Source organism: Oerskovia sp. 140933 (genome assembly GCF_059651515.1).
The window spans coordinates 1-56,348 of the sequence record NZ_JAMXIO010000029.1 but is presented as its reverse complement, the minus strand read 5'-3'; the positions used below and the strand labels follow the sequence as shown (position 1 = coordinate 56,348).

Genomic DNA, 56,348 nt, shown 5'->3' with positions numbered 1-56,348 from the left:
TGAGCAACCTGGGGCTCATCCTCGCGATGCGCGAGGCCGGTATCCGCACGGTCCAGACGGCCGTGGGGGACCGCTACGTGCTCGAGGAGATGCGCGCCAAGGGGTACACGCTCGGTGGCGAGCAGTCCGGCCACATCATCCTGTCCCAGTTCGCGACGACGGGCGACGGGGTGCTGACCGCGCTCCAGCTCGCCTCGCGCATCCAGGAGTCCGGCGCCAAGCTGTCCGACCTCGCCGGTGCCGTGCCCAAGCTGCCGCAGACGCTCCTCAACGTGCGCGGCGTCGACAAGGCTCGGACCGCGACCGACGAGGCCCTCCAGGCCGCCGTCGCAGCGGCCGAGGAGCAGCTCGGGGAGACGGGGCGGGTCGTCCTGCGCTCGTCGGGCACCGAGCCCCTCGTCCGGGTCATGGTCGAGGCCGCGACGCAGACCACGGCCGACGCCGTCGCAGAGTCGCTCGCGCAGGTCGTGCGCGCCAGGCTCGCCCTGTGACGACCGGCCCCGTCGACCTGGGGACGGGGGCCGGTCACGCCGGACCCGTCGACCAGGGCCTGAAGGACCAGGTCGCGGCCCACCTCGCCCGGTACGAGGACGGCGTGCTCCCGATCGTCCAGGCAGGCCACCCCGTCCTGCGGGCTGTCGCGGCGCCCTACACGGGCCAGCTCGGAGACCTGTTCCCCGCGCTCGTCGAGGCGATGCGCCGCACCATGCACGCCGCGCCCGGCGTCGGGCTCGCGGCCCCGCAGATCGGCCTCGGTCTGGCGGTCGCCGTGGTCCAGGACCCCGGGGTCGCGGACCCCGAGGACGCAGACCTGCGGGAGCGGCACCCCGTGCCGTTCCGGGTCCTGGTCAACCCGACCTACGAGCCCGTGGGCGACGAGCGGCGCGCGTTCTTCGAGGGCTGCCTGAGCGTGAGCGGCTGGCAGGCCGTCGTCGCCCGGCCACGGACCGTGCGCCTCACGGCGCAGGACGAGCACGGCGCACCCGTCGACGAGGTCCTCACGGGATGGCCCGCGCGCATCGTCCAGCACGAGACGGACCACCTGCGCGGCGAGCTGTACCTCGACCACGCCGAGGTCCGCTCGCTTGCGTCGAACGACAACATGATGCGGTACTGGGGCAGCACGCCGGACCCCTCGGGGGCCGCGGAAGCGCTGGGGTTCCGGCTGCCCTGACCGCCCCGCACGACCGGCGGGTGCGCGGGCACGCGACCGCCCGTCGCGCGCAGGACGTCACAGCATCCCTGCGGGGGACCTCTCTCCAGGTGGATCTCCCTCCGGAGGATGACGTGCCGGGCCGCTGCGTCCGGCAGAATCGTCCTCGGAAGGTGGGGGTCGACATCAGGGCAGACTGGGGGGTTTCCCCGATGGTGTCGGGCCTCCGTATCCGTAGGCTGGTCACAGGCGTCCACCGACGTCTGTGACCAGCCTGGCTCGCCCCACCAGCCGACGAACAGAGGACCCGTGATCGAGGCCGTTTCGACCTTCCTGGAGAACCTGGAGACCTGGGTCCTCGCTCTCGCGGCGTCCGCCTGGATCTACCCCGCCCTGTACGCCTTCGCGACGATCGACGGGTTCTTCCCGCCGATCCCCAGCGAGTCCGTGGTCATCACGCTCGCCGTCGCCGCCAGCGCGTCGGGCAACCCGAACCTCGTGCTCGTCCTGGTGATCGCCGCGCTCGGAGCCTGGACGGGGGACCAGATCGCCTACGCGCTGGGTCGCACGGTCGGGACCGAACGCTTCCGCTTCCTGCGGACCGTGCGGGGGCGCAAGGCCGTCGCCTGGGCAGACCAGGCGCTCAAGGCGCGCGGTGCCGCGTTCATCCTCGCGGCCCGCTACGTCCCGATCGGCCGCGTCGCGGTCAACATGACCGCGGGCGCCGTCGGGTACCCCCGTCGCCGCTTCATGGCCTACTCCGGGATCGCCGCCGCCACCTGGGCGGTCTACTCGGTGATCATCGGCCTCGTCGCCGCGCAGTGGCTGGGGCACCAGCCGCTCCTCGCCATGGTGATCGGCGTGTTCATGGGCGTTCTGTCCGGCGTGGTCGTCGACCGCGTGATGAACAGCATGGCGCGCCGCCGCCGCGCACGGGAGGCAGCCCGCGACGCCGCCGTGGCGACCCCCCTCCACGGCGGGTCGGCCGACCGGTCGGTCGCGACGTCGTCGGGCCTCGACGACGACGAGGACGCGGTCCGCCGCGCCTGCTGACCCCCCGCAGCGCCGCCCGCGGCAAGGGTCAGACCTTGCGCAGGCGCGCGCGCTGGACCGAGTGGTCCGACCCCTTCGTGAGCACCAGCGTCGCGCGCCCGCGGGTCGGCAGGATGTTCTGCTCGAGGTTCGGCGCGTTGATCGAGTCCCAGATCGACTTCGCCTTCTCGACGGCCTCCTCGTCGGTCAGCGTCGCGTAGCGCTTGAAGTACGACTCGGGGCGCGCGAACGCCGTCCGCCGCAGCGACAGGAAGCGGTCCACGTACCACTGGCGGATGTTGCGCGTGCGCGCGTCGACGTAGATCGAGAAGTCGAAGAAGTCGCTCACCGCGACCGTGGACTCGTCCGACGGGCCGGGCCGCGCCGGCTGGAGGACGTTGAGCCCCTCGACGATCAGGACGTCCGGCTTGCGGACGACCGTCTCGGCACCCGGGACGATGTCATAGGTCAGGTGGTCGTAGACCGGGCTGCGGACCTCGGGCGCGCCGGCCTTGACCCGCGACAGGAAGCGGATGAGCGCACGCCGGTCGTACGACTCGGGGAAGCCCTTGCGCTCCATGAGCCCGCGGCGCGCGAGCTCGGCGTTCGGGTAGAGGAAACCGTCGGTCGTGATGAGCTCGACGCGCGGTGTCTCCGGCCAGCGGGCGAGCATCTCGCGCAGGACCCGGGACGTCGTCGACTTGCCCACGGCGACCGACCCCGCGACCCCGATCACGTACGGCGTGCGCGTCGAGTTCTCCCGCAGGAACGTCGACGTGGCCTCGTGCAGGCCGCTCGTCGCGGTGACGTACAGGTTCAGCAGCCGCGAGATCGGCCGGTAGATCGCGTCCACCTCCGCCAGGTCGATCGGGTCGCCCAACCCGCGCAGCTTGACGACGTCGGCGTCCGTCAGCGGCAGAGGCGTCGACTCGGAGAGCTTGCTCCACGCCGCACGGTCCAGGTCGACGTAGGGCGACGTCGGCGCGAGATCGGGCAGGCGTCCGGAGCCGGGCGCGGCGTCCTGGCCGCTCGCAGGGGAACCCTCGAGCGGAGGGACGGGCAGGTCGGAGGAAGGAACCACTCGGACGATTCTGCCGGACTCCGGGGCGCACCGTGAACACGAAGACGCTGGACCGCTAACAAAGAACCGCGAGATGTCGCGGCTGCGAAGGCCCCAGGACGTCCGGCTAGACTCCGAGACCATGTGTGGAATCGTGGGTTACGCAGGCCCCTCAGAAGCGTCGGGGCGACCCCTCGACGTCGTCCTCGAAGGACTCGGAAGGCTCGAGTACCGCGGCTACGACTCGGCCGGGGTCGCGCTCGTCGCGCCCGACCAGAGCACCGTCGCGACGGCCAAGAAGTCCGGCAAGCTCGTCAAGCTCGTCGACGAGCTCCAGGCCCGGCCGCTGCCCGCGGCCACCGCGGCGATCGGGCACACCCGTTGGGCGACCCACGGCGCGCCGAACGACACCAACGCCCACCCGCACCTCGCGGACGACGGCCGGCTCGCCGTGATCCACAACGGGATCGTCGAGAACTTCGCCGTCCTCAAGGAGGAGCTGCTCGCCGACGGCGCCACGTTCCTCTCCGAGACCGACACCGAGGTCGCCGCGCAGCTCCTCGCCCGCGCCTACCGGCGCACCGGGAACCTCACCGAGGCCATGGCCTACGTCGCCCGCCAGCTCGAGGGGACGTTCACCCTGCTCGCGGTCCACGCGGACGACCCGACCACCGTGGTCGGCGCACGGCACGACTCGCCGCTCGTCGTCGGGCTCGGCGAGGGCGAGAACTTCCTCGGCTCGGACGTCGCCGCGTTCATCGCGTCGACCAAGGACGCCCTCGAGCTCGGCCAGGACCAGATCGTCACCATCACCCCGGACACCGTCGAGGTCACCGACTTCCACGGCAACCCCGCCGAGGCCACGCGCTTCACGGTCGACTGGGACGCCGCCGCGGCCGAGAAGGGCGGGTTCTCGTCCTTCATGGACAAGGAGATCCACGACCAGCCGCACGCCGTGGGCGACACCCTGCTCGGGCGCACCGACGCCGACGGCCGCCTGGTCCTCGACGACCTGCGGATCGACGAGGCCGTGCTGCGGACCGTCGACAAGATCATCGTCGTCGCGTGCGGCACGGCCGCCTACTCGGGGCACGTCGCCAAGTACGCGATCGAGCACTGGTGCCGCATCCCCGTCGAGGTCGAGCTCGCGCACGAGTTCCGCTACCGCGACCCGATCGTCGACGAGAAGACCCTCGTCGTGGCCGTCACGCAGTCCGGCGAGACCATGGACACCCTCATGGCCGTGCGGCACGCTCGCGAGCAGGGCGCCAAGGTCATCTCGATCGTCAACACGCACGGGTCCACCATCCCGCGCGAGTCCGACGCCGTCCTGTACACCCACGCCGGCCCCGAGATCGCCGTCGCCTCGACCAAGGCGTTCCTCTCGCAGATCACCGCGGCCTACCTCCTGGGTCTGTACCTCGCCCAGCTGCGCGGGAACAAGTTCCCCGACGAGATCCGCGAGATCCTCGACGACCTGCGCGAGATGCCCCGCAAGATCCAGACCGTGATCGAGCGCGGCGAGTACGTGAGCGCCGTGGCCCGCTCCATGAAGGACGCCACGTCCGTCCTCTTCCTGGGACGCCACGTCGGGTTCCCGGTCGCGCTCGAGGGCGCTCTCAAGCTCAAGGAGCTCGCGTACATCCACGCCGAGGGCTTCGCCGCGGGCGAGCTCAAGCACGGCCCCATCGCGCTCATCGACGAGGGCCAGCCGGTCTTCGTCGTGGTGCCGTCGCCGCGCGGGCGCGACTCGCTGCACTCCAAGGTCGTCTCCAACATCCAGGAGATCCGTGCGCGCGGCGCGCGGACCCTCGTGATCGCCGAGGACGGCGACGACGCGGTGCTGCCCTACGCCGACGAGATCTTCTGGATCCCGCAGTCGCCCACCCTCATGTCGCCGCTGCTCGCGGTCGTCCCGCTGCAGATCTTCGCGATGGCCCTCGCCACGGCCAAGGGGCTCGACGTCGACCAGCCGCGCAACCTCGCGAAGTCGGTCACGGTCGAGTAGTCGCTCGTCCCTGCCTCCCGGAAGCCCACCGCGCCTCGGCGCGGTGGGCTTCCGTCGTCACGGCTGCGGCTGCGGCTGCGGCTCGGGCTCTGCTGCCGCTGCCGCGGCCCGCGTGCGTGGGCGTGGGCGTTGGGCGCGGTCGGGGACCGGACCGTGCGCCGAGGGCAGGGCCGGCGTCGTCGGAGGGGCCCCGAGACATAGGGTGAGCGCATGATCATCGGGGTGGGTATCGACGTGGTGGACGTCGCGCGGTTCATGGACACGCTCGAGCGGACGCCGCGCCTGCGGGAGAAGCTGTTCACTCCGGCCGAGCGGGACCTGCCGGCGTCGTCGCTCGCGGCCCGGTTCGCCGCCAAGGAGGCCATCGCGAAGGCGCTCGGTGCACCCGGCGGCATGCGCTGGCAGGACGCGACGGTCCACCGGGTCGTCGGGGGAGCGCCTCAGGTCGAGATCTCGGGGACGGTCCAGGCGCGCGCGACCGAGCTGGGCATCGCGCGGTTCCACCTGTCGATCTCGCACGACGCGGGGATCGCGTCGGCCATGGTGGTCGCGGAGGGCTGAGGGCTCGTGGCCGTGAGCGGCCGTCGAGCACGAGGTTGCGGTCGTTCTCGACGTCAGGACGACCGCAACCTCGTGCTCGGCACCGGCACGGCCCCGCAGGCACCGAGCCGGCGGAGCGGTCAGCCCTGCAGCGCAGGCACGACCTCGCGCTCGAACAGCTCGATCCCGCTGCGGTCGTACGCGGCCTCGGCGAAGTACGTGATCGCGTAGGTCATGCCCGCGCCCTCGAGCTTCTGGAGGTTCTCGACGATCTGCTCGGGCGTGCCCACGAGCGGGCCCGAGCGGAAGTCGGCGACGGTCTCCTCGGCCTTCGCCGGGACCGTCTTGGCGTAGTGCTCGCCGATCCAGCGCAGGCGGTCCTCGACGTCGGCCTCGGTCGCGCCGATGACGACGTTGTAGTTGGACGAGCGCGTGATGTCCTCGAACGGGCGCCCGACGTCCTCGCAGTGCCCCCGCAGGATCTCCGACTTGCGCGTGAAGCCCTCGAGCCGGCCGTCGAAGTTCGTGTACTGCGCGTGGCGCGCCGCGATGCGCAGGGTCTTCTTCTCGCCGCCGCCCGCGATCCACAGCGGGATGCTGGGGGCGGTGGCGCCGTCGGGGCCCACGCCGTCGAGCACCTGGAGCGGCTGCGGGTGGCACAGCGCGCCGTCGACCTGGAAGTACCGGCCGTCGAGGGTCGCCGAGCCGGTGCGCCACATCTGCTCCATGACCTGCACGCCCTCGTCGAGCGCGCCGAGCCGGTCGCCCGCGCCGGGGAAGCCGTAGCCGTAGGCACGCCACTCGTGCTCGTACCAGCCGGCGCCGATGCCCATCTCTGCGCGGCCGCCGCTGACGATGTCGACGGTCGTCGCGACCTTCGCGAGGTAGGCCGGGTTGCGGTAGGCGATGCACGTGCACATCTGGCCCAGGCGCACGCGCTCGGTCGACGCGGCGAACGCGGCCATGAGGGTCCAGGCCTCGTGCGTGGCCTCGCCCGTGGGTTCCGGGACGGTGTGGAAGTGGTCGTACACCCAGGCCGACTCCCACGCGTGGCGCGAGCCCGGGTGGCGTTCGCCGGCGAGCGCGGTGTCCGCGTGCCGCGCGAGCGAGCGCATGGTCTCCCACTGCTCGGAGGGGTCGATGCCGACGAGGTCCTGACGCCAGCCTTGCGGGATGAAGAGTCCGAATCGCATGGGCGCCAATCTAGCCCGGCGTGCCGGGGGCGCGTCGGAAGGGGCCGCCGCGGTCGGTCCCGACGGGTCGCGGCGGGGCGTGACGCGCCGGGGCGCGGCATCATGGCCCCATGATCGAAGCGTTCACCGCCGCCCAGGTCCGCGCCGCCGAGGAGCCCCTGCTCGCGCAGGGGGTCCCGCTCATGGGCCGTGCGGCGTTCGCGCTCGCGGCGATCACGGCACGGGACCTGCGGGGAGCGGGGCCCGACGGCGCAGCGACGCCCCGGCGCGTGACCGGCAGGCGCGCGGTGCTCCTCGTGGGGTCGGGCAACAACGGGGGTGACACGCTGTTCGCGGGGGCTCACCTGGCCCGGCGCGGGGTCGCGGTGCAGGCCGTGTGCACGACCGGTCGCCCCCATGCCGAGGGGGTGGCCGCGCTGCGTCGCGCGGGCGGGCGGGTCGTGAACGTCGCCGACCTGGGCCTCGCCGACCCGGAGGGGCCCGACGGTTCGGCGCGCTGGTCGCGCGTCGTGCGGGAGGTCCTCGGGGCGGACGTGGTCCTGGACGGTCTGGTCGGGATCGGTGCGGAGGGGGCGCTGCGCGGCGTGGCGGGTGAGCTGGTCGCGGCCCTCGCGGGCGGGTTGGCGGTGCGGTCCCGGGGGGAGCAGGCGGGGGCGGGGCGTCCGTGGGTCGTCGCGGTCGACACCCCGAGCGGCATCGGTGTGGACGACGGCTCGGTGCCCGGACCCGTGCTGCCCGCGGACCGGACGGTCACGTTCGGCGCGGTCAAGCCCGGCCTGCTGCTGCCCCCCGCTGCGCACCTCGCGGGCCGCGTGATGCTCGTCGACGTGGGGCTGGCCGCGCTCGAGGGCCCGGCGGTGCGCCGCCTCGAGCCTGCCGACGTGGCCCGGCGGTGGCCGGTCCCCGGTCCGGCCGACCAGAAGTACACGCGCGGCGTCCTGGGCGTCGTCGCGGGCACGCCCACGTTCCCGGGGGCCGCGGTGCTCGCCGTCACGGCCGCGGTCCGGGCGGGCGCGGGCATGGTCCGCTACGGCGGGCCCGACGACGTCGCGCGCGTCGTCGTCTCGGCGCGCCCCGAGGCCGTGCCCGCCGAGGGCAGGGTGCAGGCCTGGGCGCTCGGCTCCGGTGTCCCGGGCGTGGGGGACGGCGGCGGGCCGGGGGACGCCGGGTCCGCGGACGCCGGGCAGCACGGACGCATCCGGTCCGCGCTCGCGGCGGCGTGCGGCGAGCCGCGGGCGGAGGGCGGCTCGCACGCGGGGCGGGGGGTGCCGGCCGTGGTCGACGCGGGTGCCCTGTCGCTGCTGCCCGACCGTTGCCCGCCCTGGGTGGTCCTGACCCCGCACGCGGGCGAGCTCGCGACCCTCCTGGGGGCGCGCGGGGAGGACGTCGACCGGGCCGCCGTCGAGGCCGAGCCGCTGCGCTGGGCGCGCAGGGCGCACGAGCTCACGGGCGCGACCGTGCTCCTCAAGGGATCCGCGACCGTGATCGTCGGCCCGGACGGGGCGTGGTCGCAGGCCGACGGGCCCGCATGGCTCGCGACGGCCGGCGCGGGGGACGTCCTCACGGGGCTCCTGGGGGCACTGCTGGCGGCGTACGGGGACCGCGTGGTGCAGGAGCCCGGCCTCGCCGCCGAGGTCGCTGCAGCGGCCGCCACGGTCCACGGCCTGGCAGGCGCACGGGCGAACCCCGGCGGGCCCGTCGCGGCGCTGGACGTGGCCGGGGCGCTGCCCGGGGTGGTCGCGGAGCTGCTGCGCGGGCGGGTCGCCCACGGTGACGGACCGGCCCGCCACCCGTGAGCGCGCAGGCCGCCGAGGGGCACGCGAGGTCCGAGAGGCCGAGCACGACGCACGCACGGATCGCGCGGGACCAGGTCGTGGTCGACGGGGACGCCACCGCCGTCCTCGTGGCGCGGTGCCGGGGACTCGTCGACGCGGCCCGGCGGGCCACAGGGCCCCACGGCGCACCCCGGGTGCTCGTCGGGATCGCCGGGGCCCCCGGAGCCGGCAAGTCGACGCTCGCCGCGGCCGTCCTGGCGGCGCTCGCGGAAGACGGCGCACGACCCTCTGCCGACGCGGCCACGGGGCGGCGCCCCGCGCCGCGGCCCGCCGACGCGACGGTCGACGGTGTGCGCGCCGCCGTCGTGCCCATGGACGGGTTCCACCTCGCGGACCCAGAGCTCGGACGACTGGGCCGCCGCGACCGCAAGGGCGCGCCCGACACGTTCGACGCGCACGGCTACGTCGCGCTGCTCGAGCGCCTGCGGCGCCCGCGACCGGGCGTCACGGTCTACGCACCGACGTTCGACCGGGACCTCGAGGAACCCGTCGCGGGGGCGGTCCCCGTCGCCCCCGAGGTCGAGCTCGTGCTGACCGAGGGCAACTACCTCCTGCTCGGTGACGAGCACGACCACGGGCGGTGGAGCCCCGTCCAGGGACTCCTCGACGAGGTCTGGTTCGTCGACCTCCCGGACGAGACCCGCGTCGAGCGCCTGGTCGCCCGGCACGTCCGCCACGGCAGGGCCCCCGCTGCGGCGCGTGCCTGGGTCCTGGGCTCCGACGAGACCAACGCCCGGCTGGTCGCCTCGACGCGGGACCGGGCCGACGTCGTCGTGCGTCCCTGAGCCCCGGGACGCCGCGCCGGCGGCCGCCCGCCCAGGAGCAGCGGCTACCGTGGACGCCGTGCCGACCTCCGCCCCTCACGTCCCGCCGCGCCGTCGGCGCATCCCGTTCCAGCCCCTGCCCGTCCGGGACGGGCTCAACGCGACGCGGGTCGTCCTGCCGGAGAACGGGGACGGCAGCGAGGGGTCGCCGCGCTGGGAGACCGTCCTGGACCACCTGGTCCACCGCTTCCCGGACGACGAGGCACGCCTGCGCGAGAAGGTCGCCGCAGGCGAGGTCGTCGACCACCTGGGACGACCCGTGGACGCGGGCACGCCCTTCGTGCGGCACGCTCGCGTGTTCCTGTACCGGGACCCGCCCGTCGAGACGCGCGTACCTTTCGAGATCGAGATCCTGCACCAGGACGACGACCTGCTCGTGGTCGACAAGCCGCACTTCCTCGCGAGCATCCCGCGCGGTGCGTTCATCGCGGAGTCGGCGCTCGTGCGGCTGCGCCGGGACCTCGACCTGCCCGAGCTCTCGCCCGCCCACCGGCTCGACCGCGTCACGGCCGGGGTGCTCGTGCTGACCGTACGACCAGAGGTCCGCGGTCCGTACCAGACGCTGTTCGCCGAGCGACGCGTGACCAAGGTCTACGAGGCGGTGGCCGGGGTCGACCCCGGGCTCGGGCTGCCGCGCGTGGTGCGCAGCCGCATCCACAAGGAGCGCGGCGTCATGCGTGCCTTCGAGGTACCCGGCGAACCCAACTCCGAGAGCCTCGTCGAGCTCGTGGCCACGCGCGAGGCGGCGCCCGGTGCGCGCGACGGCGCGGGCCCCTCGGGGCAGCTGGGCCTCTACCGCCTGACGCCGCACACGGGCAAGACGCACCAGCTGCGGCTGCACATGAACTCGCTGGGCCTGCCGATCCTGCACGACAACTTCTACCCGACGTTCTACGACGTGCGGCCCGGCGACTTCAGCCGCCCGCTCCAGCTCGTCTCCCGCTCGATCGAGTTCGTCGACCCCCTCAGCGGCAGGCCACGACGCTTCGAGACGACCAGGCCGCTCCAGGAGTGGACCTAGACCCGAGCCCCTCCCCGGGGGCGCGGGTGAGAGAATCGGTGACCGTGAGCCCCTTCAGCGACCCCACGCACGGATACTCAGCCGACGCCGCGCACGGATCCGCGGCAGGTCGGCGCCCCGGCGACTACTACCCGGCCCGCGCGGTGATCGACCTGGGCGCGATCCGCTCCAACGTCGAGTCCCTCGCGGACCACGCCGGCTCGGCCCAGGTCATGGCCGTCGTCAAGGCCGACGCGTACGGCCACGGGCTGCTGCCGAGCGCCCGGGCGGCGCTCGCGGGCGGCGCGACGTGGCTGGGCACGGCCCAGGTCTCCGAGGCCCTCGCGCTGCGCGCGGCCGGCATCGGCCCGGAGCAGGCGCGCATCCTCACGTGGCTCTACGCCCCGGGGGCGCCGCTCCAGGCGCTCGTCGAGGCCGACGTGGACGTCTCGGTGGCCTCTCCGTGGGCGATCGAGGAGGCCGCCGCCGCGGCCCGTGCCGCCGGCCGACCGGCTCGCGTCCACCTCAAGGTCGACACGGGACTGGGGCGCAACGGGATCCTGCCCGACCAGCTTCCCGCCGCGCTCGACGCCGCGCTGCGTGCCGAGGCCGAGGGCGTGCTGCGCGTGGTCGGGGTCTGGTCGCACTTCGCGTTCGCCGACGAGCCGGACCACCCCACGGTCCGTCACCAGGCAGAGGTCTTCGACGAGGCGGTCCGCACGTCGGAGGCCGCCGGCGCCCGGTTCGAGGTGCGGCACCTCGCGAACTCCGCCGCGACGCTCACGAACCCACGCGTGCACTACGACCTGGTGCGTCCCGGCCTCGCGGTCTACGGACTGTCGCCCGTGCCGCAGCTCGGCTCGCCCGACCGCTACGGCCTGACCCCGGCCATGACGCTCGAGGCCGAGCTCGCGACCGTCAAGCACGTCCCGGAGGGGCAGGGCGTGTCGTACGCGCACGCCTACACGACGCCCGGGTCGACGATCCTCGGTGTGGTCCCCCTGGGCTATGCCGACGGCATCCCGCGGCACGCGTCGGGCGCGCTGCCCGAGCGGCCCGGGGGACCGGTGCTGGTCGGCGGCCCGATCGACGAGGCGGGCGGGATCGACGGCACGGGCCGGGTCCTGCACGTCGCGGGCCGCGTCTGCATGGACCAGTTCGTGCTGGACCTGGGCCCGTACGCCGCCGAGCAGGCGGGCGACGTGGTGACGCTGTTCGGCCCGGGAGCGGGGCTCGCGCGCGGCGGGGCACCGACCGCCGAGGACTGGGCGCAGGCCGCCGGGACCATCAGCTACGAGATCACGACGAGGCTGGGGGCACGCGTCCCGCGCGTCTACGTCGGCGGTCCGTCCGACGGCCCGACGGCGGAGCCCGCCCCGGGCGCTCCGGGAACCTCGGGCGGGACGGGCTCCCGCGGGCACGCCGGCCCCGCCGCACCCCACGACCACCGAGACCACGACCAGGAGTGGCTGTCATGACCGACCTGACCTTCGACCTGCCGGACGCGGACGCGACCCGCGCGTTCGGTCTCGCGCTGGCGCGCGAGCTGCGCGCGGGCGACCTCGTGATGCTCACGGGCGACCTGGGCGCGGGCAAGACGACCCTGACGCAGGGGATCGGCGCGGGACTGGGGATCCGTGGTCAGGTGGCGTCGCCGACGTTCATCATCGCCCGCGTCCACCCGCCGCTCGCGGACGGCCCGTACCTGGTCCACGTCGACGCCTACCGGCTCGGGTCGCTCGACGAGGTCGAGGCGCTGGACCTCGACGCGAGCCTCGACGAGTCGGTCACGGTCGTGGAGTGGGGGCAGGACCTCGTCGAGTCGCTCGCGGAGGACCGGCTCGAGATCACGATCGAGCGCCCGCGCGGCAACGCACCCACGGTCGGCGGCGCGGGCGACCGCGACGGCGCGGGCGAGGCCGAGCAGCCTGCCGACGCCTCCGCCCGGGACGACCTCGAGTCACCCGAGGCGGGTGTCCGGCGTGTGACGGTGCGGGCGCTGGGCGACCGGTGGGCCGACTTCGACCGTGCCGCCTCCGCGCTGCGTGCGGCGGTCACGTCGTCCGCGGCGGGCTCCGCAGCCGACCTGGGCGACGGCGGACCGGGCGCGCAGGACCTGGCCGCGAACCCGGCCGCGGAAAAGTAGGCTGGGACCGTGGCAGTTCTCGCGCTCGATACGTCAGCCGCCGTCGCGGTCGCCCTCGTCGGGGACGGCGGTGAACGGCTCGCTGTGCGCACGGCGGACGAGCGCCGTCGGCACGCCGAGACCCTGGCCCCGCTCGTCAGCGAGGTGCTCGCCGAGGCCGGCGTGGACCGTTCCGCGCTGACCGCGGTCGTCGCCGGCACGGGGCCGGCCCCGTTCACGGGGCTGCGCGTCGGGCTCGTGACCGCGCGGACGCTCGCGCTCGCGCTCGGCATCCCCGCGCTCGGCGTCTCGGGGCTCGACGCGATCGCGGCGCAGGCCGTGAGCGACCTGGGCCTCACGCCGGGTGACGAGGTCCTCGCGACGGCTGACGCACGCCGCCGAGAGGTCTACTGGGCGCGCTACCGGGTGGTCGCGCACGAGGGGCCGCACGCGACGCCGGTCGTCGAGCTCCTCGCGGGCCCGGACGTGGGCCCGGCGGCGGGGCTGAGCGACCAGGCGGAGGGGGCCGTGGTCGTGGGGGAGGGCGCGGCGCTGTACCCCGAGCACCTGCCGCTCGCCGAGGACGCGCCCCTCGTGCCGGACGCGACGGTCATGGCTCGGCTCGCGATCGCGCGCCGGGACGCGGGCGTCGAGCAGCCCACCGAGCCGCTGTACCTGCGCCGTCCCGACGTGCAGGAGCCCGCGGCCCGCAAGCGCGCGACCGACGCGCCCCCGGCCCCGAGCCGGAAGGCGGGCGGGGCGTGAGCGCGCACGCGCACTACGAGGTCAAGCTGCGGCCGCTGCGCGCGGCGGACCTGCCGCGCGTCGTGCGCCTCGAGCAGGAGCTGTTCGGCCCGAGCGCCTGGACGTACGGCATGCTCGCCGACGAGCTGGGGGCCCTGGGCCGGTGGTACGTCGCTGCCGAGCCCGTCCGGATCTACGCCGCGGGCCCGCAGGAGCTCGTCGGGTACGCGGGGCTGTGGTTCGACGGCGAGGTCACGCAGATCATGACGATCGGCGTGGACCCGCGGTACCACCACCTGGGGATCGGGTCGGTGCTGCTGACGGCGTTGATCGACCGTTCGCGCCAGGTCGGGGCGAGCGCGGTCCTGCTCGAGGTCGCGGTCGACAACGACGCGGCGCTGGCCATGTACGGCAAGTTCGGGTTCGAGCAGCTCGGCATCCGCAAGCGGTACTACCAGCCCGAGGACGTGGACGCGTACACCATGCGCCTGGAGCTGACGGACGACTCCGCAGCCGAGGACGCCGTGGCCACCGGCCCCGCGGCCGGCACCCTACCCCACGAGCCGGGCGTCGCGTGAGCGCTCGCGACGCGGTGCTCGTCCCGGCGCGCGCGCTGCACGACGAGCTCGCAGCGGGCGGGGACGTGGTCCTGCTCGACGTGCGCTGGGCCCTGGGCGTGAGCGACGGGCACGAGCGGTACCTCGCGGGTCACCTGCCCGGCGCGGTGTTCGTGGACCTCGAGACCGAGCTCGCCGGGCCGCCGTCGCCCGCGCGTGGGCGGCACCCCCTGCCGGACCTCGCCGACCTCCAGGCGGCCGCGCGCCGCTGGGGAGTGCGCTCCGGCTCTCGCGTCGTCGCGTACGACGCGGTCGGGGCCACGTCGGCCGCGCGCGCCTGGTGGCTCCTGCGGTGGGCGGGGCTCACGGACGTCCGGCTGCTCGACGGCGGGATCGACGCCTGGACCGGCGCGGGCTTCCCCCTCGAGGCGGGAGACGTCGTCCCGGTCCCGGGGGACGTCGTGCTGTCGCCGGGCGGGCTCCCCACGCTCACGCCCGACGACGCGGCGCACCTGGCGACGTCGGGCGGCGGGCTGCTGCTGGACGCCCGGGCGGGCGAGCGCTTCCGAGGGGAGGTCGAGCCCGTCGACCCGCGTGCGGGGCACGTGCCCGGCGCGGTGAGCGCGCCCACGACCGGCAACCTGGGGCCCGACGGGCACTTCCTCGACGAGACGGCGCTGCGCGAGCGGTTCGCGGCGCTCGGGGTGCGCTCCGACGGCGCGCAGCAGGTCGGGGTGTACTGCGGCTCGGGGGTCACGGCGGCGCACGAGGTCGCCGCCCTCGCGACGATCGGCGTCGATGCCGCGCTGTACGCGGGATCGTGGTCGCAGTGGTCGAACGACGAGACCCGCCCGGTGGCCACGGGGGCCTGACCGGACGGGTCTCGGGGTCGTGCTCGGCCGCGGGGAGACCGCGGCCGTAGGTGTCAGAGCGTCTGCGACGCCTGGTCGAACGTGAGGCGGGTCTGGCGCGGGTAGGTCGCGCCCTCGCCGGCCGGGGTGCCGACGTTGATGACGACGAGCGACTTCCAGCCGTTCTCGCCGAAGAACTCGGCGTCGATGCCCGCGGCGTCGAACCCGCCCATGGGACCGACGTGCAGACCGGCGGCCCGCAGGCCCACGATGAAGTAGCCGACCTGGATCAGCGCGGACGTGCGGGACATGCCCAGGCGCGTCTCCTCGCCGGCGGCCTCGAAGTTCTCCTTGGCGCCCTCCATGTGCGGGGCGAGGACCGGGAGGAACTCGTGGAAGTTGGGGTCGGCCGCGGCGACGATGGTCAGCGGCGCGGCCAAGGTCTTGGCCTTGTTGCCGTCGGCCATGTGCTCGACGAGGCGCGCACGGGCCTCGGGGTCGCGGACCACGAGGAGGCGCAGCGGCACGGTGTTCATGGCGGTCGGGCCCCAGCGGACCAGGTCGTAGGCGGCCTGGATCTTCTCGTCGGGCACGTCCTCGTCCTCGAACGCGTGCACGGTGCGGGCCTCGCGGAACAGGAGGTCGGCGGTCGAGGCGTCGATCTCGAGCAGGTCGTCGAAGGCGGCGTCGATGGGGGTGAAGGTCTCAGTGCTCATGCGGAGATCAACAGTTGAAAGATCAATCGCTCTTCCCAGCGAGGCCGTGACGTGCGACACATCCTGGTCGGACGCCCCCGTGGGCACCCGGCCGAGGCGGGGCCGGAGCACCAGGACGCGCCCCCGTGCTGCACGACGACCCCCACCGCGCGACTACGCTGGGAACCATGGTTTCTGGCGGTTCCTCTGACACCCTCGGCGCGCCCCTCGTCCTCGGGATCGAGTCGTCCTGCGACGAGACGGGCGTGGCACTCGTGCGCGGTCGCGAGCTCCTGGTCGACGCGGTCGCGAGCTCGATGGACGAGCACGCCCGCTACGGCGGCATCATCCCCGAGGTCGCCTCCCGCGCCCACCTCGAGGCCATGATCCCCACGATCCAGCGCGCGCTGGGCGAGGCCGACGTCGACCTGTCCGAGGTCGACGCGATCGCCGTCACGGCCGGCCCGGGCCTCGTGGGACCGCTCACGATCGGGGCCTCGGCCGCCAAGGCCCTGTCGATCGGTCTGAACAAGCCGCTCTACGGGGTCAACCACGTGATCGGTCACGCCGCGGTCGACGAGCTGGTCCACGGCGAGCTCCCCGAGCGCGTCATGGCTCTCGTGGTCTCGGGAGGGCACTCGTCGCTCCTGCTCGTCGACGACATCGCGACGGACGTGACGGAGCTCGGCTCGACGCTCGACGACGCCGCGGGCGAGGCCTTCGACAAGGTCGGCCGGCTCCTGGGCCTGCCCTACCCGGGCGGCCCGCACATCGACAGGCTCGCGCGCGAGGGCGACCCGACCGCGATCCGCTTCCCCCGCGGGCTCACGGCCCGCAAGGACCAGGACAAGCACGCCTACGACTTCTCGTTCTCGGGACTCAAGACCGCCGTGGCCCGGTGGGTCGAGGCGCGCACCGACAGCGGTCAGGAGATCCCCCTGGCCGACGTCGCCGCGTCCTTCGCGGAGGCCGTCGCCGACGTCCTCACGGCCAAGACCATCGCGGCCTGCCAGCGGCACGGCGTCGAGACCCTCGTGGTCGGCGGAGGGTTCAGCGCCAACTCGCAGCTGCGCGACATGGCTGCCGAGCGCTGCGCCGAGGCCGGGATCGACCTGCGCATCCCACCCATCCGCTACTGCACGGACAACGGCGCGATGATCGCCGCGCTCGGGTCCGCCGTCGTGCGGGCCGGCGTGGCGCCGTCGGGACTGGACATCCCCGTCGACTCCTCGATGCCGCTCACGACCGTCTCGGTCTGAGCCCGCGGACAGCGCCCGCTCAGCGCCCGCTCAGCGCGCCGGGCGCAGCACGAACGTGAACTCGGTCGCGTCGGGCCCGACGTGGTGGCCGTCCTCGTCCTGGACCGCGACCGTCTCGAGGCCGGCCGCCGCGGCCAGCGCCCTGAACCCCTGCTGGGTGTACCAGTGCATCGTCCAGAGGCGCTCCTCGACCGTGCTCGCCCCGTCGACGACCCGCTCGTAGCGCAGCGCGCTGTGCTGGGTCCGCGCGTCCTCGTCGCGCTCCTCGGCCACGACCCCCACCCGCAGGAGGGCGCCGTCCTCGCGCGTCGTCTCGCGGAAGCTGCCGACCGCCTCCGGGGGCGTCGGGGACGGGACGAACAGCGGGACGAGCGCGGTGCCGTCGTCGGTCAGGTGCGACCGGATGCCGCGCAACGCGGCGAGGGCCGTGTCGTCGTCGGCCAGCAGGCAGAACGTCGGCCCCGCGAGGAAGATCGAGCGGTAGGTGTGCGGGAGGTCCAGGGACTCCATGCGCTGGTGGTGGAGCGTCACGTCGAGGCCCTGGACGGCCGCGAGGGTGCGGCACCGCTCGAGCATGTCCGCCGACGAGTCCACACCCTCGACGTCGAGGTCGAGCGCGCGCAGGACCAGCAGGGGGTCCCCGTCGCCGCAGCCCAGCTCGAGCGCGGGCTCGCCCGAGTCGAGCACGAAGCGCGCGTAGCGCTCGGGATCCTCGTAGCCGGACTTCAGGGGAGCGTAGAGCTCGGCGACGATACCCGTGTAGAAGTCCGCAGGATCCATGCGTCCCATGCTCTCAGCGAGGTCGAGACTTTATCGGGAACGCCGCGCGCGGCTCGCCGGGATGGGCGGTCGGTGCGGACCGGTCAGGGCCGGTCTCGAGAGGGAGCAGGACGGTGGCGCGGCTCCCCGACGCCCCGCGCCCCGTCGCGACCGCGGGACGGACGGGGCTCGCGCTTGGCGTGCAGCGCAGGCCGCGTGGCCCTGGCCCCCCGAGCGGTCGGTGACCGGTGCGCGGTGCCGTGCTGCGTCGTCGGGCAGTCCGACGTCAGAGCGGGCGACCCGCCCGCATCTCCGCGACCAGCGCCCGCACCACCGCGTCCAGCTCGCCGCCGTTGCGACGCGCCACGGCCCGCTGGCGCTGGTACGACGCGCCCCGGCGCAGGATGAGGCGCACGTCGTCGAGCTCGGCGAGGCACCCGAGGCGTGCCGCGACCGGCTCGAGCTCGACCAGCAGCTTGCTCACGGCCTCGGTCACGAGCTCCTCGTTGCCCGCCCGGTCGAGGATGATGATCGCGTCCATGCCGTAGCGCGCCGAGCGCCACTTGTTCTCCTGCGCGAACCACGCCGGGATCGTGGGGAGCTCCTTGCCCTGGTCGAGCAGCGTCGACAGGTGCTCGACCAGGCAGTGGTTGAGCGCGGCGAGCGCCAGGACCTCGGTCAGGTTGGTCGCGCCGTCGCAGATGCGCGTCTCGAGCGTCCCGAAGCGCGGCGAAGGGCGCAGGTCCCAGCGGACCTCGTCGAACTGGTCGATCACGCCCGTGTGCATCATGTCGCCGACGTAGCCCTCGAGCTGCTCCCACGTCTCGAACTGGAAACCCAGACCCGCGGTCGGGAGCTGCTGGAACATGAGCGCGCGGTTGGACGCGTAGCCCGTGTCCTTGCCGCCCCAGAACGGCGACGACGCCGAGAGCGACTGCAGGTGCGCGAAGTACCCGAGCATCGCGCGCGAGATGGGCAGGACCTTGGCGCGGTCCTCGATCCCGACGTGCACGTGCACGCCGTAGATGAGCATCTGCCGCCCCCACCACTGGGTGCGGTCGATGAGGGTCGCGTAGCGCTCCTTGTCGGTGACCTTCTGCTGGGCCCAGCGCGCGAACGGGTGCGTGCCCGCGCTCATGAGCTCGACGCGCAGCGGGTCCGTCAGGACGCGGATCTCCTCGATCGCGGCCTCGAGGTCACGGCCCGCGTCGCCGACCGTGCGGCACACGCCGCTCACGACCTCCACCGTGTTGAGGAGCAGCTCCTGGCGGATGTGCGGGTGCTGCGAGCCGTCGGTGGGCTCGACCGCGTCCAGGACCGTCTGCGCGACCTGGCGCAGGTCGCCCGAGTCCTTGTCGACGAGCGCGAGCTCCCACTCGATGCCGACGGACGAGCGCTCGGACCGGGCGAAGGGAAGGTGCACCGATCAGTCCTTCTCGGGAGACGTGGAGGAGTCCAGGATGCTCGTCCCGTCGGGCCGGGTCAACGGTTCGACGACCAGGACCTGCTGCGAGCCGCCGACCCGGGTCAGGACGACGGTGGCCTCCGCGGTGCCGCGCAGGTCGAGCTGCTTGCGGAGCTGCTCGGGCACCACGGCCGTGCCCCGCTTCTTGATGGTCAGGCGTCCGACGCCCCGCTCGCGCAGGTACGCCTTGAGCCTCTTGAGGCTGAACGGCATGACGTCCAGGACGCGGTACCCGGTCGCGAGATCAGCACTGTCGGCGCTGCCCACGACCGTGCGCGGTGCGGGGTGGTCGGTCGTGACGTACGCGATGGTCCGGTCGAGGAGCCGCCCGCCGAGCTCGGCGGCGGCGTGGGCCACGAGCCCTGCGCGGATGATCGCGCCGTCGGGCTCGTACAGGTACTGCCCGACGGCGCCCACGTCCGGGGTGGGCTCGTCGTCGCCCTGGTCGTGGCGCAGGGTGCGCGACGTCGTGCGCCGGTTGCCGTCCTCGTCGGTCGCGGTGCGCAGCACGAGGGCCGTGCGCCCGGGCCCGTCGGGGGCGAGAGGGCCGAACCACAGCGCGGCCTCGACGACGTCCCCGTCGACCGAGACCCACTGGGTCTCGGCGTCGGTGGGCAGGCCCGCGTGCGGGATGCCGGGGCCGACCTTGATCCCGACGGCGGGGACGACCGAGCGCAGCGCCCACACGTCGTCGAGCGGGGGAGCGTACGAGCGCGGGTCGAAGATGCGCGTGCCCGAGCGCGTGCGGCGCGCGGGGTCGGCGAACACGCCGTCGACGCCCTCGGCGACCAGGTCGATGCTCAGGCCGTCGGCGTGGCGCACCTCGGCCTCGGGGAAGTGACGGAGGTTGACCGTCGCGATCGACGCCGTGACCTCGTCGATGTCCGTCGCGAGGACCTGCAGCCCCGTGCCGGCGAACGTCATGGAGTCGGCACCGATGCCGCACGTGAGGTCGGCCACCTTGGTCACCCCGGCCGCGTGGTAGCGCTGGGCGTGGTGGGCCGCGACCACGAGGCGGGTCGCCTGCTCCAGGCCGTCCTGGGTGAAGAGCATGCCGTCCGCGAACGCGTCGAACTTGAGGTGGGCCTTGGCGCGCAGCCGCGACTGGGTGAGGGCGGCCGCGGCGAGCTCGGGGTCCACGCCCTTGGCCCGCAGCCCTGTCGCGAGCACCATGGCCTGGCTCTCGTCGTAGGGCGGGAGCGCGCTCAGGAGCGACCATCCCGCCGGGCTGAGCAGCTTGGTCAGTGCCGAGGCGTCCATGCGTCGATCTTTCCACGCCCGGCCGCCGTTGGCACTCGCCTTGACCGAGTGCTAATGCGGACCTAGATTGAGCGTAGGTCGTTCGCACCCTCGGGTGCGGGCGACGAGAGCGATACCCACCGGTCCGGCACCCGCGACGACGGACGGCAGGCAGCGCTCGACACCCCAACCGTTGCAGTTCTCACAGCGAAACGGAGGTCCGACGTGTCGGTCCCCATCAAGCCGCTCGAGGACCGGATCGTCGTGAAGGCCCTCGAGGCCGAGACCACGACCGCATCCGGCCTGGTCATCCCGGACACCGCCAAGGAGAAGCCCCAGGAGGGCGAGGTCCTGGCCGTTGGTCCGGGTCGTATCGACGACAACGGCAACCGCGTCCCCCTGGACGTCGTCGTCGGCGACAAGGTCATCTACAGCAAGTACGGCGGCACCGAGGTCAAGTACGGGGGCCAGGAGTACCTGGTGCTCTCCGCGCGCGACATCCTCGCCGTGGTCGTCGCCTGACCCTCTGGTCAGAGGCTGACGTCCAGCAGCTCTGCTGGTGACGAAGGGCCCCGCAACCGTCATGGTTGCGGGGCCCTTCGTCATGTCCGGCGCCGGCCGGATCTCGAGGTCGGCGCGGGCGCCGGGCGGGCGCGTGCGTGGTCTGTGCGCGGGTGGTGGGCCGTGCGCGGGTGGTGCGGACGTCGTGCTCGCGGTCCGGTGGACCTGTGCGACCGGACTGGTGCGACCGGACCGATGCGGCGGGGAGGCTGCCCGGGCGGGCGCCGATCAGCCGGTCTTGGCGACCCCGGCCAGGATGGCGGCGCGCTCGTCCTCGCTGAGGCCGCCCCACACGCCGTAGGGCTCGCGCACCTTCAGGGACTGCTCGCGGCACTGCATCATGACCGGGCACGAGGCGCAGATCGCCTTGGCGGCCTCGGCCCGTCGTCGTCGGGTGGAGCCTCGCTCGCCCTCCGGGTGGAAGAACAGGGTGTCGTCCTGGTCGCGGCACGAGCCCTGGTACTGCCATTCCCACAGTTCCATGACCGGTCCGGGGAGCCTCGAGATCTCTGTCATGCAGGACAACCTACAAGCGTTGCAGAAGTTGTTCAAGTGGCTGACGGGTTCGAGTTTGTGAACCGGTTGCTGGCGGTCTGCATCGTTTTGCCCGCCTGCTGGCGCGAAGTGGCGGTTTCTGGCGGGTGGTTCATCGCGTCAGCGCATCACGGACTGAGACACGCCGCGCCCGAAGTGGCGAGCGGCTGACCCGATCGGCAGAATCGGGTGCATGAATTCACTCCGGTCCGCCCCGAACCCCGGCGGGCCCCGACGGAAGGCGACCGAGGCACCCGCTCTCGCCGTCGCGGCTGTCGCCAAGAGGCTGGGCGTCGCCCCGGCCACCCTCCGCACCTGGGACCGTCGGTACGGTCTCGGGCCCTCCGAGCACACCGCCGGCTCGCACCGGCGCTACACCGCCGACGACGTCGCGCGGCTCGTCATCATGCGCCGCCTGACCCTCGAGGGGGTCGCCCCGGTCGATGCCGCGCGCGCAGCCCTCGACGCCGACGAGTCGGACCTGGCCCTCGAGACAGAGGTCGAGGACGACGGCGCCGACGAGGTCGACGAGGGCGTCCCCGACCAGCCGGCGGCCGACCCCGGGCCCGCGGAGGAGAGCCCGGCAGCGGGAGTCCGCCTCCTGCGCTCGGTCCCGCGGGGCGCGGGCGACGAGCCCGCACCGCTGGGGGCGCCGCGCCCGACGAGCGTGTCCGACGTCGTCGACGCCGCGATCGCGTTCGACCAGAAGCGGTGCGACCAGCTCCTGCGGATCGCGCCCGGGACGGACCCCGGGCAGTGGTGGTCCACGCTCGTCGAGCCTGCGCTGCACCGCATCGCCGAGCGCACCTTCCTCGCGTCGCCGGGGGAGATGCCGGAGGTCGTGTTCAGCAACGCGACCCTGGCCGCGCTGCGCGAGTACACCCAGCACTCGGAGGAGGCGCTCGTCGCAGGCGGCGGCCCGCCCCCCAACCACCCGAGCCGGATGCGACGCATCGTCCTGATCTTCGCCGCCCCCGGTGAGCAGGTGCCGCTCGCGGCGCACGCCCTGGCGGCAGCGCTCGGCGCCCAGGGTGCCATGGCGCGCATCGTCACGGGCTCGGCCACCGCGCACCGTTCGCTCGAGCTCGTCACCATGGTCCGCCCCGCGGCCGTCGCCGTGGTGACCATGCAGCCCAAGCCGGTCCTCGACGTCGTGCACACGCTCCACGAGGCCAACCCGGACCTGCCGATCTTCGTGGGGCTCGCGAGCGACGAGGCCGCCGCCGGCCTGCCGTTCGCCTCGACGGTCCAGCGGGTGCGCAGCTTCCCCGGACTCCTCCACGAGGCCCTCGCCGTCGTACGGTGACGCGCGCCACGCCGGGGTTCCCGGCCGTCCCGAGGGCGGGACGGCCGGGAATACGCCAGAGGCGCTCAGCGTAGAATCTTGATGTGACCGACTCTCTCGCAGCCCCCGCACACGACCCCTTCGGCTTCACCGGACTGACGTACGACGACGTCCTCCTGCTACCGAACGAGACGGACGTCATCCCGAGCGAGGTCGACACGACCGCTCGCCTGACGCGTGAGATCACCATGTCCGCACCGCTGCTCTCCGCCGCGATGGACACCGTGACCGAGTCGCGCATGGCGATCGCGATGGCCCGCCAGGGCGGGATCGGCATCATCCACCGCAACCTGTCGATCGAGGCGCAGGCCAAGGAGGTCGACCTGGTCAAGCGCTCGGAGTCCGGGATGATCACCGACCCGGTCACGGTCGGCCCCGAGGCCACGCTCGCCGAGCTCGACGCGTTGTGCGGCCAGTACCGGGTGTCGGGTCTGCCGGTCGTCGAGCCCGACGGCAAGCTCGTCGGCATCATCACGAACAGGGACCTGCGGTTCGTCAACCCCGCGGACTTCGCCGAGCGGCGCGTGTTCGAGATCATGACGCCCATGCCTCTCGTGACGGCGCCGATCGGCATCGCGCGCGACGACGCCGCGGCGCTGCTCGCCAAGCACAAGATCGAGAAGCTGCCGCTCATCGACGCACAGGGCCGTCTGGGTGGTCTGATCACGGTCAAGGACTTCGTCAAGACCGAGCAGTACCCCGGCGCGACCAAGGACGCCGAGGGGCGCCTGCGTGTCGGTGCCGCGATCGGCTTCTTCGGTGACGCCTGGGCGCGCGCGACCGCGCTCGCGGAGGCCGGGGTCGACGTCCTGGTCGCGGACACGGCCAACGGCCACGCCCGTCTTCTGCTCGACATGATCCGCAAGCTCAAGGCCGACCCGGCGTTCAAGGACGTGCAGGTCATCGGTGGCAACGTCGCGACCCGCGCGGGCGCGCAGGCGCTCGTCGACGCGGGCGCGGACGGCGTCAAGGTCGGCGTCGGGCCGGGCTCGATCTGCACCACGCGCGTCGTCGCGGGTGTCGGTGTCCCGCAGGTCACCGCGATCTACGAAGCCTCGCTCGCGTGCCGCCCGGCAGGGGTCCCGGTCATCGGCGACGGCGGGCTGCAGTACTCGGGTGACATCGCCAAGGCGCTCGTCGCGGGGGCGGACACGGTCATGCTCGGGTCGCTCCTCGCGGGCTGCGACGAGAGTCCCGGGGACCTCGTGTTCGTCAACGGCAAGCAGTACAAGCTCTACCGCGGCATGGGCTCGATCGGGGCCATGGCCTCGCGCGGCAAGAAGGCGTCCTACTCCAAGGACCGCTACTTCCAGGCCGACGTCGCGAGCGACGACAAGATCGTGCCCGAGGGCATCGAGGGCCAGGTGCCCTACCGCGGCCCGCTCGGCGCGGTCGCCCACCAGCTCGTCGGCGGTCTGCACCAGTCGATGTTCTACGTCGGCGCGCACACCATCCCCCAGCTCCAGGAGCGCGGGAAGTTCGTGCGCATCACGCCGGCAGGGCTCAAGGAGTCGCACCCGCACGACATCCAGATGACGGTCGAGGCGCCCAACTACACGGGACGCTGACGACCCACCCGCCCGGGCCCCACGGGCCGCGGTGGGCGGGGACGGCAGGACGGGCGGGACCCCACGTGGGGTCCCGCCCGTCCGTCGTGCGTGCGGGGCGGCTCAGTCGCGGAAGGTCTCGATCCGCGCGCCGAGCTCGATGAGCCGCTCCTGGAGCTGCTCGTAGCCGCGCGAGATGATGTCGACGTTGCGCAGCACCGAGGTGCCCTTGGCGGCGAGCATCGCGAGGAGGATCACGACGGCGGGGCGCAGCGCGGGCGGGCAGCTCACCTCGGCGCCGGACCAGCGGGTCGGGCCCGTGATGTCCAGGCGGTGCGAGTCGAGCAGCCGGACGTCGGCGCCGAGCCTGGTGAGGTCCGTCAGGTGGATGGCCCGGCCCTCGTACACCCAGTCGTGGATGAGCGTGTGACCGCTCGCGCACGCCGCGATCACGGCGAAGAACGGCAGGTTGTCGATGTTGAGCCCGGGGAACGGCATGGGGTGGATCTTGTCGATCGGGGCGTGCAGCTCGCTCGGGTGGACCGTGACGTCGACCAGCCGCGTCCGGCCGTTGAGGGCCAGGTACTCCGGGGTGAGCGAGTAGCGCAGGCCCATCTCGGAGAGGGTCGCGAGCTCGATCTCCATGAACTCGATCGGCACGCGCGCGACCGTGATCTCGGAGTTCGTGACGATGCCCGCGGTCAGCAGGCTCATGGCCTCGACGGGGTCCTCGGACACCGCGTACTCGACGTCGGCGTCGATGTCGGTGCGCCCGTGGATCCGCAGGGTCGTCGTGCCGATGCCCTCGATGCGGACGCCCAGGAGCTCCAGGTAGAAGCAGAGGTCCTGGACCATGTAGTTGGGGCTCGCGTTGCGGATCGTGGTCACGCCGTCGCGCGACGCAGCGGCCATGATCGCGTTCTCGGTCACCGTGTCGCCGCGCTCGGTGAGGACGACCCGCAGGTCTTCGGTGCCCGGCCCGGCGACGGTGGCCTCGTAGTTGCCGGAGGCCGCGGTCACGGACAGGCCGAACGGGCGCAGCGCGATCATGTGGGGTTCGACGGTCCGGGTGCCCAGGTCGCAGCCTCCGGCGTAGGGGAGCGAGAACTCGCTCTCGAGTCCCAGGAGCGGGCCGAGGAACATGATGATCGAGCGGGTCCGGCGGGCGGCGTCGACGTCGATCGAGGCGAGGTCGAGGTGCTCGGGGACGACGATCTCGAGGTCGCGGCCGTCGGGCGACCACGTGGCCTGGACGCCGATGCTGCGCAGGACGTCGACGATGCGGTCGACCTCGACGATGCGCGCGACGCGGCGCAGGGTGGTGCGCCCACGGTTGAGGAGCGAGGCGCACAGGAGGGCCACGGCCCCGTTCTTCGAGGAGTTGACCTCGATGCGTCCGGAGAGCTCGTGGCCGCCGCTCACACGCAGGTGCGAGTGCTTGGGGGCGCCGAACGTGATGATCTCGGAGTCGAGGGCGGCGCTGATCCGGGCGAGCATGTCGAGGCTCACGTTCTGGGAACCCTGCTCGATCCGGTGGATCGCGCTCTGGCTCGTCCCGAGGCGTTCGGCGAGCTGGGCCTGGGTGAGGCCCTTGTTCTGACGCGCGCCGCGGATGAGCGCGGCGACCTGTGCGAGGTGCTGGGGTGCTTCGTCGACCATGGTCATGAGCCGACGATAACTCATGGATGAGATAGAGGCGCGACGATCCTGGGCCGCTGGGCGGGCTTCACGGGATCATCACGGGCGCCCCATATGTTCTATGAGTTCTCCGGTGGTCGACCTGGCCGCGCGGGGGTGGTCGCCGCCGCGGCTCAGGAGGGCCAGGCGGTGCTGGCCCCGGCGCCCACGTACCCCTGGCCCGCGCGCCAGCTGTTGAAGTTCTCCGCCCAGGCCCGGTGGGCATGGATCTGCCGGCGGTGCAGCGCGTCCAGGTCCTGCGCGGCGATCTCCGGGAACGCGCGGGTCATGGCCTCGAGCACGTCGAGCGTCGCGAGCACGTCGACGTCCGCCGTGTGGAGGTTGCCGCTGTCGAGGACGCCGTAGTGCGCGCAGAGGTCGCCGAGCTTGCGCTTGCCCTTGCGGAAGCGGTCCAGCGAGCGGTCGAGGACCAGCGGGTCGATCACGGGGGTGACCTCGCGGCCCAGGCGAGCAGCCAGGGTGGGGAGCGCGTGCCGCGTCAGCTCGGCGTCGAGCAGGGACAGGTCGAAGGCCGCGTTGAACGCGACGACCGGGACGCCGATCGCGAGGTCGGCGGCGATGAGCGCGGCGATCTCCTCGAGGGCCGGGCCAGGGGCCGCGCCGTGCGCGACCGCGTGCTCGGTCGAGATGCCGTGGATCGCGGCGGCCTCCTCGGGGATGGGGACGCCGGGGTCGATGAGCCACGTCCGCACCTCCGTGCTCTCGCCCGGGACGCGCCGGACGAGGGCGGCGGTCACGATGCGGTCGTTCGTGACGTCGACCCCGGTGGTCTCGGTGTCGAAGCCCAGCAGGGGTCCGGTGGTCCAGCTCATCGTCGTGCTCCTCGCAGTCGTCCTGCGGGCCGGCCCGGCTGCGCTCACCGTCCCCGACCCTCCTGGTCTCTGGCCGCGAGCATGCCAGCGGCCACTGACACGCCCGGGCGGTCGCCCGGAGGGCTTCTGGACGACCCGGCCGCGCCCCGACCGCGCCCCGACCGCCCCCCGGCCGGGCCCCTCGCTGGCAGCGGGGACCGGGCCGGGGCCGTCGGTGGCCCGGGTGGACGCCGGGGGTCCATCCGGCGGCACGCGCGGGCGGACCCCACCCCGGGGCCGGTATCCTCGTCGGGTGAGCAACGAGATCGAGATCGGTCGTGGCAAGCGCGGACGGCGCGCCTTCTCCTTCGACGACATCGCCGTGGTCCCCTCCCGGCGTACGCGTGACCCGGAGGACGTGTCGGTGGGGTGGCAGATCGACGCCTACCACTTCGACCTGCCGATCCTGGCGGCCCCCATGGACTCCGTGATGAGCCCGGCGACGGCGGTGGCCCTCGGCAACGCGGGTGGCCTGGGGGTCCTCGACCTCGAGGGCCTGTGGACGCGCTACGCGGACCCGGAGCCGATCCTCGCGGAGATCGCGACGCTCGACTCCGCGAGCGCGACGCGCCGCATGCAGGAGGTGTACGCCGAGCCCGTCAAGGCCGAGCTGATCACCCAGCGCCTCAAGGAGGTCCGGGAGTCCGGCGTCACGGTCGCGGGCGCCCTGTCGCCGCAGCGCACCCAGGAGTTCTACAAGACGGTCGTCGACGCCGGGGTGGACCTGTTCGTCATCCGCGGCACCACGGTCTCCGCGGAGCACGTGTCGGGCAACGCCGAGCCGCTCAACCTCAAGCGCTTCATCTACGAGCTCGACGTCCCCGTGATCGTCGGCGGCGCCTCGACCTACACCGCGGCGCTGCACCTCATGCGCACGGGGGCGGCCGGTGTGCTCGTCGGGTTCGGTGGCGGCGCGGCGCACACGACGCGCGTGAGCCTCGGTATCCACGCGCCCATGGCGACCGCGGTCGCGGACGTGGCCGCTGCGCGTCGCGACTACCTGGACGAGTCGGGCGGCCGGTACGTGCACGTCATCGCCGACGGCGGCGTCGGGCGTTCGGGCGACCTGGTCAAGGCGGTCGCGTGCGGTGCGGACGCCGTGATGCTCGGTGCCGCGCTCGCGCGTGCGACCGAGGCGCCGGGCAAGGGCTGGCACTGGGGCTCCGAGGCGCACCACCCGCAGCTGCCGCGCGGCGAGCGCGTGAGCGTCGGGACGGCGGGCACGCTCGACGAGATCCTGTTCGGCCCGGGCCGTCAGGCCGACGGCACGCTCAACCTCGTGGGCGCGCTCAAGCGCGCCATGGCGACGACGGGCTACTCCGACCTCAAGGAGTTCCAGCGCGTCGAGGTCGTCGTCTCGCCGTACCAGCCGCGCTGATGGCTCCGGGGCGCATCCGTGACGGGGTCGGTCTGACGAACGCCCTCGGCGCGGGTGCGCCCGCGGCGCCCGCCGGGGACGCGGACGGTCCGCTGGTCGGGCCGTTGCGCGTCGGTGGCGTCGACTTCCGCGAGGTCGCTGACGACGACGTCGAGCAGGTCGTCGCGCTGTGGGACGCCTGCGGTCTGGTGCGCCCCTGGAACGACGCGCTGCGGGACGTGGCGGACGCGCGGAGCAACCCGACCTCGACGGTCCTCGTCGCGCACGGCGCGGCGGCCGGGGACCACGGCCCCGGGTCCGCGGTCGGCCCCGGGGCCGTGGTCGCGACCGTCCTGGCGGGCTTCGACGGGCACCGCGGCTGGATCTACTACCTCGCGGTCACGCCTGCCCTGCAGGGGACGGGCCTCGGCAGGGACGCGGTCGTGGCCGCGGAGGCATGGCTCGCGACGCAGGGGGTCCGCAAGGTGCGCCTCATGGTGCGCTCGACCAACACGCAGGTCCTCGGGTTCTACGAGCGGCTCGGGTACACCGACGCCGAGTGCACCGTCCTGGGGCGCGACCTCCCCTGAGACGCCGAGGGGTCCGTGCGTCAGATGGTCGACCAGCCGCCGTCCGACATGAGGAGCGCGCCGTTCACGTTGGCCGAGTCCTCGGACAGCAGCCACGTGATCGAGGCCGCGAGCTGCTCGGCGGTCGCGGGGGCGGGGACGGTCGCCTGCATGATCGGGCCCAGGCGCTTGGCGCCGAGCTCCGAGCGGAACGGGGCCTCGATGTTGGTGGCGACGGCGCCGGGGGCGACCGCGTTGACGCGCACGCCCGCGGGGCCGTAGAAGAGCGCGGTGCTCTTGGTGAGCCCCACGACCGCGTGCTTGGAGGTCGCGTAGGGCGTGCCGGAGGCGCCGGCGCGGATGCTGGCCTCGCTCGCGACGTTGACGATCCGGCCGTGGCCGGCCTCGACCATCGCGGGCAGGACGGCGCGCATGAGCTTCATGGGGGCCGTCACGTTGATGCGCATGACGCGCTCCCACAGGGCGTCGTCGATCTCGGCCGTGGGGACGAACGAGTCCATGATCCCGGCGTTGTTGACGAGGCCGGTGATGCGGCCCTCGCCGGCCTCGACGATGCGGGCGATCACGGCGTCGTCGGACACGTCGCCGACGACGGTCGTCAGCGGGGCGTCGCCGACCTCGGTGGCGAGCGCGTCGAGCCGGTCGCCGTCGAGGTCGCTCGCGATGACGCGGGCGCCCTCGGCGAGCAGCCGGGTCGCGGTCGCCTTGCCGATGCCGGAGCCTGCGCCGGTGACGACGACGGTGGCGCCGGAGAAGCGGTTCGGGATGGTCGACGTGGTCATGGTGGGTCCTTCCGCCGGGTGGGGGGTGCCTGGATGTGGCTCCTGCTACCTTTCTAGCACCGAGTGCCATAAATATGGTGGACAGGAGATGTGATGTCGCAGACACCAGCGCGCCGGGGGCGTCCGGTCACGGTCGACCGCGTCGAGGTCGCCGCCACGGCCCTGCGCCTGTTCACCGAGCACGGGTTCGGGAACGTCACGATGGACGACGTCGCGAGCGCGTGCGGGGTCGCCCGGCGGACCCTCTTCCGGCTCTTCCCGTCCAAGGCCGCGATGGTCTGGGGCGGCTCGGGCGAGGCGCGCGACACGATCGCCGACGCCCTCGCGGCCGCAGGGCACGTGGGCCTGCCCGAGGCCTTCGACGTGGTCCGCTCGGCGTTCGTCGCCTCGTCGACGTTCCCGGCCCCGGCGCTCGAGGTCACGCGCCAGCGCCTCCGGCTCATCGCGGCCGACGACGAGCTGCTCGCGTGGGGCACCGCACGCATCGGGACCTCGACAGCGCTCGTCGAGGCGTTCCTGACCCGTGCCCAGGGGACGGCGCACCCCTCGCTGCACGTCCGGTCGTTCGCCGCGGCGTGCTCCGCGGCGAACTTCGCCGCACTCGTCTGGTGGGCCCAGGAAGCGCCCGACGACGACCCGGCCGGGGTCGTGGACGACGCGCTCTCGGCCCTGGTCGACGGCGCCCGGACCTGGGCCGTCCCCGGCTGAGGCCGCGGGGTCGCTGCCGGCCGGCGGCAGGTCCCGACGGTGCCGCCACCCCTGCCTGCCTGCGCGAGCGCCCGCCCCGGTGCACCGACGGGACCTTCCCAGGGGGATTGTGTGAAGGATGTTCTGCCCGGGGGTACCGCCGCGTAACCTGTCACGCATGGCAAGCGAAGCAACGGACGGCAGCCAGGGCGGCAGCGCCGCCATCGACGGCCTTCTCGACCCGGAGCACCCCTCCGCGACCTACGTCCTGGAGCCCGACGTCGTCGCTCCCCTCGTGGCCCGTGTCGTCACCTCCCACGCCGCGGGCGAGCACCGTTCGCTCCTGCCGTTCACGGGAGCGCCGCTCGCGGCGCTGCCGCTGTCCTCGGTCGAGGACGTCCGGTCGGCGGTCGAGCGCGCGCGCCGGGCGCAGCGCTCGTGGGCGCACACCACGGTCGCGGAGCGCTCCGCGGTGCTCCTGCGGTTCCACGACCTGGTCCTGGAACGGCAGGCCGAGGTCCTGGACCTGCTGCAGATGGAGACCGGCAAGTCGCGTCGCAGCGCGTTCGAGGAGGTCGGCGACGTCGCGCAGGTCACGCGGCACTACGGCGTGCGGGCCGCGCACTACCTGGCCGAGCGCCGCGTCCCGGGCATGCTCCCGGTCCTGACCCGGGCGAGCGTGCACCGCCGCCCGGTCGGCGTGGTCGGTGTGATCGCGCCCTGGAACTACCCGCTGACCCTGGTGCTCGCGGAGGCCCTGCCCGCCCTCGTCGCGGGCAACGGCGTGGTCGCCAAGCCGGACCCGCAGACCACCCTGACCGCGCTCTGGGCGGCCGAGCTCCTGGAGGAGGCGGGCCTGCCCGGGGACCTGTTCCTGGTCGTGGCGGGTGGCGGGGAGATCGGGTCGGCACTGACCGGGCTCGTCGACCACATCGCGTTCACCGGCTCGACCGCGACGGGCCGCAAGGTCGCCGCGCAGGCGGGGGAGCGGCTCATCGGGACCACGCTCGAGCTGGGCGGGAAGAACCCGCTGTACGTCGCGGCCGACGCCCACGTGCCGTCGGCGGCCCAGGGCGCGGTGCGTGCGTGCTTCTCCAACAGCGGCCAGCTCTGCGTGTCGGTCGAGCGCCTGATCCTGCACGAGGACATCGCCGAGGAGTTCCTCGACGCGTTCGTGCCCCTCGTGCGCGAACTGCGGCTCGGCACCGCGCTCGACTACTCGGTGGACATGGGGTCCCTCACGTCGCAGGCGCAGCTCGACCGGGTGGTCGCACACGTGGACGACGCGCTGTCCCAGGGCGCCAGGGTGCTCGCGGGTGGTGTGCACCGGGCGGACATCGGCCCGTTCTTCTACGCGCCCACGGTCCTCGACCACGTGCCGCCCACCGCGGTGTGCGCACGGGAGGAGACGTTCGGTCCGGTCGTGACCGTGACCCGGGTACCGGACGACGCGGCGGCGATCCGCGCCATGAACGACTCCGAGTACGGGCTCAGCGCGAGCATCTGGACGCAGGACACGGCCCGGGGACGTCGCCTCGCGGCGCAGGTCGAGGCCGGCGCGGTCAACGTCAACGACGGGTACGCCTCGGCGTTCGGGTCGGTCGCCGCCCCGATGGGCGGTTTCAAGTCCTCGGGGCAGGGTCGTCGTCACGGGCGCGAGGGGATCGAGGCGCTCACCGAGGCCCAGACCGTCGTGGTCCAGCGCGGGGTCTCGCACGGTCTGAGCTTCGACACGCTCTACGCGCAGCCCGCCGACCGGGCCAGCCGCCTGCTCACGACGGCCTTCGGGATCATGAAGCGGCTGCGCCTGCCGTAGCGGGTGCGAGCCCGTGCCACCTCACGGGGCGAGCGACTCCAGGAGGTCCGTCACGGCGGACTCGGTCGCACCGAGGTGCACGGGCTCGCGACCGGACAGGGCGTCCCAGGCGGCCTTGAGCGAGGCCGGGACCTCACGGACCCGGTACGTCACGGCCTTGGCGGGCTCGACGCTCTGCGCCGACACCCCGACCCCCACGGCGTCGATCCCGGCCTGTGCGCACGAGAACAGCGCCCGGGGCAGGTGGTAGTCCTGCGTGAGGACCACGGCGTCGGTGACCCCGAAGACCTGACGGGCCCGGACGCACGTGTCGTGGGTGTCGAAGCCCGCGAAGTCGCGGACCACGCGCTCGGCCGGTACGCCGTGCGCGACGAGCCAGTCGAGCATGGCGGTCGGCTCGTCGTAGTCCTCGCGCGAGTTGTCGCCGCTCACCAGGATCACCTCGACCGTCCCGCGCTCGTACAGCTCACGGGCGGCGTCGAGGCGCCGCGTCAGGTAGGTGGACGGCGTCCCGTCGGGGCGCAGGCCCGCCCCGAGGACCAGGGCGACCGGTCGTGCGGGGACGTCCTCGACGCCCGGGTGCACGCGGAGCCGTCCGCCGACCTGGACCCAGGCGAGCGGTGCCACGAGGACGAGGACGAGCGCGACCGCGCCGACGAGCAGCGTCCGGCGCCGTCCGCCCCGACCGGCGCGGGCCCGCCGCCGGCCAGCTGGTCGGCCTGCGGGCGGCGTGACCGCCTGGTCCCCGACGGACGTCGCGCTCGTCCGGCCCGTCCCGTCGACGGGCTCCGGGGGAGTGGCCCGGCTGATCCCCTGCTCGCTCATGCGCGGGAGCCTAGCGGCGCGCGTGGTCCTCGGAGGCCGGGTCCGGTGCGGTGAGACCGGCGAGCTCGGCCCGCAGGTTCTTCTCGGCACGAGCCTGCCAACGTTCGCGCCCCACAGGCGTGCGGAACAGCGAGGGGAGCGCGAGGAGCTGCTCGAGCACCGCGGCCCGCCCGGCCCGGAACTGCTCGTCGGGCACGTGCGCGTACTCGGCGCGGACCTGCCGCACGTAGCGGGCGTAGCGGTCCGGCGTGCTGCCGAGGATCGCGAGGTCGGCGTCGCACACGAGGGCGCCCGCCGCGTCGTCGGGCGCCGGGTCGTGCGTGGCAGTGAGGCGCACGAGGCGCGCGACCTCCGCGACGTCGTCGGGCGTCAGCCGCGGCCCGGAGCGCGACGGTCCCGGGGTGGGCGGCGGCGTCGGGCCCGGGACGAGCGGGGACAGCCGCGCGACCGCGAGCAGCGCCGACCCCTCCTCGTCCTGGCCCGCGACGCCCTCGTGGACCGCGTCGTGGAACCACAGGGCGAGCTGCGCGCGCAGCGACGTGCCCGACGGCGGAGCCTCGCCCGGGGAGGGCACGCCCGGCGGGCGGTCCTCCAGGACCGCGAGGGAGTCGAGCACGTGCACCAGGTGCGCGGGCCCGTGGTAGACCCGGTGCGGCTCGTGCCAGCGCTCGACGAGCTCCTCGCCCACCACGCGCGCGCCGGGGACGCCCGGCAGCAGCGCGCCCCACCGGTCGAGGAGGGCGGCCGCCTTGGCCGCACCACGCTCGTGCGCCGGGACGCGCAGCCCCGAGGCGCGCAGGCGCCGGATCAGGTCCCGCCCCGAGACGTCCTGCGCACCCGCCGCCACGCAGTCCGCGTGGCGCTCGGCCGGGACGTCGTAGTGGTCGAGGTCGAACGCGCGCCGCCCCAGCCCCAGCCGCGCGGCGAACTCGTGCAGCTCCTCGATCGAGGAGTCCGAGACGAGGTGGGACCAGAGCGTCCCGTGGGCAGGCCACGTGGGCGGGTCGATGAGAAGAGCCACGCCTCGACCCGAGAGGGTCGAGGCGTGGCTCGGGTCGTGCGGTGCTGCGGTCAGGACTCCGGGGTGGCCTCGGGCTCCGCGGGACCCTGCGCGTCGGGAGCGGCCTCGGGCTCGGCCGCCCCGGTGGCCGCACCTGCGGTCGGCGCCGCCGGCGGGAACGTCACGGGACGCCCGGCCTTCTCGGTCTCCTCCACGATCTCCACGCTCAGACGGGCGATCGCGAGCTCCTCCATGGTCGGCACGACCATGACGAGCGTGCTCGTCCAGTCGGGCGAGATGACGCGCGGCTCCTTGCTGCGGACCGCGTTGCGCTCGGGGTCGACCGCGATGCCGAGGCCCGCGAGGCCCTCGACGACCTGGGCGCGGACGATGTCGTCGTTCTCGCCGACACCGGCCGTGAACGCGATGACGTCGATGCGACCCAGCACGGCCATGTACGCGCCGATGTACTTGCGCAGACGGTGGATGTACACGTCGAGCGCGAGCCTCGCGTCCTCGTCGCCCGCGGCGATGAGCTCGTGCAGCGCACGGAAGTCGTTCTCGCCCGCGAGCCCCTTGATGCCCGAGCGCTTGTTGAACAGGTCGTCGAGCTCGTCGATCGACATGTTCGCGTTGCGGGCCAGGTGGAAGATCACCGCCGGGTCGATGTCCCCGGTACGGGTCCCCATGACGAGGCCCTCGAGCGGGGTCAGCCCCATCGACGTGTCGACCGCGACACCGCCGCGCACGGCCGAGGCCGACGCGCCGTTGCCGAGGTGCAGCACGATGATGTTGAGGTCCTGCAGGCGGCGGCCCAGGACGCGCGCGACCTTGCCCGAGACGTAGTGGTGGCTCGTGCCGTGGAAGCCGTACCGGCGCACGCCGTACTTCTTCGCGGTCTCCTTCTCCAGGGCGTACGTCGAGGCCGCCTCCGGCAGCGACGAGAAGAACGCCGTGTCGAACACCGCGACGTGCGGGACGTCCGGCAGGAGCTCGCGGGCGACCGAGATGCCCGTGACGTTCGCCGGGTTGTGCAGCGGCGCGAGGGGGGCGAGCTCCAGGATCTGCCGCTCGACGTCGTCGTTCACCAGGACCGGGCGGGAGAACGTCGCCCCGCCGTGGACCACCCGGTGACCCACCGCGTACACGTTGGCGTCCGCGAGCCGGGGGCCGACGTCGTCGAACAGCGACAGCGCGATGCGCAGGGCCTCGGCGTGGTCGGCGACCGGCTCCTCACGGGTCGTCGTGTTCCCGGCGAACCGGTGCTTGATGACGCCGTTCGACTCGCCGATGCGCTCGATCGTGCCCGCGGCGATCGCCTCGCCACCGACCGGGTTGACGAGCTGGTACTTGAGCGAGGACGACCCCGAGTTCATCACGAGGACAGAACCGTGCGCGCCGTACGCCGAGTACGGGTTCGAGCGCTCGTGCTCCGGGAGGACGGTCATGCGGGTGCTCCGTTCGTGCCGGGCTCGATGACCGAGCCCGCCTGTGCCTGGATGGCCGTGATGGCCACGGTGTTGACGATGTCCTGGACCAGGGCACCGCGCGAGAGGTCGTTCACGGGCTTGTTGAGGCCCTGGAGGACGGGTCCCACCGCGATGGCGCCCGCCGAGCGCTGCACCGCCTTGTAGGTGTTGTTGCCCGTGTTGAGGTCGGGGAAGATGAAGACCGTCGCCTTGCCGGCCACGTCCGAGCCCGGCATCTTCGACGCCGCCACCGACGCGTCGACCGCGGCGTCGTACTGGATGGGACCCTCGACGAACAGGTCCGGGCGGCGCGTGCGCACGAGCTCGGTCGCGGACCGCACCTTGTCGACGTCCACCCCCGAGCCCGACTCGCCGGTCGAGTACGACAGCATCGCGACGCGCTGGTCGATGCCGAACTGCAGGGCCGTCGCGGCCGACGAGATCGCGATGTCCGCGAGCTGCGTGTCGGTCGGGTCCGGGTTCACCGCGCAGTCGCCGTACACCAGGACGCGGTCCTCGAGGCACATGAGGAACACCGAGGACACCACGGACACCCCGGGGACCGTCTTGATGATCTCGAACGACGGCTTGATGGTGTGCGCCGTCGTGTGGCGGGCACCCGAGACCATGCCGTCGGCCAGGCCCAGGTGGACCATCATCGTGCCGAAGTACGACACGTCCGGGACGATCTCCCGCGCACGCTCGACCGTCATGCCCTTGTGGGCCCGCAGCCGGGTGTACTCCTCCGCGAAGCGCTCGACGAGCTCCGGGTCGTGCGGGTCGATCACGGTCGCGGCCTCGATGTCGAGGCCGAGCTCGGTCGCCCGGGTCCGGATCGACTGCTCGTCGCCCAGGATCGTCAGGTCCGCGACCTGGCGGCCCAGCAGGGTCGAGGCCGCGCGCAGGATGCGGTCGTCGTCGCCCTCGGGCAGCACGATGTTCTTGCGGTCCGCGCGGGCCCGCGACAGCAGCTCGTACTCGAACATGAGCGGCGTCACGACCTCCGGACGGGGCACGTCGAGCCCCGCGAGGAGGGCGGCACCGTCGACGTTCTGCTCGAACAGCGCGAGCGCCGTGTCGACCTTGCGCTGCGACTCCTTGGACACCCGACCGCGAGCACGCGACGCGGCGCTCGCCGACCGGAAGGTCCCGAGGTCCGTGCGGATGATCGGCAGGCTCGGGTCGAGGGCCTCGACGAGGCGCCCGGTCGAGTCGGGCGGGTAGAACCCGCCGTTGAGGATGATGCCCGCGAGCGACGGGAAGTTGCGCGCCTGGTGCGCGGCCAGGAGGCCGATGAGGATGTCGCTGCGGTCGCCGGGCGTGATGACCACGGCCCCGTCGACCAGCTTTTCGAGCAGGTGCTCGAGCGACATGGCACCGACGAGCACGTCGAGGACCTCGCGCCCCAGCAGCTCGGGGTCGCCCAGGGCGAGCTCGCCGCCCACGGCCTCCATGAGGGCCGCCACGGTCGGCGCGTTGAGGAACGGGTCCTCGGGGATGGCCCACCCCGGCAGCGAGCCGGACGCGTGGCCCCCGTGACCCTCCGGGGTGATCTCGGTGAGCTGGGCGCGCACGGCCTCGATGCTCTCCGGCCGGCAACGGTTCGCGACGACCGCGATCGGCTGGGCGTGGTTCGAGCGGAGCTCGTTGACGGCGACCTCGGTGAGGTTGGCGATTGCCTCGGGGCTGCGGTCCCGTCCCGAGACGACCAGGAGCACCGGGGCGCCCAGGTTGGCCGCGACGCGGGCGTTGAACGCGAGCTCGGTCGGGCCCGCGACGTCGGTGTAGTCCGTCCCGACGATCACCACGAAGTCGCACTGCTTGGCGACCTCGTGGTACCGGGCGACGATCTGGGCGAGCGCCGCCTCCGGGTCGGCGTGGACGTCGTCGTACGTGACCCCCATCGCCTCCTCGTAGGTGAGGTCGACGCCGTCGTGCGCGAGGAGCAGCTCGAGCACGTAGTCGCGGTCCGCAGCGGGGGTCGTGGCCGCGGAGCCGTCCCCGTCAGCGGGGGCGGTGGCCCTCGCGACGGAGCTCGGGGACGTCCTGGTCACGGGGCGGAAGACCCCGACCCGCTGGACCCGACGGGTCAGCAGGTCGAGGACGCCCAGCGCGATCGTGGACTTCCCCGTCTCGCCCTCGGGTGAGGCGAGGTAGATGGATCGGGCGGTGCTGGTCACTCGTTGTCGCCTCCGGTAGCGGCGGCCGCGTCGTACGACGGGCCGCTTCCTTCAGTTGCGGTGTCGCCCGCGTCGGGCCACACCCAGTCACGGACCGAGGGGATGTCCTCGCCGTGCTCTCTCGTGTACTGCCGCGCCTCGAGGCGGGCGTCCACCATCTTCTGGCGCAGGCCGGCCGCCTTCGAACCCAGCGCAGGGACGCGGTCGATGACGTCGATCACCAGGTGGAACCGGTCGAGGTCGTTGAGCATGACCATGTCGAACGGCGTGGTGGTGGTGCCCTCCTCCTTGTACCCGCGCACGTGGATGTTCTCGTGCCCGTTGCGGCGGTAGGTCAGGCGGTGGATGAGCCACGGGTAGCCGTGGTAGGCGAAGACCACGGGCCGGTCCGTGGTGAAGAGCGTGTCGAAGTCGCGGTCGGAGAGCCCGTGCGGGTGCTCCTTCTCGTCCTGCAGGCGCATGAGGTCCACGACGTTGACCACGCGGACCTTGAGCTCGGGCAGGTGCCGGCGCAGCAGGTCGGCCGCGGCCAGGGTCTCGAGCGTCGGCACGTCGCCCGCGCAGGCGAGCACGACGTCGGGGTCCTCGCCGGGCACCTCGGTGCCAGCCCACTCCCAGATGCCGAGGCCCCGCGCGCAGTGGGCGATCGCCTGGTCCATCGTGAGGAAGTTCGGCGCCGGCTGCTTGCCCGCGACCACGACGTTGACGTACTGGCGAGAGCGGAGGACGTGGTCGTACGTCGAGAGCAGCGTGTTGGCGTCCGGCGGCAGGTAGACGCGGACGATCTCCGCCTTCTTGTTCACGACGTGGTCGATGAAGCCCGGGTCCTGGTGGCTGAACCCGTTGTGGTCCTGACGCCACACGTGGCTCGAGAGCAGGTAGTTGAGGCTCGCGATGGGCCGGCGCCACGGGATGTCGTTGGTGACCTTGAGCCACTTGGCGTGCTGGTTGAACATCGAGTCGATGATGTGGATGAACGCCTCGTAGCACGAGAACAGGCCGTGGCGCCCCGTCAGCAGGTAGCCCTCGAGCCACCCCTGGCACTGGTGCTCGGACAGCATCTCCATGACGCGCCCTGCGCGCGCGAGGTGCTCGTCGACGTCGGGCCCGAAGAAGTCCGCGTTCCACTGCTTGTCCGTGACCTCGTAGACCGCCTGGAGGCGGTTCGACGCGGTCTCGTCGGGACCGAAGATCCGGAAGTTGTCCGGGTTGAGCCGCACCACGTCCGTGAGCCACTGGCCCAGCACGCGGGTCGCCTCCGACATCCCGCCGCCCGGGGCGCTGACCTCGACCGCGTAGTCGCGGAAGTCCGGCAGGCGCAGGTCCTTCAGGAGCAGCCCCCCGTTGGTGTGCGGGTTGTCGCTCATGCGCAGCGTGCCGCGCGGGGCGAGCTGCGCGATGTCCGCGTCGAGACGTCCCTCGTCGTCGAACAGCTCGTGGACCCGGTAGGAGTCGAGCCAGTCCTTCAGGTCCTGCAGGTGCTCGGGGGTGTCGCGCGCGCTCGCGAGCGGCACCTGGTGCGACCGCCAGGAGTCCTCGGTCTTCTTGCCGTCGATCTCCTTGGGCCCGGTCCACCCCTTGGGGGTGCGGAACACGATCATGGGCCAGAACGGGCGCTCGTCGTTGCCCGCGGCCGCGTCGGCCTTGATCTGCGCGATGTGGTTGAGCACCTCGTCGAGCAGGACCGCGAACCGGCGGTGGACCTCGGCGTGGTCCTCGCCGTCGAACCCGCCCGTGAAGAAGTAGGGGGTGTGGCCGTAGCCGATCATCAGGTCGCGCAGCTCGTCGTCGCTGATGCGGCCCAGGATCGTGGGGTTCGCGATCTTGTAGCCGTTGAGGTGCAGGATCGGCAGCACGACGCCGTCGTTGACGGGGTTGACGAACTTGTTCGAGTGCCAGCTCGTGGCCAGGGGACCGGTCTCGGCCTCGCCGTCGCCCACGACCGCGGCGACCAGCAGGTCCGGGTTGTCGAACGCCGCGCCGTACGCGTGCGAGAGCGCGTAGCCGAGCTCGCCGCCCTCGTGGATCGAGCCGGGGGTCTCGGGGGCGACGTGCGAGGGGATGCCGCCGGGGAAGGAGAACTGGCGGAACAGGCGCCGCATGCCCTCGGTGTCCTGCGTGACGTCCGAGTAGACCTCCGAGTAGGTGCCCTCGAGGTACGTGTTCGCGACGAGCCCGGGACCGCCGTGGCCGGGACCGGTGATGTAGATGGTCGACTGCTCGCGCTCGACGATCGCCCGGTTGAGGTGCGCGTAGAGGAAGTTCAGCCCCGGCGTCGTCCCCCAGTGGCCGAGCAGGCGCGGCTTGACGTCGTCCCGCGTCAGCGGCTCCCGCAGCAGCGGGTTCGCGAGCAGGTAGATCTGGCCCACCGACAGGTAGTTGGCGGCCCGCCACCAGCCGTCGACGCGGGCGAGCGTCTCGTCCGAGAGGGGCGCGACCTCAGCGGATCGCCACGGGGTTCCTTCTGTCGGACGCGAGGTGGTCGTAGTCATCGCACGCTCCAGCTGTACCGGGGGATGGTGGTCCCTTCATACAACCCCATTCGGTGGGGCGACGCATGGTTTCGACGGGCGCGCGCGGTGTGAGGTGCGCCCGTCGGGGCAGAAAAGGTCGAAGGTCCCGTGGGGGCCGGTCAGGAGGTCCCGGACGCGGGAATCCGGAGCCGGACGAGTGGCCTGGGTCACGTCGGGGGCCGGGGATTCTCTCCGGCTGCGTGCGCCCGGCTACCGTGGAGACGTGAGCGACCAGGCCCCCTCCCGCGCCGGCTTCTGGGCTGTCGCGCGCAGCCCCCGCATGATCGGCTTCCTGCTGCTCTTCCTCCTGGCGGCCGGGGTGTGCGGTCGCCTCGGCGTGTGGCAGCTCGACCGGGCCTACGAGCGCGCCGAGCTCGCCGAGCAGCACGAGATCACGGAGGCCGAGGCCGCGGGGCCCGAGGGGCTCGGCGTGCTGCTCCCCCCGCAGTCGACCTTCCCGGGCGAGCTCGTCGGGCGCCAGGCCTGGGTCGAGGGCGAGTACGAGCCCGAGGGCCAGCTCCTGGTCGCGGGACGCGCGCTCGACGGGCGTACGGGCTACCTGGTCCTGACGCCGCTGCGGGTGTCCGACGACGGCACGGGCGGCGAGTCCTGGGCGGACCTGTCCGGCGCGCCCGTGGTGCCGGTCGTCCGTGGCTGGGTCCCGACGGCGGACGCCGGTGCGGCCCTCGCCGTACCCACCGGCGAGGTGCGGCTCACCGCCTACCTCCAGGCCTCGGAGGCCGCCGGGCCCGGTGGGCTGCCCGAGGGGCAGACGGACTCGATCTCCTCGGCCGCGCTCGCGAACGCGTGGGGCAACCCGATCTACGGCGGCTACCTGGTGCTCATGGAGTCCGACCCGGCGCAGCCCGCCACGGCCGACGGTGGCCCGGAGCTTCTGCCCCGGCCGACCATCGAGGGGGGGAACGGGGTCAACGTCCAGAACGCGTTCTACGCGCTCCAGTGGTGGATCTTCGGGGCCTTCGCGGTCGCGCTGTGGGTGCGACTCGTGCGTGACGAGGCCGCCGGCGGGCGCAGGCGGAGCGACGGTCTGGGTGGTGGCATCGCGGGGCTGCCGGACCTGCCGCCCGACCTGCCGCCCGGCCTGCCGCACGCAGGAGCGGCAGTGCCGACGGTCGCGCAGGAGTCCGGAGCCGCGGAGGCCGCGGCTCCGGCTGCCGAGCCCACGGCTCCGGCCGAGCCCGAGGGCACCGTCCCGAGCCGCTAGTCCGCCGCCGGCGTCAGGTCGAGCAGCATCTCGATCGTCCCCGCGTCCTCGACCGTCACGAACCCGAGGTTCGGCGCGGCGACGCCGAAGTCGGAGAACGTCACGGGGATCGACCCGCTGACCTCGGCCCCGTCGCCGGTCGTGCGTGCGTCGAGGGTCGCGACGACCTCGCGCGGGACGCCCTTGATCGTGAGGGTCCCGGCCGCCTCGACGGTCGCGGTGCCGCCCGCGAGGCCCGAGAGGTCGATCGGTGCGGAGAGGACGAACGTCGCGGTCGGGTGCTCGGACGTGTCGAGGATCCGCAGGAACTGCCGGTCGCGTCCGGAGTCGTCGGTCTCGACGGTCGTCATGTCGACCTCGATGCTCGCCGCCGTGAGCACGCCCTCCTCGACCGTGACCTCGCCCCGCACGTCTCCCGTGCGACCGACGACCGTCACGTCCTGGCCCGAGAGCACCTCGTCGACGCGGTAGCCCGCCTGGGAGGCGGTGTCCACCGCGTAGGTCCCGTCCTGGACCGCCCCGGTCGTGGTGCCCTGCGCGCCGGACGGGCTGCCGTCGGCCTCGTCGGCCGCCGTCGCCGCAGGGGACGGTGCGAGCGACAGCGGCGCCGCTTCCGTGCCGGCCTGCGAGCGCGCGTAGAACCAGGTGCCGCCGAGCAGCAGGAGCGCGCACAGCATCGCGATCCCGACGGTCAGCGCGATCGTCTTCTTCATGGCCTCTCGCATCCTCGTTGAAGGTTCAACCAATCGTGAGGGCTCTTCCTGAGGAATGCCTGGAAGCAGGGGGTCGTGTCTGCTGTGCAGGCGGCGCTGCACCGAGAGCCTCGTCGCAGGTTCACCCGCGCAGGAGACATCTGCGCCGCGACCCGGGACGGCGAGAGCGTACCGGCAGGTCAGGGCGACGCGGGACGGTGTTCAGGAGGGACGGACGTCCGTCCCCCCTGACCACGACCCGGCATCCGACCCGAGGAGGGCGCCCTACTCCTGCTGCCAGGAGTGCCAGAGGCGCGCGTAGTCGCCGCCCGCCGCGACGAGCTCGTCGTGCGGCCCGATCTCCGTGATCCGGCCGCCGTCGACGACCGCGACCCGGTCGGCGTCGTGCGCGGTGTGCAGACGGTGCGCGATCGCCACGACCGTCCGTCCCTCCAGCACCGCGTTGAGCGAGCGCTCGAGGTGCCGGGCCGCGCGCGGGTCCAGCAGGGACGTCGCCTCGTCGAGGATCAGGGTGTGCGGGTCGAGCAGCACGAGCCGTGCGAGCGCGACCTGCTGCGCCTGCGCGGGGGTGAGCACGTGCCCGCCCGAGCCGACCTCGGTCGCGAGCCCGTCGGGCAGGGCCTCGACCCAGTCCTGGGCGTCGACCGCGGCGAGGGCCGCGCGCAGCGCGTCGTCGTCCGCGTGCTCGTCGGCCAGGCGCAGGTTGTCCGCGAGGGAACCCACGAACACGTGGTGCTCCTGCGTGACGAGCGCGACGTGGCGGCGCAGGTCGTCGAGCGGGAGGTCGACCAGGTCGACGCCCCCCACGGTGACCGAGCCGCCCGTGGGCGGGTGGATGCCCGCGAGCATGCGGCCGAGCGTCGACTTGCCCGCGCCGGACGGACCGACGACGGCGAGCCGCTCGCCGACCGCGAGGTCGAGGTCGATCCCGTGCAGCACGTTGTGCCCCTCGCGGTACGCGTACTCGACGTCGCGCGCCACGACGTGCTCGTCCGCAGGAACCCGGTCCCCTGCCTTGCGGTCGCTGTCGACGAGCTTGACGCCCACGATGCGGGCGAGCGACGTCGCGGCGACCTGGATCTCGTCGAGCCAGAAGATCAGCTCCCAGACGGGGCCCGCGAGCTGGAACGCGTACATCGCGATGGTCGTCACCGCGCCGATCGTCGCGTGCCCGGTCGAGAGCATGTAGCCGCCCCACACGATGACCGCGACGGGCGCGAGGACGAACGTGAAGTCGACCGCGGGGAACAGGACCGTCCGCAGGTTGAGGGTGTACTTCTCCGCCGCGAAGGCCTCGCGCAGGTCGGCCTCGACGCGGGCCCGGCGGCGGGCGCCCAGGCGGAGCGCGTCGACCGTGCGGGCGCCCTCGACCGACTCGGTGATGGTGCCGTTGAGGGTCGCGTAGGCGGCCGACTCGCGCTGGTAGCCCGGCGTGGCGCGCCGCAGGTACCAGCGCGAGACGACGACCATGAGCGGGACGCCGACGAACAGGGACACCGCCACGAGCGGCGAGGTCAGCATGCTCGCGACGACCGTGAGCAGGATCGTGACGACCGCGACGATGAGCCGCGGGACGCCGAACCGCACGGCGTGCTGGATGCGGTTGACGTCGTTCGTGGTGCGCGCGACGAGGTCCCCCGTGCCGGCTCGCTCGACGGTCGAGAGGGGCAGGGTCGTGACCGTCTCGAGGAAGTCCTCGCGCAGCTCGGCGAAGACCGTCTCGCCGAAGATCATCGAGTACTTCTGGGCGTACCGGATCAGGACGGCCTGGACGAGCACCGCGCCCACGCCGATCGCGATGACCTGGTTGACGTAGGCCGTCGTGGTGCCCTGGGCGACCGCGTCGACGATCCGGCCCAGGATCCACGGACCGGCGAGGCCCGCGACCGCCGCGACGGTGTGCAGGACCGCGAGCCCGATCAGCGGCCTGCGGTGCTCACGGACGAGGTGGGCGGTGTGCCGGCGGACCTGGGAGGCGTCCGCGATGGGGAGCTTCATGACACGCCCTTCGAGGCGTCGGCGAGCTCGTCGGAGCCCGGGGTCGGGTGGTCGTCCTCAGGGTCGGCTGCGGCGGGCGCCTCGTCCATCGAGCGCCCGACGGCGGCGCGGTAGCGCGCTGCCTCCTCGCCCTGGTGCGCGTCGAGCGGGCGGTGCAGGAGCTCGCGGTGCGTCCCGTGGGTCACGACGCGCCCGTCCTCGACGAACAGGACGTCGTCGACGTGGTCGAGCACGAGCGGGCTCGCGGTGACGACGAGCGTGGTGCGCCCCCGCCGGACCTCGGCCAGCCGCTCGGCGATCCGGGCCTCGGTGTGGGCGTCGACCGCGCTCGTGGGCTCGACGAGCACCAGGATCTCGGGGTCGGTGAGGATCGCGCGGGCCAGGGCCACGCGCTGGCGCTGCCCGCCGGACAGCGAGCGGCCCTTTTCGGGGAGGTCTCCCGCGAGGCCGTCGGGGACCGAGTCCAGGACGTCGTGCGCGTCCGCGACCATGATCGCCCGCAGGAGCTCGGCCTCGAGGTTGCCGCCGCGCACGTCGATCTCCTCGCCGAGCACGCCCGAGAACAGGTGGGGCGTGGCCTCGGCGACGACGATGCGCTCACGCACCGCGTCCTTGTCGAGGTCCGCGAGCCGGACACCGCCCAGGTGCACGGGTGTGCCCGCCTCCGCGACGTCGTCGAACCGGCCCATGCGGGTGGCGATGCGCGCCGACTCGTCGGGGTCCACGCTCACGAGCGCGACCACGCGCCCGGGGTGGAGCTCGACGCCGCTCGCGTCGTCGACCAGGACCGACCCGGCGGGAGGCGCGGACGCCGTCCCGGGGGTCGCCCCCGTCGCGGGGACGACCGAGAGGACCTTGACGAGCTTCTTGGCCGCCACGTGGGCGCGCGTCGTGATCTGGAGCGTCTGGGTCGCGATCTGCAGCGGCCACGAGAGGAACGCCGCGTACCCGTAGAACGCGACGAGCTGGCCCGGGCTGATGTCGCCGGCCACGGCCGCGTGCGCGCCCAGGTACAGCACCAGGGCGACGAACAGGCCCGGCAGCAGGACCTGGAGCCCGTCGAGGTAGGACTGCGTGGTGGCGACGCGCACGCCCGTCTCGCGGACGGTCTGCGACTGGGCGCGGTAGCGGTCCGTGAAGACCTTCTCGCCGCCGATGCCGCGCAGGATCCGCAGCCCCGACACGGTGTCCGCGCCGAGCGTCGTGAGCCGTCCCGACGCCTCGCGCTGCGCGGCCTGGCGCTGCTGGAGCGGCTTGACCAGGAACGCGAGGATGCCCGCGACGACGGGCAGCCCGAGGGCCACGACGAGCCCGAGCCGGAGCGAGGTGCTCAGCATGATCCCGGCGACGACCGCGTACGCCACGAGCGAGCCCGCGAACCGGGCAGCGATCGCGTAGACCTCACCCACGCGCAGGGCGTCCGAGGCGACCGCGGAGACGACCTCCCCCGTGGGGAGCTCCTCCGTGATGGTGTGCCCGGAGCGGGCCACGGTGTCGCCCACGAGCTGCGACGTGGTGAAGGCCGAGCGCAGCCAGTTCTCGATGTCGTAGCGGTGCCCGAGCGCGGCCGAGCCCACCTGGACCAGCCCGATGCCCAGCATGACCGCGGCCCAGCCCAGCAGGACGGGACCGAAGCCCGCGTCGAGCCCCTCGTCGAGCGCACGGCCGAGCACGTAGGGCATGACCGCCTGGCACAGGAAGCCGATCATGCCGAGGAGGACGGCGACCAGGAGGATGCCCCACTGGCGGCGCGCGAGCCACCAGAGGAAGGCACCGGGGCCGGTGAGCGGAGGGGTGCCCGGGTCGGGGAGGGGGAGGGGACGCACGGTCACTAACATTAGGTGTGGCCACCGACACCGAGCCACGGATTTTCGCTCAGCGTAAGGAACTCATCCCATGACCACGCCCGACCCCGCAGGCCCGCAGACGACGTACGACGCCGTGGCGGGAACCCCCACGCAGGAGGTCGTCGACCGCGCCGTCCGCAAGGCCCGCGGCGCGCTCGCCCGCTACCGCGTGATGGCCCTCATCACCGGTGTGATGCTCCTGATCCTGTGCGTCGAGATGATCGTCAAGTACGGCGTCGGTGAGTTCGTCGACGTCGACGGCGTGATGCGCTTCGTCGGCTGGATCCCGTTCGCGCACGGGTGGGTCTACGTCGTGTACCTCGTCACGGTCCTCGACCTGTGGTCCAAGATGCGCTGGAGCTGGGGCCGCCTGGCCACCATGGTCTTCGCGGGCGTCGTGCCCGTCATGTCGTTCATCCTGGAGAAGAAGGTCCACCGCGAGGCCGAGGCCAAGCTCGACGCCCTCGTGGAGCAGTACGCCCGATGACCTCGCTGCCGCCGCTGGTCGCGCCCTCTCCCGAGCCCCTGTCCCCGGAGGAGCTCGCCCGGTACTCGCGGCACCTGGCCCTGCCGGGCATCGGGGTCGAGGGCCAGCAGCGGCTGCGTGCCGCACGCGTGCTCGTGGTGGGCGCGGGCGGGCTGGGCAGCCCCGCGCTGCTCTACCTCGCGGCGGCCGGCGTCGGCACGATCGGGATCGTCGACGACGACCGGGTCGAGGTCTCCAACCTCCAGCGCCAGGTGATCCACGGCGGCTCGGACGTGGGGCGGCCCAAGGTCGCCTCGGCGCGCGACGCGATCGCCGAGGTCAACCCGCACGTGGCCGTCCGCCTGCACGAGCAGCGCCTCGACGCCTCGAACGTGCTGGAGATCCTCGCTGGGTACGACGTCGTCCTCGACGGGACCGACAACTTCGCGACCCGCTACCTCGTGGGCGACGCGGCCGAGCTCGCGGGCATCCCCTGCGTGTGGGGCTCGATCTTCCGCTTCCAGGGCCAGGTCAGCGTCTTCTGGTCGTCGCCCCCCGTCGGGGAGGGCGTGGTCTACCGCGACGTGTTCCCCGAGCCGCCGCCGCCCGGCACCGTGCCCGACTGCGCGACGGGCGGAGTCCTCGGTGCCATGTGCGGGACGGTCGGGTCCGTCATGGCGACCGAGGCGATCAAGCTCGTGACGGGTGCGGGGCGCACGCTCCTGGGGCGGCTCGCGGTCTACGACTCGCTCGAGCTCACGTGGCGCCACCTCACGATCCGCGCCGACCCCGAGCGCGTCCCCGTCACGAGGCTGCTCGCCGGTGACCACGCCTACGAGGCGTTCTGCGGCGTGGCACCGGTGGGGGCGGCGGCCCCGGTCGCGGCGGGCACCTTCCCCGGCCCGACGGCGGAGGGTCGCCTCGCGGTCGACCTCGCCCGGGTGGCGGGCTCGCCGGGGGTCTCGGCGGGGGCCGGTGCGACGGCGACGAGCCTCACGGCGCGCGAGCTCGCCGACCGCCTCGCCGACCCCGACGACGACCTGCTGCTGCTCGACGTGCGCGAGGACTGGGAGACGCAGGTCGTCGGGATCGACGGTGCGCGCGTGGTCCCCAGCGGGGTGTACGCCGGGCCGGACGCCGCGGCGGCGCTCGCTGACCTGCCGCGCGACCGGACCGTCGCGGTGCTGTGCAAGGTCGGGGGCCGGTCGGACCGGGTCGCGGCGCTGGCACGGGCCGCGGGCGTGGACGCGCGCAACGTCGAGGGCGGCATCCTGGCGTGGGTCCGGGACGTCGAGCCGGGACGCCCGACGTACTGATCCCGTCGGGCCGGAGGCCAGGCGCCGAGGCAGCGGACCGGGACCCTCGGCGGGCCGGTCACAGCGCCAGGTCGAGGTTCCCTCCGCCCAGCACGCCGGTACCCGTGAGCCCGGCTGACGACCCGGCACCGACGGCCCCGGCCCGGCCGACCATCCCGTCGACCGGCGAGCTCGCGAGCGCCTGCTCGCGCCGCGGGATGCGGCCCGCGAGCGCCGCCAGACGCCCGGCCTCGACCGCGAGGCGCATGGCCGTCGCCATCCGCACGGGGTCGGCGGCACGGGTCACGGCCGTCGCCAGCAGCACCCCGTCGCACCCGAGCTCCAGGGCGTGCGCGGCCTCCGAGGCGGTCCCGATCCCCGCGTCGAGGATCACGGGCACGCGGGCTGCCGACGCGATGGCCGCGATGTTGCGCGGGTTGAGGATGCCGAGCCCCGACCCGATGGGCGCCCCGAGGGGCATGACCGCGGCGCACCCCACGTCCTCGAGGCGGCGCGCGAGGATCGGGTCGTCGTTGGTGTAGGGGAGCACCGTGAAGCCGTCGCGGACCAGGGTCTCGGCGGCTTGGACCAGGCCGATCGGGTCGGGCAGGAGGGTCACGTCGTCGGCGATCACCTCGAGCTTGACCCAGTCCGTGCCGCACGCCTCGCGCGCGAGGTGCGCGGTGAGGACGGCTTCCTTGGCCGAGAAGCAGCCTGCGGTGTTCGGCAGGGCGCGGATGCCGAGGCGGTCGAGCATCGCCCAGACGCCGGTCTCGCCGGCGTCACCGGCGCCGCCCGACCCTGCCCGGTCGCCCGACGGGCGGACCCGCGCGACGCGGCGCATCGCGACGGTCGTCAGCGCGGTCCCGGACGCGACGAGCGCCTCCTCGAGCGTGAGCAGGTTGGCCGCGCCGCCCGTGCCCATGACGAGGCGGGAGCCGAGGGGTACGCCCGCGACCACCAGGGGGTCGTCGGCCGCGCGGTCCTGCCGGGGGTCAGCCACCCTGCACCGCCGTGACGACCTCGACGCGGTCGCCGTCGCGCAGCGTCGTGGACGCCCATGCGCTGCGCGGCAGCACGGCGTCGTCGATCGCGACCGCGACGCCCTGGGGGGCGCCGGTACCGGTGACGAGCCCGGGCAGCAGGCGGGCGACGAGGCTCGCGACGGTCGTGGGGGTCGTGAGCGGGTGGGGCTCGCCGTTGACGAGGGCGGTGTCGGTCATCAGGGTCCTCCGGGACGGTTCGTGGGAACGGACGAGGGGGCGGGCGAGAAGCGCAGGGGGTCGATCGCGGCGACCGTGGGCGGCAGGGGTTCCCCGGCCAGGACCGCGTCGACCGCGGCCCCCGTGACCGGCGCGAGCAGCACCCCGTTGCGGTAGTGGCCCGTCGCGAGGACCAGGCCGGGCACGGTGGTGGGCCCCAGGAGAGGCAGGTTGTCCGGGGTCCCGGGGCGCACGCGCGGCGTGACCTCGACGAGGGCCGCCTCGTCGAGCCCGGGCAGCAGGGCGCGCGCGTCGCGCAGGAGGGCGAAGACGCCGCCCGCGGTTGCGCGCCGGTCGTCGGGGTGCTCCTCGCTCGTCGCACCGACGACGACCTCGCGGTGCCCGTCGGGTCCGGGCGTACGCGGTACGACGTACACCGGACGTCCCTGCACGATCCCCCGCACCACGTGGTCGAGCGTGAACCACGGCGGGGCGTCGAGCCGCAGCGTCTGCCCCTTCACCGGGCGGGTCGGGACGCACACCTCGGGGACGCCCGTGAGCAGGGCGCCCGAGTCGGCCCCGGCCGCGAGGACCACGGTCCCCGCACGGTGCTCGTGGCCCGCGTCGTCGAGGGCACCGGTCACGGGAGCGCCGGGCCCGGGGGAGCGCAGCAGCCGGACGGCCCGCCGGTGCACGACGGCGGCACGCGGGTCCCGTCCCAGGGCCGCGGTCAGGGCCCGGTGCACCGCGCGGGGATCGACCTGGTGGTCACCCGGGGCCCAGAACGCCCCGGCCACGCGCGGCCCGACCAGGGGCTCCAGGTCGCGTGCGGCCGCGACCGAGATCTCGGTCGAGTCGAGGCCCCACGCCTCCTGGAGCGCGCGCACGCGCCGGCCGAGGGCCAGGTCGTCGCCGTCGTAGGCCAGCGTGAGGGTCCCGGTCGCGCGCAGACCCACCCCCTGCCCCGAGTCCGCCTCGAGCTCGGCGGCGAACGCGGGCCAGCGCGCCGCGGAGTCGGCACCCAGGCGCAGCGCGGCCTCCTCCCCGAAGTCGGCCTCCGTCACGGGCGCGAGCATCCCGGCTGCGGCGTGCGTCGCGCCGTCCCCGGGGGCGGGGTCCAGGACGGTCACGCGCAGGCCGGCACGCGAGGCCCGCCAGGCTGCGGTGAGCCCCACGATGCCGCCGCCCACGACGAGGACGTCCGCGGCGCCGTCGGGCAGGTGGTCGTGGGGCAGGCCCGACGGCGCCGCGCGCCCAAGGCCTCCGTCGCGCCCCGGTGGGCGCGCAGGCAGGGCAGGGTGTGGCAGAGCTGCGCTCATGCGCTCGCTCCCTTCGCTGGCATGACCCAGATCAGGTTCGACGGTCGGCTCTCGCCCTCTCAGCCCCGTGCGGGGCTCCCGTGCTTCGCGGCCACCCTACAACGCGTCCCGTCCACCCTCCGGGCGTGCCCGCAGGCTGCGCAGCCCGGGCGACCCGGCCCCGGCCGTGCCTATCCTGGCGCCGTGACCACCCTCCCGACCGGCGACCCCGGCCGCCGCCGACGCTCCGCACCCCGCCACCGCTCCGACGCGCCCGAGGGCCTCGACGCGAGGACCCTCGCAGCCCGCGAGGCCGCCGTCGAGCGCCTGGGCGCCGCCCGCCTGTACCTGTGCACCGACGCGCGCGAGGAGCGCGGCGACCTCGAGGACTTCCTGCACGCGGCGCTCGCGGGCGGGGTCGACGTGGTCCAGCTCCGCGACAAGACGCTGGACGTCGCGCGCGAGCTCGAGCTCCAGGAGACGGTCGCGCGCGTCGCGACCCAGCACGGTGCGCTGTGGGCCGTCAACGACCGTGCCGACGTCGCGCTGCTCACCGGTGCGCCGGTCGTGCACACGGGCCAGGGCGACCTCCCGGTCCCCGCGGTCCGGTCGCTCCTGGGCGCGGGTCCGCTGCTGGGGCGATCGACGCACTCGCTCACCCAGGCCGCGGCCGCCGAGGCCGACCCGTCGGTCGACTACTTCTGCGTGGGGCCGCTCTGGTCCACGCCGACCAAGCCGGGGCGCGACGCCGTCGGGCTCGACCTCCTGCGACAGGTCGCGGCGACCCGGCCGACGACGCCGTGGTTCGCGATCGGGGGCATCGACGCCGCGCGTCTCGACGAGGTGCTCGACGCGGGCGCCGAGCGGATCGTCGTCGTCCGCGCCCTCACCGAGGCCGCCGACCCGGAGCAGGCCGCACGCGAGCTGCGCGAGCGGCTGCCCGCCTGACCGGGCCCCAGAGGGACAGGTCCCCGTCCCCCGGGCGGTCTCAGAGGACGGAAGGTCTTCCCGCCGCCGGGCCGCTGTGGGAGGGTCTGGGCTGCAGAGTGCTCGCCGCCGAGCGCAGGACGCTCCCGTCCTCGATCCTCAGACCCGGAGAACCATGACCCGCACGCGTGGGCCCCTCGTGGCCGCCCTGTTCTCGCTCACCCTGCTCGTGCTCGCGGGCTGCACCGGCGCTGGCGCCGGCGCCGAGCCGTCGCCGGGCGGTGGCACGGAGGGGACGACGGCCTCGTCCCCCGCGGCGGACGGCGACCAGGAGCAGGCGGCCGGCGAAGCCTCGATCACGACGGCGTCGCTCGCCGAGCAGACGTTCGACGCGACCGCGGGGTCCGGAGAGGCCCCCGGCGGCACGATCACCATGACGCTGCGCTCGGTCGAGGTGACGGGCAGGACCATGACCGTGCGCTGGGCCCTTCGCTGGGACAACCCTGACAAGGGGGCCGGAGAGCGCGCGTCGTTCTCCGACCTCGGCGCACGACACGTGCCGACCGTGACGGACAGCACGAACCTCAAGATCTACAAGCCCTTCTGCACCAAGGGGGCCTGGAAGGGCGCCGCGCTCGACGTCCAGGCCTGCGAGCTCTCCGCGCTCGTCTCGCCGAGCGCGTCCAGCGGTGCAGGCCTGACCAACGGCTCGACGATCGAGGCCTGGGCGCTCCTGCCCTCGCCGCAGGGCGACCCCGGGCCGGTCGACGTCCTCGTCTCCGACGGGTGGCCGGCGTTCAGCGGGATCACCCCCGTCGTCGTCGACGGGAAGTAGGGCCGTGAGCACCCTGCGAGAGACCCTCCGCGGAACGGCCGTGGTCGGGGCCGTGACGGTCGGACTCCTCGGCACGACGTCGCCCAGCGCGGCGGCGGTCTCGCCCGAGCCGGTCCCCGACCTCGTGGTGACCGAGCAGATGAGCGCCGACGCGACGTTCGACCTGCGGCCCGACGACGCGACGACGGGCCTCGAGACCGTCCGCGAGGAGGAGGGCGAGACCGTGATGGTCCTCACGTCCGACCTGCTCTTCGCCTTCGCGTCCGCAGACCTGTCGCCCCAGGCCGCCGCAGCGGTCACGGACCTGGTCGCGACCATCCCTCAGGGAGCCGACGTGGCCGTCGACGGTCACACCGACTCCGTGGGGGACGACGCCGTCAACGACCCGTTGTCGCAGCAGCGCGCGGATGCGGTCGCCGCGCTCCTGCGCGCAGCGCGCCCGGACCTGGTGCTGACGGTCACCGGGTACGGCAGCAGGGAACCTGTGGCGGACAACACGGTCGGTGGCCAGGACAGCCCGGCCGGGCGGGCGCTGAACCGGCGCGTCGAGATCACGTTCGCGTCCTCCTGAGCGCGGGCCCCGCCCGCCCTGGGTGGACGGATGACGTGACGGGCCCGGGGGCCAACTATCCTGGGGTGGTGACACCCACCCCCTCAGCCCCCCGGCCCGTATTGGTCGTCGACTTCGGCGCACAGTACGCCCAGCTGATCGCGCGTCGCGTGCGTGAGGCCAAGGTGTACTCGGAGATCGTCCCTCACACCTTCACCGTCGAGCAGATGCTCGCCAAGGACCCGGCAGCGATCATCCTGTCCGGCGGTCCGTCGTCCGTGTACGCCCAGGGCGCCCCGTTCGTGGACCCCGCGCTGTTCGAGGCCGGCGTGCCCGTCCTCGGCATCTGCTACGGCTTCCAGGCCATGGCCCAGGCGCTCGGCGGCAAGGTCGCGCAGACCGGCCTCAGCGAGTACGGCGGCACCGAGGTCGAGGTGTGCTCCGCGGGCGTCCTGCTCGCCGAGACCCCCGACCACCAGACCACGTGGATGAGCCACGGCGACTCCGTGCACGCGGCGCCCGAGGGCTTCGAGGTCCTCGCGACGTCGTCCGGCTCCCCGGTCGCGGCCTTCGAGGACACCAGCCGGCGCCTGTACGGCGTGCAGTGGCACCCCGAGGTCAAGCACTCCGCGCACGGCCAGGCCGTGCTCGAACGCTTCCTGTACGAGGGCGCGGGCCTCGCCCCCGACTGGACCCCCGGCAACGTCATCGCCGAGCAGGTCGCGCTCATCCGTGAGCAGGTCGGCGACGCGCGCGTCATCTGCGGCCTGTCCGGAGGCGTCGACTCGTCGGTGGCAGCAGCCCTCGTCCAGCAGGCCGTGGGCGACCAGCTCACGTGCGTGTTCGTCGACCACGGCCTGCTGCGCGCGGGCGAGGTCGAGCAGGTCGAGCGCGACTTCGTCGCGGCCACGGGCGTCAAGCTCGTCGTCATGGACGAGAAGCAGCGCTTCCTCGCGGCGCTCGCGGGCCACTCGGACCCGGAGACCAAGCGCAAGATCATCGGCCGCGAGTTCATCCGCGCGTTCGAGCAGGCGGCGCGTGACATCGTCGGGGAGAGCCGGGAGCACGACTCCGACGACACCGAGGTCAAGTTCCTCGTGCAGGGCACCCTGTACCCGGACGTCGTCGAGTCCGGCGGCGGCGAGGGCACCGCGAACATCAAGAGCCACCACAACGTGGGCGGCCTGCCCGACGACCTGCAGTTCTCGCTCGTCGAGCCGCTGCGGGCCCTGTTCAAGGACGAGGTCCGCGCCGTGGGCCGCGAGCTCGGCGTGCCCGAGGTCATCGTGGCCCGTCAGCCCTTCCCCGGTCCCGGGCTCGGTATCCGCATCGTCGGCGAGGTCACGGCCGAGCGCCTGGAGATCCTGCGCGCAGCGGACGCGATCGCGCGCGAGGAGCTCACCAAGGCGGGGCTGGACGACGAGATCTGGCAGTGCCCCGTGGTGCTCCTGGCCGACGTCCGCTCGGTCGGCGTCCAGGGCGACGGCCGCACGTACGGTCACCCGATCGTGCTGCGCCCCGTGTCCTCCGAGGACGCCATGACCGCGGACTGGACGCGCCTGCCGTACGACGTGCTCGCGACCATCTCGACGCGCATCACGAACGAGGTCAAGGACGTCAACCGCGTCGTGCTCGACGTGACGAGCAAGCCGCCGGGCACCATCGAGTGGGAGTGACCTCCCGCTGAGCCGCGAAGGGCCGGTCCCCGCAGAGCGATCTGCGGGGACCGGCCCTTCGGCGTTCCCGGTCCCGTCCCCGGGCCGGGAACGCAGGCCCGACGGGGACCGGTCCGGCGTGCCGGCGGGTCAGCCGCGCCGCTCCTCGCGGTACGCGGCCGCCTTCTCGTACGCCTTCTCGACGTCCGCGAGCACGCTGGGCCACCCGCTCGACGGCCGCACCGCACGGTTGTGGGCGACGATGCGGTCGAGCAGGCCGTCCTGCGTCACGAGCCGCACGATCTGCTCGGTCATCTCGGTGTCGTCGGCGGCGAGCAGCCCGTCGACCCCGTCGGTCAGGCGCTCGGCCACCCCGGACTCCGCGCGCGTCACGACGGCCAGGCCCGCGGCCTGGGCCTCGAGCGCCGCGATGCCGAACGACTCCTGGATCGCGGGGGCCGCGAACACGTCGGCACGCGAGTAGAGACGCTTGAGCTCGTGCGCCCCGAGCCGTCCCGGGAGGCTGACCGTCGAGGACAGCCCGTGCTCCTTGACGAAGCGCCGGGCCGCGTCGAGCTCGGGGCCCTCGCCCGCGATCGTCGCGAAGAGCGCGTCCTGGGGGAGCCGCTCGACGGCCTGCCGGACCGAATCGAGCAGGGGCAGCACGCGCTTGCGCGGTGCGAACCGGGTCGCGGCGACGACGTGGACGGCCTTGCCCTCGCCCCGCGCGTCGCGCTCGACGCGCGGCACGGCCCACTCGTCGAGGTCCAGCCCGTTGTGCAGGATCTCGACGGGCACGCCGCGTCCCGCGATGCGCCGCAGCGGCGCCGCGGTCAGCTCGCTCACGGCCGAGAGCAGGATCGGGAGGCGCGACCAGTGCGTGACGCGGTCGAGCGCGGCGAACCACGGTTCGGCCGACCCCCACACGCTGTGCACGGTCAGGACCGCGGGCAGGCCGAGGCGCGCGACGGGCTTCAGCGACGCCTGCACGGACGGCGTCAGGACGCCCATGTGCAGGTGCACGACGTCGGGCCGCGCGTCCCGCAGGATGCGCGTCACGTGGTGCGCGGCACGGGGGTGCACCGGGTAGCCACCGGGGATCCGGGCCGCGACGCGGTGGATCGTGACGCCGTCGTGCACCTCGCAGCTCACGCCGTGCTCACCCGGCGACGCGGGCGTCGTGGTGACCACCTCCACGTGGTGGCCCGCCGCGGCCTGCTGGGCCGCGAGCCGGCTCACCTGGGTCTCGATGCCGCCGAGCAGCGGCAGGTAGCAGTCCGTCACATGGGTGATCCTCACCCCCGGATTCTCCCATCAGGACCGGGCGCCGCCGCGTGCGGTACGGCCCGACGCCGTCCGTTGTGCGGGCGAACAGACCTTTCGTCCGGCGGAGACGGCCGAACGTCGCTACGTTGAGGACTAAGAAACCGGCTCGGGGAGGGATATCGCAATGTCCAGCACTGTCACGGTTCGACCGGCGAAGGGCGTGGGGGTCATCGGGATCCTCAGCATCATCGCCGGAATCGTCATGATCATCGCCGGCGGTGTCACGTGGGGCGTCGTCTCGTCGCAGCTGTCCGCCGAGGAGATCACGGTGTCCGACGACGCGGACTTCCTCGCGGGGCGACACGTCAACGGCCCGTTCACGGCCTACGCGCAGGCCGAGGTCATCAACAAGCACGCGCTCGAGATGAGCGACGGCCAGACCTACGCCGAGCTCCCGCAGGACGACGAGCGACGCGCCGTCGTCATGAACGCCTCGTTCCTGCGCGCCTCGCTGTTCACGTCGGTCGTCGCGTTCGGCGTCGCGGCGCTCGTGATCGGGCTGGGCATCCTGTTCATCCTCATCGGCATCGCGCTCAAGCGGATCTCGAGCGGCCCCGCCGTGGCGGTGGAGACGTCGGGCGGCTACTCGTCGGGCGGCAACCTCTCCTCGGCGCAGGCTCCCACGCACACCCCTGCGCACGCGGCGCCTACGGCACCCGCACCCACGACGCCCGCGCCCACGACGCCGGCCACGCCGCCCACCCGGACCTCGACCCACGCTGCTCCGGTCGAGGAGCCCAAGAGCCCGGGCGTCCCGCCGGCCGGCACGCAGACGCCTCCCGTGACGGAGCCCAAGAGCCCGGGCGTCCCGACCACGGGCACCGAGACCCCTCCGACCACACCCCCTGCGCAGGGCGAGCCCCCGCGCTGAGGTCCTCCACCAGCACGGCAGAGCACGACGGCGGCGCACCGGTCCA

The 56,348-nt window shown here is 73.6% G+C and carries 51 protein-coding genes (1 of these 51 running past the window's edge); 29 read left to right on the top strand and 22 right to left on the bottom strand.

Annotated features, from left to right (window positions below; translation table 11 throughout):
• The 3 genes from glmM to NHG27_RS14730 all read left to right on the top strand — a co-directional run.
• Positions 1-491, top strand: the 3' end of a protein-coding gene (glmM, locus tag NHG27_RS14740; RefSeq protein ID WP_497016787.1) for a phosphoglucosamine mutase. 874 nt of this gene lie to the left of the window's left edge; 491 of the gene's 1,365 nt are visible here — the last part of the coding sequence; the start codon falls outside the window, past its left edge; the stop codon is at positions 489-491.
• A complete protein-coding gene (locus tag NHG27_RS14735) occupies positions 488-1,174 on the top strand; it encodes a peptide deformylase (RefSeq protein ID WP_407671826.1) in 687 nt (228 codons plus the stop codon). The genes glmM and NHG27_RS14735 overlap by 4 nt, the downstream gene beginning before the upstream one ends.
• A gap of 288 nt (positions 1,175-1,462) precedes the next feature.
• Positions 1,463-2,206, top strand: a complete 744-nt coding sequence (locus tag NHG27_RS14730) for a DedA family protein (RefSeq protein ID WP_497016786.1) — start codon at positions 1,463-1,465, stop codon at positions 2,204-2,206.
• A 28-nt stretch (positions 2,207-2,234) separates the two neighbouring features.
• On the opposite strand, the gene coaA is transcribed toward NHG27_RS14730, so the two are convergent.
• Complete coding sequence (coaA, locus tag NHG27_RS14725) at positions 2,235-3,182, bottom strand: type I pantothenate kinase (RefSeq protein ID WP_193718806.1); 948 nt, start codon at positions 3,180-3,182, stop codon at positions 2,235-2,237.
• Between the two features lie 205 nt (positions 3,183-3,387).
• Between coaA and glmS the strand changes: the two genes are divergently transcribed.
• Together glmS and NHG27_RS14715 are read left to right on the top strand one after the other, a co-directional pair.
• Complete coding sequence (gene glmS / locus NHG27_RS14720) at positions 3,388-5,253, top strand: glutamine--fructose-6-phosphate transaminase (isomerizing) (RefSeq protein ID WP_193718694.1); 1,866 nt, start codon at positions 3,388-3,390, stop codon at positions 5,251-5,253.
• A 210-nt stretch (positions 5,254-5,463) separates the two neighbouring features.
• Entirely contained in the window at positions 5,464-5,814 is a 351-nt protein-coding gene (locus NHG27_RS14715; RefSeq protein WP_193718695.1) for a holo-ACP synthase, read from the top strand.
• 119 nt (positions 5,815-5,933) lie between these two features.
• Here NHG27_RS14715 and NHG27_RS14710 read toward each other — a convergent pair whose 3' ends face one another.
• On the bottom strand, positions 5,934-6,986 hold the full coding sequence (locus tag NHG27_RS14710; protein ID WP_497016785.1) for an LLM class F420-dependent oxidoreductase: 1,053 nt from the start codon (positions 6,984-6,986) through the stop codon (positions 5,934-5,936).
• 110 nt (positions 6,987-7,096) lie between these two features.
• Here NHG27_RS14710 and NHG27_RS14705 point away from each other — a divergent pair, with 110 nt between their 5' ends.
• The 8 genes from NHG27_RS14705 to NHG27_RS14670 all read left to right on the top strand — a co-directional run bounded on the left by NHG27_RS14705 (position 7,097) and on the right by NHG27_RS14670 (position 14,943).
• Positions 7,097-8,782: an NAD(P)H-hydrate dehydratase gene (locus tag NHG27_RS14705; RefSeq protein ID WP_497016784.1), complete on the top strand. Its 1,686-nt coding sequence runs from the start codon at positions 7,097-7,099 to the stop codon at positions 8,780-8,782.
• On the top strand, positions 8,779-9,606 hold the full coding sequence (locus tag NHG27_RS14700) for a nucleoside/nucleotide kinase family protein (RefSeq protein ID WP_497016783.1): 828 nt from the start codon (positions 8,779-8,781) through the stop codon (positions 9,604-9,606). Before NHG27_RS14705 ends, NHG27_RS14700 begins: the two co-directional genes overlap by 4 nt.
• Before the next feature lie 58 nt (positions 9,607-9,664).
• A complete protein-coding gene (locus NHG27_RS14695) occupies positions 9,665-10,666 on the top strand; it encodes a pseudouridine synthase (protein WP_497016782.1) in 1,002 nt (333 codons plus the stop codon).
• Positions 10,667-10,809: 143 nt separating this feature from the next.
• Positions 10,810-12,123, top strand: coding sequence for an alanine racemase (gene alr, locus NHG27_RS14690; RefSeq protein ID WP_497016791.1), 1,314 nt, complete (start codon positions 10,810-10,812; stop codon positions 12,121-12,123).
• Complete coding sequence (gene tsaE / locus NHG27_RS14685; protein ID WP_497016781.1) at positions 12,120-12,791, top strand: tRNA (adenosine(37)-N6)-threonylcarbamoyltransferase complex ATPase subunit type 1 TsaE; 672 nt, start codon at positions 12,120-12,122, stop codon at positions 12,789-12,791. The genes alr and tsaE overlap by 4 nt, the downstream gene beginning before the upstream one ends.
• Positions 12,792-12,800: 9 nt before the next feature.
• A complete protein-coding gene (gene tsaB / locus NHG27_RS14680) occupies positions 12,801-13,535 on the top strand; it encodes a tRNA (adenosine(37)-N6)-threonylcarbamoyltransferase complex dimerization subunit type 1 TsaB (protein ID WP_497016780.1) in 735 nt (244 codons plus the stop codon).
• A complete protein-coding gene (gene rimI, locus NHG27_RS14675) occupies positions 13,532-14,092 on the top strand; it encodes a ribosomal protein S18-alanine N-acetyltransferase (RefSeq protein WP_497016779.1) in 561 nt (186 codons plus the stop codon). The genes tsaB and rimI overlap by 4 nt, the downstream gene beginning before the upstream one ends.
• A complete protein-coding gene (locus NHG27_RS14670; protein WP_497016778.1) occupies positions 14,089-14,943 on the top strand; it encodes a sulfurtransferase in 855 nt (284 codons plus the stop codon). The genes rimI and NHG27_RS14670 overlap by 4 nt, the downstream gene beginning before the upstream one ends.
• 53 nt (positions 14,944-14,996) lie before the next feature.
• Here the strand turns inward: NHG27_RS14670 and NHG27_RS14665 are convergent, their stop codons facing one another.
• Entirely contained in the window at positions 14,997-15,638 is a 642-nt protein-coding gene (locus NHG27_RS14665; RefSeq protein ID WP_497016777.1) for a malonic semialdehyde reductase, read from the bottom strand.
• 167 nt (positions 15,639-15,805) lie between these two features.
• Between NHG27_RS14665 and tsaD the strand changes: the two genes are divergently transcribed.
• The gene (tsaD, locus tag NHG27_RS14660; RefSeq protein WP_193718704.1) at positions 15,806-16,876 is read left to right on the top strand and encodes a tRNA (adenosine(37)-N6)-threonylcarbamoyltransferase complex transferase subunit TsaD; all 1,071 of its coding nucleotides are present in this window, start codon (positions 15,806-15,808) and stop codon (positions 16,874-16,876) included.
• Positions 16,877-16,906: 30 nt separating this feature from the next.
• Here tsaD and NHG27_RS14655 read toward each other — a convergent pair whose 3' ends face one another.
• From NHG27_RS14655 to NHG27_RS14645, 3 genes are all read right to left on the bottom strand, one after another.
• Positions 16,907-17,656: a class I SAM-dependent methyltransferase gene (locus NHG27_RS14655; RefSeq protein WP_497016776.1), complete on the bottom strand. Its 750-nt coding sequence runs from the start codon at positions 17,654-17,656 to the stop codon at positions 16,907-16,909.
• Positions 17,657-17,921: 265 nt separating this feature from the next.
• Positions 17,922-19,058 (bottom strand): glutamate--cysteine ligase, encoded by a 1,137-nt coding sequence (locus NHG27_RS14650; protein WP_193718706.1) that lies wholly within the window; start codon positions 19,056-19,058, stop codon positions 17,922-17,924.
• 3 nt (positions 19,059-19,061) lie between these two features.
• Positions 19,062-20,360, bottom strand: coding sequence for a class I SAM-dependent methyltransferase (locus NHG27_RS14645; protein ID WP_497016775.1), 1,299 nt, complete (start codon positions 20,358-20,360; stop codon positions 19,062-19,064).
• A gap of 204 nt (positions 20,361-20,564) precedes the next feature.
• On the opposite strand from NHG27_RS14645, the gene groES reads away from it, so the two are divergent.
• A complete protein-coding gene (groES, locus tag NHG27_RS14640; RefSeq protein ID WP_056653879.1) occupies positions 20,565-20,861 on the top strand; it encodes a co-chaperone GroES in 297 nt (98 codons plus the stop codon).
• A gap of 267 nt (positions 20,862-21,128) precedes the next feature.
• Here the strand turns inward: groES and NHG27_RS14635 are convergent, their stop codons facing one another.
• Complete coding sequence (locus NHG27_RS14635; RefSeq protein ID WP_030151886.1) at positions 21,129-21,416, bottom strand: WhiB family transcriptional regulator; 288 nt, start codon at positions 21,414-21,416, stop codon at positions 21,129-21,131.
• A gap of 211 nt (positions 21,417-21,627) precedes the next feature.
• Here NHG27_RS14635 and NHG27_RS14630 point away from each other — a divergent pair, with 211 nt between their 5' ends.
• Positions 21,628-22,740: a MerR family transcriptional regulator gene (locus NHG27_RS14630; protein WP_497016774.1), complete on the top strand. Its 1,113-nt coding sequence runs from the start codon at positions 21,628-21,630 to the stop codon at positions 22,738-22,740.
• An 83-nt stretch (positions 22,741-22,823) separates the two neighbouring features.
• A complete protein-coding gene (gene guaB / locus NHG27_RS14625) occupies positions 22,824-24,347 on the top strand; it encodes an IMP dehydrogenase (protein ID WP_497016773.1) in 1,524 nt (507 codons plus the stop codon).
• Positions 24,348-24,449: 102 nt separating this feature from the next.
• On the opposite strand, the gene NHG27_RS14620 is transcribed toward guaB, so the two are convergent.
• Positions 24,450-25,991: a UDP-N-acetylglucosamine 1-carboxyvinyltransferase gene (locus NHG27_RS14620; RefSeq protein ID WP_227748104.1), complete on the bottom strand. Its 1,542-nt coding sequence runs from the start codon at positions 25,989-25,991 to the stop codon at positions 24,450-24,452.
• Between the two features lie 146 nt (positions 25,992-26,137).
• Complete coding sequence (locus tag NHG27_RS14615) at positions 26,138-26,836, bottom strand: exonuclease domain-containing protein (RefSeq protein WP_497016772.1); 699 nt, start codon at positions 26,834-26,836, stop codon at positions 26,138-26,140.
• Between the two features lie 292 nt (positions 26,837-27,128).
• On the opposite strand from NHG27_RS14615, the gene NHG27_RS14610 reads away from it, so the two are divergent.
• Positions 27,129-28,253, top strand: a complete 1,125-nt coding sequence (locus tag NHG27_RS14610) for a GuaB3 family IMP dehydrogenase-related protein (protein ID WP_193718711.1) — start codon at positions 27,129-27,131, stop codon at positions 28,251-28,253.
• Entirely contained in the window at positions 28,253-28,822 is a 570-nt protein-coding gene (locus tag NHG27_RS14605; RefSeq protein ID WP_497016771.1) for a GNAT family acetyltransferase, read from the top strand. The genes NHG27_RS14610 and NHG27_RS14605 overlap by 1 nt, the downstream gene beginning before the upstream one ends.
• Before the next feature lie 20 nt (positions 28,823-28,842).
• On the opposite strand, the gene NHG27_RS14600 is transcribed toward NHG27_RS14605, so the two are convergent.
• A complete protein-coding gene (locus NHG27_RS14600; RefSeq protein WP_193718713.1) occupies positions 28,843-29,604 on the bottom strand; it encodes an SDR family NAD(P)-dependent oxidoreductase in 762 nt (253 codons plus the stop codon).
• A gap of 93 nt (positions 29,605-29,697) precedes the next feature.
• On the opposite strand from NHG27_RS14600, the gene NHG27_RS14595 reads away from it, so the two are divergent.
• Both NHG27_RS14595 and NHG27_RS14590 read left to right on the top strand, forming a co-directional pair.
• Positions 29,698-30,312, top strand: coding sequence for a TetR family transcriptional regulator (locus NHG27_RS14595; RefSeq protein WP_497016770.1), 615 nt, complete (start codon positions 29,698-29,700; stop codon positions 30,310-30,312).
• Positions 30,313-30,469: 157 nt separating this feature from the next.
• Entirely contained in the window at positions 30,470-32,107 is a 1,638-nt protein-coding gene (locus NHG27_RS14590) for a succinic semialdehyde dehydrogenase (protein ID WP_193718715.1), read from the top strand.
• 21 nt (positions 32,108-32,128) lie between these two features.
• On the opposite strand, the gene NHG27_RS14585 is transcribed toward NHG27_RS14590, so the two are convergent.
• The 5 genes from NHG27_RS14585 to NHG27_RS14565 are packed head-to-tail and all read right to left on the bottom strand — an operon-like array spanning position 32,129 to position 40,073.
• Positions 32,129-32,932, bottom strand: a complete 804-nt coding sequence (locus tag NHG27_RS14585) for a SanA/YdcF family protein (RefSeq protein WP_497016769.1) — start codon at positions 32,930-32,932, stop codon at positions 32,129-32,131.
• Positions 32,933-32,942: 10 nt separating this feature from the next.
• A complete protein-coding gene (locus NHG27_RS14580; RefSeq protein WP_497016768.1) occupies positions 32,943-33,953 on the bottom strand; it encodes a DUF4031 domain-containing protein in 1,011 nt (336 codons plus the stop codon).
• Positions 33,954-34,003: 50 nt separating this feature from the next.
• Positions 34,004-35,380: an acetate/propionate family kinase gene (locus tag NHG27_RS14575; protein ID WP_193718718.1), complete on the bottom strand. Its 1,377-nt coding sequence runs from the start codon at positions 35,378-35,380 to the stop codon at positions 34,004-34,006.
• The gene (gene pta, locus NHG27_RS14570) at positions 35,377-37,581 is read right to left on the bottom strand and encodes a phosphate acetyltransferase (protein WP_497016767.1); all 2,205 of its coding nucleotides are present in this window, start codon (positions 37,579-37,581) and stop codon (positions 35,377-35,379) included. Before pta ends, NHG27_RS14575 begins: the two co-directional genes overlap by 4 nt.
• Positions 37,578-40,073 (bottom strand): phosphoketolase family protein, encoded by a 2,496-nt coding sequence (locus tag NHG27_RS14565; RefSeq protein WP_193718720.1) that lies wholly within the window; start codon positions 40,071-40,073, stop codon positions 37,578-37,580. Before NHG27_RS14565 ends, pta begins: the two co-directional genes overlap by 4 nt.
• Positions 40,074-40,317: 244 nt before the next feature.
• On the opposite strand from NHG27_RS14565, the gene NHG27_RS14560 reads away from it, so the two are divergent.
• Positions 40,318-41,319, top strand: coding sequence for an SURF1 family protein (locus NHG27_RS14560; protein WP_321575264.1), 1,002 nt, complete (start codon positions 40,318-40,320; stop codon positions 41,317-41,319).
• Here the strand turns inward: NHG27_RS14560 and NHG27_RS14555 are convergent.
• From NHG27_RS14555 to NHG27_RS14545, 3 genes are all read right to left on the bottom strand, one after another.
• Positions 41,316-42,032, bottom strand: a complete 717-nt coding sequence (locus NHG27_RS14555) for a YceI family protein (RefSeq protein WP_193718721.1) — start codon at positions 42,030-42,032, stop codon at positions 41,316-41,318. The genes NHG27_RS14560 and NHG27_RS14555 overlap by 4 nt on opposite strands.
• 264 nt (positions 42,033-42,296) lie before the next feature.
• Positions 42,297-44,030 (bottom strand): ABC transporter ATP-binding protein, encoded by a 1,734-nt coding sequence (locus tag NHG27_RS14550; protein ID WP_497016766.1) that lies wholly within the window; start codon positions 44,028-44,030, stop codon positions 42,297-42,299.
• On the bottom strand, positions 44,027-45,868 hold the full coding sequence (locus NHG27_RS14545; protein WP_193718723.1) for an ABC transporter ATP-binding protein: 1,842 nt from the start codon (positions 45,866-45,868) through the stop codon (positions 44,027-44,029). Before NHG27_RS14545 ends, NHG27_RS14550 begins: the two co-directional genes overlap by 4 nt.
• Before the next feature lie 58 nt (positions 45,869-45,926).
• Between NHG27_RS14545 and NHG27_RS14540 the strand changes: the two genes are divergently transcribed.
• Positions 45,927-46,364 (top strand): DUF3817 domain-containing protein, encoded by a 438-nt coding sequence (locus NHG27_RS14540; RefSeq protein ID WP_497016765.1) that lies wholly within the window; start codon positions 45,927-45,929, stop codon positions 46,362-46,364.
• Positions 46,361-47,659: a molybdopterin-synthase adenylyltransferase MoeB gene (moeB, locus tag NHG27_RS14535; protein WP_497016764.1), complete on the top strand. Its 1,299-nt coding sequence runs from the start codon at positions 46,361-46,363 to the stop codon at positions 47,657-47,659. The genes NHG27_RS14540 and moeB overlap by 4 nt, the downstream gene beginning before the upstream one ends.
• 58 nt (positions 47,660-47,717) lie before the next feature.
• Here the strand turns inward: moeB and NHG27_RS14530 are convergent, their stop codons facing one another.
• The 3 genes from NHG27_RS14530 to thiO form a co-directional block, all read right to left on the bottom strand.
• The gene (locus NHG27_RS14530; RefSeq protein WP_497016790.1) at positions 47,718-48,563 is read right to left on the bottom strand and encodes a thiazole synthase; all 846 of its coding nucleotides are present in this window, start codon (positions 48,561-48,563) and stop codon (positions 47,718-47,720) included.
• Between the two features lie 70 nt (positions 48,564-48,633).
• The gene (gene thiS / locus NHG27_RS14525; RefSeq protein ID WP_191801322.1) at positions 48,634-48,861 is read right to left on the bottom strand and encodes a sulfur carrier protein ThiS; all 228 of its coding nucleotides are present in this window, start codon (positions 48,859-48,861) and stop codon (positions 48,634-48,636) included.
• A complete protein-coding gene (gene thiO, locus NHG27_RS14520; protein WP_497016763.1) occupies positions 48,861-50,159 on the bottom strand; it encodes a glycine oxidase ThiO in 1,299 nt (432 codons plus the stop codon). Before thiO ends, thiS begins: the two co-directional genes overlap by 1 nt.
• A 306-nt stretch (positions 50,160-50,465) precedes the next feature.
• Here thiO and thiE point away from each other — a divergent pair, with 306 nt between their 5' ends.
• From thiE to guaA, 4 genes are all read left to right on the top strand, one after another.
• Positions 50,466-51,086, top strand: coding sequence for a thiamine phosphate synthase (thiE, locus tag NHG27_RS14515; protein WP_225219993.1), 621 nt, complete (start codon positions 50,466-50,468; stop codon positions 51,084-51,086).
• A 154-nt stretch (positions 51,087-51,240) separates the two neighbouring features.
• On the top strand, positions 51,241-51,900 hold the full coding sequence (locus NHG27_RS14510) for a hypothetical protein (RefSeq protein WP_497016762.1): 660 nt from the start codon (positions 51,241-51,243) through the stop codon (positions 51,898-51,900).
• A gap of 4 nt (positions 51,901-51,904) precedes the next feature.
• A complete protein-coding gene (locus NHG27_RS14505; RefSeq protein WP_497016761.1) occupies positions 51,905-52,471 on the top strand; it encodes an OmpA family protein in 567 nt (188 codons plus the stop codon).
• Positions 52,472-52,539: 68 nt separating this feature from the next.
• A complete protein-coding gene (gene guaA / locus NHG27_RS14500) occupies positions 52,540-54,126 on the top strand; it encodes a glutamine-hydrolyzing GMP synthase (RefSeq protein WP_191801313.1) in 1,587 nt (528 codons plus the stop codon).
• Positions 54,127-54,255: 129 nt separating this feature from the next.
• Here guaA and NHG27_RS14495 read toward each other — a convergent pair whose 3' ends face one another.
• Positions 54,256-55,404, bottom strand: coding sequence for a glycosyltransferase family 4 protein (locus NHG27_RS14495; RefSeq protein ID WP_497016760.1), 1,149 nt, complete (start codon positions 55,402-55,404; stop codon positions 54,256-54,258).
• 151 nt (positions 55,405-55,555) lie between these two features.
• Here NHG27_RS14495 and NHG27_RS14490 point away from each other — a divergent pair, with 151 nt between their 5' ends.
• Positions 55,556-56,302 (top strand): hypothetical protein, encoded by a 747-nt coding sequence (locus NHG27_RS14490; protein WP_497016759.1) that lies wholly within the window; start codon positions 55,556-55,558, stop codon positions 56,300-56,302.
• Positions 56,303-56,348: the final 46 nt, after the last annotated feature.

What these genes read in the sequence shown, in the direction of transcription:
- glmS (WP_193718694.1), top strand. Translation starts at nt 3,388, where the DNA reads ATGTGTGGAATCGTGGGTTACGCAGGCCCCTCAGAAGCGTCGGGGCGA.
- NHG27_RS14715 (WP_193718695.1), top strand. Translation starts at nt 5,464, where the DNA reads ATGATCATCGGGGTGGGTATCGACGTGGTGGACGTCGCGCGGTTCATG.
- NHG27_RS14710 (WP_497016785.1), bottom strand. Translation starts at nt 6,986, where the DNA reads ATGCGATTCGGACTCTTCATCCCGCAAGGCTGGCGTCAGGACCTCGTC.
- NHG27_RS14705 (WP_497016784.1), top strand. Translation starts at nt 7,097, where the DNA reads ATGATCGAAGCGTTCACCGCCGCCCAGGTCCGCGCCGCCGAGGAGCCC.
- tsaE (WP_497016781.1), top strand. Translation starts at nt 12,120, where the DNA reads ATGACCGACCTGACCTTCGACCTGCCGGACGCGGACGCGACCCGCGCG.
- NHG27_RS14665 (WP_497016777.1), bottom strand. Translation starts at nt 15,638, where the DNA reads ATGAGCACTGAGACCTTCACCCCCATCGACGCCGCCTTCGACGACCTG.
- tsaD (WP_193718704.1), top strand. Translation starts at nt 15,806, where the DNA reads ATGGTTTCTGGCGGTTCCTCTGACACCCTCGGCGCGCCCCTCGTCCTC.
- NHG27_RS14655 (WP_497016776.1), bottom strand. Translation starts at nt 17,656, where the DNA reads ATGGATCCTGCGGACTTCTACACGGGTATCGTCGCCGAGCTCTACGCT.
- NHG27_RS14645 (WP_497016775.1), bottom strand. Translation starts at nt 20,360, where the DNA reads ATGGACGCCTCGGCACTGACCAAGCTGCTCAGCCCGGCGGGATGGTCG.
- NHG27_RS14635 (WP_030151886.1), bottom strand. Translation starts at nt 21,416, where the DNA reads ATGACAGAGATCTCGAGGCTCCCCGGACCGGTCATGGAACTGTGGGAA.
- NHG27_RS14630 (WP_497016774.1), top strand. Translation starts at nt 21,628, where the DNA reads ATGAATTCACTCCGGTCCGCCCCGAACCCCGGCGGGCCCCGACGGAAG.
- NHG27_RS14620 (WP_227748104.1), bottom strand. Translation starts at nt 25,991, where the DNA reads ATGACCATGGTCGACGAAGCACCCCAGCACCTCGCACAGGTCGCCGCG.
- NHG27_RS14615 (WP_497016772.1), bottom strand. Translation starts at nt 26,836, where the DNA reads ATGAGCTGGACCACCGGACCCCTGCTGGGCTTCGACACCGAGACCACC.
- NHG27_RS14605 (WP_497016771.1), top strand. Translation starts at nt 28,253, where the DNA reads ATGGCTCCGGGGCGCATCCGTGACGGGGTCGGTCTGACGAACGCCCTC.
- NHG27_RS14600 (WP_193718713.1), bottom strand. Translation starts at nt 29,604, where the DNA reads ATGACCACGTCGACCATCCCGAACCGCTTCTCCGGCGCCACCGTCGTC.
- NHG27_RS14595 (WP_497016770.1), top strand. Translation starts at nt 29,698, where the DNA reads ATGTCGCAGACACCAGCGCGCCGGGGGCGTCCGGTCACGGTCGACCGC.
- NHG27_RS14590 (WP_193718715.1), top strand. Translation starts at nt 30,470, where the DNA reads ATGGCAAGCGAAGCAACGGACGGCAGCCAGGGCGGCAGCGCCGCCATC.
- NHG27_RS14585 (WP_497016769.1), bottom strand. Translation starts at nt 32,932, where the DNA reads ATGAGCGAGCAGGGGATCAGCCGGGCCACTCCCCCGGAGCCCGTCGAC.
- NHG27_RS14575 (WP_193718718.1), bottom strand. Translation starts at nt 35,380, where the DNA reads ATGACCGTCCTCCCGGAGCACGAGCGCTCGAACCCGTACTCGGCGTAC.
- NHG27_RS14565 (WP_193718720.1), bottom strand. Translation starts at nt 40,073, where the DNA reads ATGACTACGACCACCTCGCGTCCGACAGAAGGAACCCCGTGGCGATCC.
- NHG27_RS14555 (WP_193718721.1), bottom strand. Translation starts at nt 42,032, where the DNA reads ATGAAGAAGACGATCGCGCTGACCGTCGGGATCGCGATGCTGTGCGCG.
- NHG27_RS14550 (WP_497016766.1), bottom strand. Translation starts at nt 44,030, where the DNA reads ATGAAGCTCCCCATCGCGGACGCCTCCCAGGTCCGCCGGCACACCGCC.
- NHG27_RS14545 (WP_193718723.1), bottom strand. Translation starts at nt 45,868, where the DNA reads ATGTTAGTGACCGTGCGTCCCCTCCCCCTCCCCGACCCGGGCACCCCT.
- NHG27_RS14540 (WP_497016765.1), top strand. Translation starts at nt 45,927, where the DNA reads ATGACCACGCCCGACCCCGCAGGCCCGCAGACGACGTACGACGCCGTG.
- moeB (WP_497016764.1), top strand. Translation starts at nt 46,361, where the DNA reads ATGACCTCGCTGCCGCCGCTGGTCGCGCCCTCTCCCGAGCCCCTGTCC.
- NHG27_RS14530 (WP_497016790.1), bottom strand. Translation starts at nt 48,563, where the DNA reads ATGGGCACGGGCGGCGCGGCCAACCTGCTCACGCTCGAGGAGGCGCTC.
- thiS (WP_191801322.1), bottom strand. Translation starts at nt 48,861, where the DNA reads ATGACCGACACCGCCCTCGTCAACGGCGAGCCCCACCCGCTCACGACC.
- thiO (WP_497016763.1), bottom strand. Translation starts at nt 50,159, where the DNA reads ATGAGCGCAGCTCTGCCACACCCTGCCCTGCCTGCGCGCCCACCGGGG.
- NHG27_RS14510 (WP_497016762.1), top strand. Translation starts at nt 51,241, where the DNA reads ATGACCCGCACGCGTGGGCCCCTCGTGGCCGCCCTGTTCTCGCTCACC.
- NHG27_RS14490 (WP_497016759.1), top strand. Translation starts at nt 55,556, where the DNA reads ATGTCCAGCACTGTCACGGTTCGACCGGCGAAGGGCGTGGGGGTCATC.